Annotated in this window: 49 protein-coding genes, 2 tRNA genes, 1 pseudogene and 2 other annotated features; of the genes and pseudogenes, 47 read left to right on the top strand and 5 right to left on the bottom strand. The window is 37.4% G+C overall.

What is annotated here, in order from left to right:
* Window positions 1–116, top strand: a pseudogene (locus EPJ89_RS07175) (IS30 family transposase); the annotation flags it as partial.
* A 96-nt stretch (window positions 117–212) separates the two neighbouring features.
* Here the strand turns inward: EPJ89_RS07175 and EPJ89_RS07170 are convergent.
* Window positions 213–297: transfer RNA gene (locus EPJ89_RS07170), tRNA-Leu, on the bottom strand.
* A 124-nt stretch (window positions 298–421) separates the two neighbouring features.
* Between EPJ89_RS07170 and EPJ89_RS07165 the strand changes: the two genes are divergently transcribed.
* The 7 genes from EPJ89_RS07165 to EPJ89_RS07135 all read left to right on the top strand — a co-directional run bounded on the left by EPJ89_RS07165 (window position 422) and on the right by EPJ89_RS07135 (window position 6,477).
* A complete protein-coding gene (locus EPJ89_RS07165; protein ID WP_161637457.1) occupies window positions 422–1,762 on the top strand; it encodes an MATE family efflux transporter in 1,341 nt (446 codons plus the stop codon).
* A 52-nt stretch (window positions 1,763–1,814) separates the two neighbouring features.
* Window positions 1,815–2,333 (top strand): cysteine hydrolase family protein, encoded by a 519-nt coding sequence (locus tag EPJ89_RS07160; protein WP_161637458.1) that lies wholly within the window; start codon window positions 1,815–1,817, stop codon window positions 2,331–2,333.
* Window positions 2,330–3,343: an alpha/beta hydrolase gene (locus tag EPJ89_RS07155; RefSeq protein ID WP_200549369.1), complete on the top strand. Its 1,014-nt coding sequence runs from the start codon at window positions 2,330–2,332 to the stop codon at window positions 3,341–3,343. Before EPJ89_RS07160 ends, EPJ89_RS07155 begins: the two co-directional genes overlap by 4 nt.
* Before the next feature lie 83 nt (window positions 3,344–3,426).
* Window positions 3,427–3,888, top strand: coding sequence for a signal peptidase II (lspA, locus tag EPJ89_RS07150; protein WP_200549368.1), 462 nt, complete (start codon window positions 3,427–3,429; stop codon window positions 3,886–3,888).
* Window positions 3,881–4,789, top strand: coding sequence for an RluA family pseudouridine synthase (locus EPJ89_RS07145; protein WP_161637461.1), 909 nt, complete (start codon window positions 3,881–3,883; stop codon window positions 4,787–4,789). The genes lspA and EPJ89_RS07145 overlap by 8 nt, the downstream gene beginning before the upstream one ends.
* On the top strand, window positions 4,789–5,988 hold the full coding sequence (locus tag EPJ89_RS07140) for a rhomboid family intramembrane serine protease (RefSeq protein ID WP_161637462.1): 1,200 nt from the start codon (window positions 4,789–4,791) through the stop codon (window positions 5,986–5,988). The genes EPJ89_RS07145 and EPJ89_RS07140 overlap by 1 nt, the downstream gene beginning before the upstream one ends.
* Window positions 5,989–5,997: 9 nt before the next feature.
* Window positions 5,998–6,477 (top strand): deoxycytidylate deaminase, encoded by a 480-nt coding sequence (locus tag EPJ89_RS07135; protein ID WP_161637463.1) that lies wholly within the window; start codon window positions 5,998–6,000, stop codon window positions 6,475–6,477.
* On the opposite strand, the gene rnhC is transcribed toward EPJ89_RS07135, so the two are convergent.
* Window positions 6,464–7,351, bottom strand: a complete 888-nt coding sequence (gene rnhC, locus EPJ89_RS07130; protein WP_200549367.1) for a ribonuclease HIII — start codon at window positions 7,349–7,351, stop codon at window positions 6,464–6,466. The two genes, EPJ89_RS07135 and rnhC, sit on opposite strands and share 14 nt — an antisense overlap.
* 74 nt (window positions 7,352–7,425) lie before the next feature.
* Here rnhC and EPJ89_RS07125 point away from each other — a divergent pair, with 74 nt between their 5' ends.
* From EPJ89_RS07125 to EPJ89_RS07000, 26 genes are all read left to right on the top strand, one after another.
* The gene (locus EPJ89_RS07125) at window positions 7,426–8,091 is read left to right on the top strand and encodes a CvpA family protein (protein ID WP_200549365.1); all 666 of its coding nucleotides are present in this window, start codon (window positions 7,426–7,428) and stop codon (window positions 8,089–8,091) included.
* Window positions 8,084–10,372, top strand: coding sequence for an endonuclease MutS2 (locus EPJ89_RS07120; RefSeq protein WP_200549363.1), 2,289 nt, complete (start codon window positions 8,084–8,086; stop codon window positions 10,370–10,372). Before EPJ89_RS07125 ends, EPJ89_RS07120 begins: the two co-directional genes overlap by 8 nt.
* Window positions 10,369–12,141, top strand: coding sequence for an excinuclease ABC subunit UvrC (gene uvrC, locus EPJ89_RS07115; RefSeq protein ID WP_161637467.1), 1,773 nt, complete (start codon window positions 10,369–10,371; stop codon window positions 12,139–12,141). The genes EPJ89_RS07120 and uvrC overlap by 4 nt, the downstream gene beginning before the upstream one ends.
* Window positions 12,128–12,877: a glutamate racemase gene (gene murI / locus EPJ89_RS07110; protein ID WP_228410210.1), complete on the top strand. Its 750-nt coding sequence runs from the start codon at window positions 12,128–12,130 to the stop codon at window positions 12,875–12,877. Before uvrC ends, murI begins: the two co-directional genes overlap by 14 nt.
* On the top strand, window positions 12,874–13,344 hold the full coding sequence (locus EPJ89_RS07105) for a YfcE family phosphodiesterase (RefSeq protein ID WP_161637468.1): 471 nt from the start codon (window positions 12,874–12,876) through the stop codon (window positions 13,342–13,344). The genes murI and EPJ89_RS07105 overlap by 4 nt, the downstream gene beginning before the upstream one ends.
* Window positions 13,345–13,402: 58 nt before the next feature.
* Window positions 13,403–13,478 (top strand) — tRNA-Arg (locus tag EPJ89_RS07100).
* A gap of 153 nt (window positions 13,479–13,631) precedes the next feature.
* Entirely contained in the window at window positions 13,632–14,459 is an 828-nt protein-coding gene (locus tag EPJ89_RS07095; RefSeq protein ID WP_200549361.1) for a G5 domain-containing protein, read from the top strand.
* 60 nt (window positions 14,460–14,519) lie between these two features.
* Complete coding sequence (locus EPJ89_RS07090) at window positions 14,520–15,518, top strand: sugar-transfer associated ATP-grasp domain-containing protein (protein WP_161637470.1); 999 nt, start codon at window positions 14,520–14,522, stop codon at window positions 15,516–15,518.
* Window positions 15,519–15,589: 71 nt separating this feature from the next.
* On the top strand, window positions 15,590–16,279 hold the full coding sequence (locus EPJ89_RS07085; protein WP_331835837.1) for a DUF3196 family protein: 690 nt from the start codon (window positions 15,590–15,592) through the stop codon (window positions 16,277–16,279).
* A gap of 114 nt (window positions 16,280–16,393) precedes the next feature.
* Window positions 16,394–17,665, top strand: a complete 1,272-nt coding sequence (gene tig / locus EPJ89_RS07080; protein ID WP_125164321.1) for a trigger factor — start codon at window positions 16,394–16,396, stop codon at window positions 17,663–17,665.
* Between the two features lie 46 nt (window positions 17,666–17,711).
* Entirely contained in the window at window positions 17,712–20,027 is a 2,316-nt protein-coding gene (gene lon, locus EPJ89_RS07075; RefSeq protein WP_200549359.1) for an endopeptidase La, read from the top strand.
* The gene (gene yihA / locus EPJ89_RS07070; protein WP_125164323.1) at window positions 20,027–20,602 is read left to right on the top strand and encodes a ribosome biogenesis GTP-binding protein YihA/YsxC; all 576 of its coding nucleotides are present in this window, start codon (window positions 20,027–20,029) and stop codon (window positions 20,600–20,602) included. Before lon ends, yihA begins: the two co-directional genes overlap by 1 nt.
* Window positions 20,603–20,662: 60 nt before the next feature.
* On the top strand, window positions 20,663–21,685 hold the full coding sequence (locus tag EPJ89_RS07065; RefSeq protein WP_125164324.1) for a sugar-transfer associated ATP-grasp domain-containing protein: 1,023 nt from the start codon (window positions 20,663–20,665) through the stop codon (window positions 21,683–21,685).
* Window positions 21,686–21,752: 67 nt separating this feature from the next.
* Window positions 21,753–21,957, top strand: a binding site (T-box leader).
* A 32-nt stretch (window positions 21,958–21,989) separates the two neighbouring features.
* Window positions 21,990–22,580, top strand: coding sequence for a GNAT family N-acetyltransferase (locus tag EPJ89_RS07060; protein WP_200549357.1), 591 nt, complete (start codon window positions 21,990–21,992; stop codon window positions 22,578–22,580).
* Entirely contained in the window at window positions 22,537–25,122 is a 2,586-nt protein-coding gene (locus EPJ89_RS07055) for a valine--tRNA ligase (protein ID WP_161637475.1), read from the top strand. The genes EPJ89_RS07060 and EPJ89_RS07055 overlap by 44 nt, the downstream gene beginning before the upstream one ends.
* Window positions 25,123–25,200: 78 nt before the next feature.
* The gene (locus EPJ89_RS07050; RefSeq protein ID WP_237558317.1) at window positions 25,201–25,728 is read left to right on the top strand and encodes a DUF2812 domain-containing protein; all 528 of its coding nucleotides are present in this window, start codon (window positions 25,201–25,203) and stop codon (window positions 25,726–25,728) included.
* A 70-nt stretch (window positions 25,729–25,798) separates the two neighbouring features.
* A complete protein-coding gene (locus EPJ89_RS07045; protein ID WP_161637476.1) occupies window positions 25,799–26,815 on the top strand; it encodes a LacI family DNA-binding transcriptional regulator in 1,017 nt (338 codons plus the stop codon).
* An 85-nt stretch (window positions 26,816–26,900) separates the two neighbouring features.
* Window positions 26,901–27,983, top strand: a complete 1,083-nt coding sequence (locus EPJ89_RS07040) for a galactose ABC transporter substrate-binding protein (protein ID WP_161637477.1) — start codon at window positions 26,901–26,903, stop codon at window positions 27,981–27,983.
* 80 nt (window positions 27,984–28,063) lie between these two features.
* A complete protein-coding gene (locus tag EPJ89_RS07035; RefSeq protein WP_161637478.1) occupies window positions 28,064–29,566 on the top strand; it encodes a sugar ABC transporter ATP-binding protein in 1,503 nt (500 codons plus the stop codon).
* Between the two features lie 12 nt (window positions 29,567–29,578).
* The gene (locus EPJ89_RS07030) at window positions 29,579–30,589 is read left to right on the top strand and encodes a galactose/methyl galactoside ABC transporter permease MglC (RefSeq protein ID WP_161637479.1); all 1,011 of its coding nucleotides are present in this window, start codon (window positions 29,579–29,581) and stop codon (window positions 30,587–30,589) included.
* Window positions 30,590–30,591: 2 nt separating this feature from the next.
* On the top strand, window positions 30,592–31,755 hold the full coding sequence (locus EPJ89_RS07025) for a galactokinase (protein ID WP_125164329.1): 1,164 nt from the start codon (window positions 30,592–30,594) through the stop codon (window positions 31,753–31,755).
* 53 nt (window positions 31,756–31,808) lie between these two features.
* On the top strand, window positions 31,809–32,792 hold the full coding sequence (locus EPJ89_RS07020) for an aldose epimerase (protein ID WP_200549355.1): 984 nt from the start codon (window positions 31,809–31,811) through the stop codon (window positions 32,790–32,792).
* 179 nt (window positions 32,793–32,971) lie between these two features.
* A complete protein-coding gene (locus EPJ89_RS08885; protein WP_200549353.1) occupies window positions 32,972–34,111 on the top strand; it encodes an exonuclease SbcCD subunit D C-terminal domain-containing protein in 1,140 nt (379 codons plus the stop codon).
* Entirely contained in the window at window positions 34,108–37,173 is a 3,066-nt protein-coding gene (locus EPJ89_RS07010; protein ID WP_200549351.1) for an AAA family ATPase, read from the top strand. The genes EPJ89_RS08885 and EPJ89_RS07010 overlap by 4 nt, the downstream gene beginning before the upstream one ends.
* An 83-nt stretch (window positions 37,174–37,256) precedes the next feature.
* Window positions 37,257–37,364, top strand: coding sequence for a putative metal homeostasis protein (locus tag EPJ89_RS07005; protein WP_125164333.1), 108 nt, complete (start codon window positions 37,257–37,259; stop codon window positions 37,362–37,364).
* Between the two features lie 2 nt (window positions 37,365–37,366).
* Window positions 37,367–37,615 carry a type B 50S ribosomal protein L31 gene (locus EPJ89_RS07000; protein WP_125164334.1) on the top strand — a complete coding sequence of 83 codons (249 nt, stop codon included), beginning with the start codon at window positions 37,367–37,369 and terminating at the stop codon, window positions 37,613–37,615.
* Window positions 37,616–37,649: 34 nt separating this feature from the next.
* Here the strand turns inward: EPJ89_RS07000 and mgtA are convergent, their stop codons facing one another.
* The gene (gene mgtA / locus EPJ89_RS06995; protein ID WP_200549349.1) at window positions 37,650–40,238 is read right to left on the bottom strand and encodes a magnesium-translocating P-type ATPase; all 2,589 of its coding nucleotides are present in this window, start codon (window positions 40,236–40,238) and stop codon (window positions 37,650–37,652) included.
* 263 nt (window positions 40,239–40,501) lie between these two features.
* Here mgtA and EPJ89_RS06990 point away from each other — a divergent pair, with 263 nt between their 5' ends.
* From EPJ89_RS06990 to EPJ89_RS06950, 9 genes are all read left to right on the top strand, one after another.
* On the top strand, window positions 40,502–41,239 hold the full coding sequence (locus tag EPJ89_RS06990; RefSeq protein ID WP_125164335.1) for an HAD family hydrolase: 738 nt from the start codon (window positions 40,502–40,504) through the stop codon (window positions 41,237–41,239).
* Window positions 41,239–42,366, top strand: a complete 1,128-nt coding sequence (ald, locus tag EPJ89_RS06985) for an alanine dehydrogenase (protein WP_161637484.1) — start codon at window positions 41,239–41,241, stop codon at window positions 42,364–42,366. Before EPJ89_RS06990 ends, ald begins: the two co-directional genes overlap by 1 nt.
* Before the next feature lie 29 nt (window positions 42,367–42,395).
* On the top strand, window positions 42,396–43,382 hold the full coding sequence (locus EPJ89_RS06980; protein ID WP_125164336.1) for a zinc dependent phospholipase C family protein: 987 nt from the start codon (window positions 42,396–42,398) through the stop codon (window positions 43,380–43,382).
* A 31-nt stretch (window positions 43,383–43,413) separates the two neighbouring features.
* On the top strand, window positions 43,414–43,956 hold the full coding sequence (hpf, locus tag EPJ89_RS06975) for a ribosome hibernation-promoting factor, HPF/YfiA family (RefSeq protein ID WP_003775373.1): 543 nt from the start codon (window positions 43,414–43,416) through the stop codon (window positions 43,954–43,956).
* A 52-nt stretch (window positions 43,957–44,008) separates the two neighbouring features.
* A complete protein-coding gene (locus tag EPJ89_RS06970; protein WP_003775374.1) occupies window positions 44,009–44,413 on the top strand; it encodes a cell division protein SepF in 405 nt (134 codons plus the stop codon).
* A 9-nt stretch (window positions 44,414–44,422) separates the two neighbouring features.
* Window positions 44,423–44,905, top strand: a complete 483-nt coding sequence (locus EPJ89_RS06965) for a DivIVA domain-containing protein (RefSeq protein WP_125164337.1) — start codon at window positions 44,423–44,425, stop codon at window positions 44,903–44,905.
* Window positions 44,871–45,076: a binding site (T-box leader), on the top strand. It overlaps the preceding gene by 35 nt.
* 33 nt (window positions 45,077–45,109) lie before the next feature.
* Complete coding sequence (ileS, locus tag EPJ89_RS06960; protein ID WP_200549347.1) at window positions 45,110–47,830, top strand: isoleucine--tRNA ligase; 2,721 nt, start codon at window positions 45,110–45,112, stop codon at window positions 47,828–47,830.
* Between the two features lie 2 nt (window positions 47,831–47,832).
* A complete protein-coding gene (locus EPJ89_RS06955; protein ID WP_161637486.1) occupies window positions 47,833–48,540 on the top strand; it encodes a TrmH family RNA methyltransferase in 708 nt (235 codons plus the stop codon).
* A 9-nt stretch (window positions 48,541–48,549) separates the two neighbouring features.
* Window positions 48,550–48,987 carry a GNAT family N-acetyltransferase gene (locus EPJ89_RS06950; protein WP_161637487.1) on the top strand — a complete coding sequence of 146 codons (438 nt, stop codon included), beginning with the start codon at window positions 48,550–48,552 and terminating at the stop codon, window positions 48,985–48,987.
* 100 nt (window positions 48,988–49,087) lie between these two features.
* Here EPJ89_RS06950 and EPJ89_RS06945 read toward each other — a convergent pair whose 3' ends face one another.
* Both EPJ89_RS06945 and EPJ89_RS06940 read right to left on the bottom strand, forming a co-directional pair.
* Window positions 49,088–49,699, bottom strand: coding sequence for a superoxide dismutase (locus EPJ89_RS06945; RefSeq protein ID WP_161637488.1), 612 nt, complete (start codon window positions 49,697–49,699; stop codon window positions 49,088–49,090).
* 57 nt (window positions 49,700–49,756) lie between these two features.
* The gene (locus tag EPJ89_RS06940) at window positions 49,757–51,226 is read right to left on the bottom strand and encodes a carboxypeptidase M32 (RefSeq protein WP_161637489.1); all 1,470 of its coding nucleotides are present in this window, start codon (window positions 51,224–51,226) and stop codon (window positions 49,757–49,759) included.
* A 136-nt stretch (window positions 51,227–51,362) separates the two neighbouring features.
* Between EPJ89_RS06940 and EPJ89_RS06935 the strand changes: the two genes are divergently transcribed.
* The 4 genes from EPJ89_RS06935 (at window position 51,363) to EPJ89_RS06920 (ending at window position 53,785) form a co-directional block, all read left to right on the top strand.
* Complete coding sequence (locus EPJ89_RS06935; RefSeq protein ID WP_200542964.1) at window positions 51,363–51,851, top strand: phosphatidylglycerophosphatase A family protein; 489 nt, start codon at window positions 51,363–51,365, stop codon at window positions 51,849–51,851.
* Window positions 51,852–51,886: 35 nt separating this feature from the next.
* The gene (locus tag EPJ89_RS06930) at window positions 51,887–52,576 is read left to right on the top strand and encodes a hypothetical protein (RefSeq protein ID WP_161637491.1); all 690 of its coding nucleotides are present in this window, start codon (window positions 51,887–51,889) and stop codon (window positions 52,574–52,576) included.
* A gap of 82 nt (window positions 52,577–52,658) precedes the next feature.
* On the top strand, window positions 52,659–53,210 hold the full coding sequence (locus tag EPJ89_RS06925; RefSeq protein ID WP_200549345.1) for an energy-coupled thiamine transporter ThiT: 552 nt from the start codon (window positions 52,659–52,661) through the stop codon (window positions 53,208–53,210).
* Window positions 53,211–53,251: 41 nt separating this feature from the next.
* The gene (locus EPJ89_RS06920) at window positions 53,252–53,785 is read left to right on the top strand and encodes a DUF402 domain-containing protein (protein ID WP_161637492.1); all 534 of its coding nucleotides are present in this window, start codon (window positions 53,252–53,254) and stop codon (window positions 53,783–53,785) included.
* Window positions 53,786–53,950 lie beyond the last annotated feature (165 nt).

Genomic DNA, 53,950 nt, shown 5'->3' with positions numbered 1-53,950 from the left:
AATATCTTGATGATATTTGCTTCAAAATTAACTCAATGCCGCGAAAAATATTTGACTTCAAAACGGCCTATGAGATAGACTTTAATAAAAGTAAAAGTGGTGCGGTTGAGATTTGATAAAAGAAAACGAGGCTTAGATGTCCTCGTTTTTTATTATGTCAATTCTTGACTAAAACATAAAAAAACCAACCGAAGTTGGTTTGAAGATATATTTGGTGCACCAGATAAGATTTGAACTTACACGACTTGCGTCACACGCCCCTCAAGCGTGCGCGTCTACCGATTCCGCCACTGGTGCATTGCACTTAACTGCTTTTGTATTATAGCATTGGAATAAACAATGTGCAAGATTAAAAGTGACTAATTTAATGATTTACGTAAAATATCGTGTATAATATTTATGGTTAAGAAGGAAGGTTATAATGAAAATTCATAAAAAGACGTCAATGACAGAGGGCGTCATTTGGAAAGAAATGCTCTTGTTTTCAATTCCGCTTTTGATTGGGAATCTATTCCAACAACTTTATAATACCGTGGACTCCTTTGTGGTTGGAAACTATGTGGGTGAAGAAGCGCTTGCGGCAGTTGGTGCAAGTACGCCTCTAAGTAACGTTATTATTGGTTTGTTTATGGGGATTTCGACTGGTGCGGGTATTCTTATTTCTCGATATTTTGGGGCGAAGAAAGATGAAGAATTGCATGATTCGATTCATACCTTTATGGCGTTTTCGTTGATTGTAAGTGTTTTTCTTACATTTTTCGGTTCCGTAATGTCCCCAATATTTCTGGGGTGGCTCAAGACACCCGCAAATATTATGGAACCTGCAACACTTTACTTAAGAGTTTATTTTTGGGGTGTAACCGGTCTTGTTATTTATAACTCCGGAGCAGGTATTTTACGTGCAATCGGGGATTCACGCAATCCCTTAATTTATCTATGCATCTCAAGTCTTATAAATGTTTCATTAGACTTATTGTTTGTTATTGTTTTTGATATGGGAATTTTAGGTGTTGCGGTTGCAACACTGATTGCTCAGCTTACATCTGCAATTTTAGTCTGGATGCATTTACTACGCGTTGATGATATTTATCAACTCAAGATGACAGATATTCGTATTCATCGAGATAAACTGTATGAAATTATTCGATTGGGAATTCCTACTGGAATTCAACAGACTGTAGTTTCATTTTCCAATGTCTTGGTACAATCGTATATCAATGCCTTTGGTTCTGCAGCCGTTGCCGGATTTAGTGCGGCGGATAAATTTAATGCGTTTTTATCCATGCCAACTCAAAGTTTTTCGTTAACAATAACGACTTTTACCGGTCAAAACCTTGGAGCTGGACGTAAAGAACGTATTATGGAGGGGGTTCGTACTGCTCTAGTTTTAGCGGTCGGGATCGTTATTATTATCGGGATTCCAACGTTTATCTATGCAGATCAACTCATTGGTTTCTTTTCACCTGAACCGATGGTTATTGTATATGGTGCACGGATGTTACGGATCATGGTGCCATTCTATTTTGCACTCAGCACAACAAGTATTTTGAGTGGTGCATTACGTGGTGCAGGCCTCACAATGGTTCCGATGATTATCATGATTTCGTGTTTCACCATCCTAAGACAAATATTCTTATTTATCATGATGCGAATCAATCATTCCATTGATTGGGTATATTGGAGTTATTCTGTTACCTGGATCAGTTCAATGATTCTTACGCTTCTTTATTCAAAAGCTTCAAAATGGCTTGAAAAAGCATAGTCCTCCAACGAGGACTTTTTTATGTTACAATAAAATAAAAAGGGTGGACAATATGAAAAAATTAAACATTATCGTTGATGTTCAAAATGACTTTGTATCGGGGACACTTGGTTTTGAAGGTGCAAACCAAGTGGTTATGAATATAATCCAAAAATTAGAAAATGAGCAAGATTGTGATGTTGTGTTCACACGTGATACGCATGGTTCAAACTATCTTGAGACGCAAGAAGGACGTCGATTACCAATTGAACATTGTATTTTGGGGTCTCATGGATGGGCGTTGGATGCGCGGTTAGAGCCATTTATTAAGCCGGATTCAATTATTTTTAATAAACCGACGTTTGCATCGTTGGAGTTGGGGAATTATTTAGATCAAAAAAATTATGATGAAATTGAAGTGATGGGTCTTGTTTCAAATATCTGTGTTATTAGCACGTGTGTGATGGTTAAGGCTGCGTGTCCAGAATCCCGCATTCTTGTAGATGCATCATGTACAGACAGTTACGATCCTCTTTTAAATCAAAAGACCTTTGATGTCCTTGAAGGTTTACATGTGGATGTGATTCGATGAGTCGGGCGAGTATTAAGCGCGGACTTTTAGCTGTATTAGCTTTGGTTCTTTTAATTGTAGGTGGCGTTGCTGGTTACTTTATTGTGGATCCATCTCCTTCAGCATATCTTATTCGAAAAGTGTTTGAAGGCGGGTTAGCGGTAAAACCACATGGTTATGAATTGATTGAATCTGAAGTTGATGCTTACACCGATTTAACGTATGAATCCACTGCTGGAAGAAATACCTTTGATTTGTTTGGACCGAAAAATTCCCAGAAGTTGCCGACGATTATTTGGGTTCACGGTGGTGCATTTGTGGGTGGTGATAAGCACGATAATTATGAGTATGCGGTTCAATTAGCGCATCAAGGCTATCGTGTTATTAATCTTAATTATGACCTCGCTCCAGAGGCGGTTTATCCGTCCCCAGTTCACCAAGTTGGTGAAGCCATAACATATCTTCAAACCCATGCGGATCTCTTTGGTTTAGATATCAATAATATTATTCTCGCGGGCGACTCTGCGGGGGCACACATTATCTCGCAATTCATGATGGTTCAGGTGGACCCGGCGTATGCCCAAAAATTGAATCAAAATGTAACTTTAAATCCAAGTTCTATCAAAGGGATGGCATTGTTTTGTGGTCCCTATGATTTAAATGGTCTTTTAAATATGCAGTCTTCATCCGGTATTTTAGATTTCTTTGTGAGCCGTTTAGCGTGGGCTTATATGGGTGAAAAGGCATGGATGGATACCGATTATGTTGAATCATTGTCCATTCTTAATCATGTAACGAGCGATTTTCCACCGACATTTATTACTGACGGTAATCAAATGAGTTTCATGGAAGATGGCTTAAAAATGCAGGCAAAATTGGAATCGCTCGATGTTCCAGTCACTTCTGTCTTTTATGAAGGTGTGGCAGATGTTTTAGGTCATGAGTATCAATTTAAAATGGATAATCCGTATTCGGTTCATACATTTGAAGAATTTGTTGGATTTCTAAATAATTATACAAAGAAGGTGTGAAGGCTCACATCTTTTTTGATGGGGTTTTATATATGCAATGAATATGCGATAATGTTATAATAAACACATGAAATGAGGAAGTTATGAAGAAACGTTTAGGATTATTAAGTGTCGTAATTATCGTGATCGATTTGCTATCTAAGACATGGATCGACAAAACAATTCCATTATGGGAATCTTTACACGTTATACCCGGATTTTTCTCACTTCGGTATGTACGTAATACAGGAGCAGCATGGAGCTTGTTGGATGGTCAAAAATGGCTGTTTATCGTTCTTGCATCAGCAGTATGCATTGTGCTCGCCTATTATTATGTAAAAGAAGATAAACCTGTCATTTTGACAGCGATTGCCTTAATGTTTGCAGGTACTTTTGGGAATTTGTTCGACCGCGCAGTTTATGGCTATGTACGTGATATGTTTGCGTTCAATATCTTTGGATATCAGTTTCCTGTATTTAACGTAGCAGATATGAGTTTGGTTGTAGGGGTTAGCATTCTAGCAATCGTACTCTATCTCGATGAAAGAGGTCAAAAATATGAATAAATTAATTGTAGAAGAAATGTTTGATGGAATGCGTATTGATCAGTATATGGCACTTGCTGTAACAGATTATTCACGCAGTGTTTTACAAACATGGATTAAAGATGGAAAAATAACAGTGAATGGGAATGCGGTTAAACCGAACCTTCGCTTAAAAGAAGATGATGTTGTTGAGTATGAAATTACGGAAGAACAAATTTCGATTGTTCCCGTCGCGATGGATTTGGATATCGTCTATGAAGATGACGCAATCCTTGTTGTGAATAAACCAAAAGGGTTAATTGTGCACCCATCACCATCAACCTTAAATCAACCTACGTTGGTTCATGGCTTGTTAGCACACACAACGCAGTTAAGTAATCTTAATGGCGAACTTCGCCCAGGTATTGTTCACAGAATTGATAAAGATACAACGGGTTTGTTAGTTGTAGCAAAAACAAATGAAGCGCATGAAATTTTAGTTGAAGACTTAAAACAACGACTTATTTCAAGAGAATATGTTGCAATTGTTCATCATCAATTTAAACATCAAAGTGCAACGGTTGATGCGCCAATTGGTCGTGACCCCAAAAACCGTCAACGCATGGCTGTCACAGATCAAAACAGTAAGCATGCAGTAACGCATTTTTATTTGACAGAACGGTTTAACGATTATAGCGTCTTGCGTTGTAAGTTAGATACAGGGCGTACGCATCAAATTCGTGTTCATGCTCAGTATATTAAACATCCAATTGTAGGTGACCAAACGTATAGTTATAAAAATACATGGGATACAAACGGTCAATGTTTGCACGCTCAAAAATTATCGTTAACGCATCCCATTACAAAAGAGGTTATGACGTTTGAAGCTGAATTACCTCAAACAATGAAAGATGTAATCGAGGACATCAGGAGGTTAGATTAATGTATACAAAGTCTCAATATGATGCATGGGTAATTGAAGTCGCAAACTATTTTATGAAGCATTTTCAATATCAAATGGTTTCAATGACTCAAGACAGTTCACAGGTATGGCTTGTGAATCAAAATGTTGAGGACAATTCGATAATCATGGTTACTTCGACATCCCTTTCAAATATTGATCGTGCGATGATTTCAAAGCACCGTGAAAGCCTTGCACTCGTGTTTAAGACGAAGGCAGAGGGTCTTAATATCAGTGTGAATCAAGAAGACAAAGTTGGGGATGATTTGAATGTGGTTGTTGGACCGAATTATATTTCATCGTCGCAAATCTTAGATTCTTATGGTGAATTGAAGGGGTTACTAAAAGTAAGCCAAAATCCGGATCGTTCTTTGTCAAAAGCGGTTCTTAGTCTGAAAAAAACAATCGGAAAAATGCAAAAACAAGCACGTTATCGCTCATTTCCTGTAACCAATGTTATCTCAATTATTTGTGTTGTGGTGTTCTTAATTGCACAATACTTAATCTTAGTGCCTGGGTTAAACATCAATACGGTTGCGGTTATGTTGGGGGCATTTTATAAACCATTTATTGTTCATGCTCATGAGTGGTTCCGTTTTTTAACTGCAGGATTTCTACATATTTCGTTCCTTCACCTGATTATGAATCTGATGTCTCTAAGAAATTTAGGTGTGGTGATGGAAACGGTGATGGAAGGTAAAAAGTACTTATTTACCTTGATTGCTGGAATTTTGATGGGGAATGCATTTGTTTTTATTCTCGATGAGGGTGTTATTGGACTTGGTATCAGTGGTGGTTTATTTGCCTTGCTGGGTGCAATGTGCGTTTATTTGGTTGAAACAAAAGCAATGCGTAATCCAAAGGTTATGTCTCAAGTTTTCCAAGTGTTATTTATTAACTTAATTATTAGTACTTTACCTGGTGTGAGTGCAACGGCTCACTTAGGTGGTTTAATTGCTGGAGTGTTGTGTGGACTTATTTTTTCAAAACGAAAAGATTGGGACTATTTACGTAAAGGAACCATGGTATTATCGTCAGTATTTGTCGTTGGGATTGGAATCGTAATGACTCAGCATGCTGGAACCTTATCCAGTCCAAGATTGGATATGTCTGTGATTAATAGTTGGTATGAACTTGGATTTAAAAATTATGCAAACCGCTTAAGCGGTTTTATGAAGTAGGGGAATCGTATGAGTAAACGAGATAATGTCATTTCTTGGGATGAATATTTTATGGGCTTGGCTCATTTGTCGGCGTTACGGTCAAAAGACCCTTCAACTCAAGTTGGTGCCGCAATTGTGGATCAGCAAAAAAAAATCGTTGGAATTGGCTATAATGGCCTTCCAACGGGATTGAGTGATGATGCGTTTCCTTGGGAGCGTGAGGGAGATTTTCAAACAACGAAATATGCATATGTCGTTCATGCAGAGTTGAATGCAATTCTCAATGCGACCCAATCGTTACAGGGGTGTACAATTTACGTTTCTTTATTCCCATGTAATGAGTGTTCAAAAGCAATTATTCAAAGCGGTATTAAAGAAATTGTTTATGAAGATGATAAGTATGCAGAAACAGATGCTGTTTTAGTGTCAAAACGCATGCTTGATGCAGCAGGGGTTTCCTATCGTAAGATTGATAAACCCATCGCGGTTTCGCTTACACATCGTTAAGAATGCGTTGTGTATTGGCGAAGTGAACCTTAGCAACATTTTCGAGTTCCTCTTTGCCATAACGCTTTACAAATTCTTTACCAAATGTATCAACGTGAGGACCAGCGCCTTTGGGGAATGTACAGTCGTATTTGCTGGATAGTTTATCAAGGTAATCTAAAAAACCAAATCGCGCAATGATTGCACCGCATGCGACGGCAATATATTTGTTTTCGGCTTTAGTTTCAAAGATTAATCCCCTGAAGATTTCCGGTTCGCCTTTAAGGGCATTGTAGTAAGGTTTTTCAGCCATGAACTGATCAATGATTGCATAGGGAGGCATTACATAGCGTTTTTTTAAATTTAAAAAAGCTTGATTATGGAGCTTTGCCTTAATAACATTCATGTTCATGGTTGGATGGACACGGTTGTACTTCTTATTATCGAGAATAAGAAGACTGTATTGAAGTTCACGTTTCAGAATCGGTGCGATGTTTCGAATTTTATCATCCGTCATTTGCTTCGAATCTACAATCTCCGAAACGGGAATGCGTGATAAGTCGGATTCATTCACAATACAAGCACACACCGTGATGGGGCCGAAGTAATCTCCGGTACCGACTTCATCACTTCCTGCCATAGAACCTTTGAGCTTCGATGTTGAAGCAACACTAGATTGTGGTTTTGCAGGCTGTTCTGAATAGGATGAAGCATGAAAAGATGCGCCTTCCCCGCTGAAAACAACCTTACCACTGGTATAGGCTGTAATGGTTACATCACTTCCCTTAATTTGGAAGTGAGTGTACTGAATATCGTAACGAATCGGATATTTTGAATATCGTGATTTTAATTCGTTAATTTGGTTATCTGTTAATTTTAATGTAATAGTTGTCATACTAATAATATAGACTATTTTTTATGAAATGAACAGTTGAACCCTTAAAATAAAAATACAAAAGGAGTGATTTTATGGTGATGTTTCCTAATGATTGGATGGGCTACTTAAATGGGGTTATTATAATATGGTTTGCGGTGACCCTATACATTGGATACAAGAAAGGTTTGTTGTTGCAACTTGTTGATGTTGTTGGAACATTTGTATCTCTTTTTGCAGCATGGATTTTTGCACCGGTTTTTGTGCAAGTTTTCCAATTCTTCAAAGCACAGGGAACGGGGTTTTTAACCATTAATCAACTCGTTGTACATCAAATGAATCAGTTGATTTGGTTTGTAATTCTATTTATTGTGATTCGTATCGTTTTAATGCTTGTAACACCACTTGCAACGGTAATCTCAAAAGTCCCTTTAGTAAAGCAAGTAAACTCAGCAATTGGAGGAGTCTTTAGTGTCGTGTTTTTTGCACTTAAACTTGTTTTGATCTGCGTTATATTGACGACACCAATCATCAAAAATGGCCAGGAAGTGATCGATAACACGTGGCTCGTTTATGTTGAGAAGGCTTCAAAACCAGTTTTAGGAGCTTTTGATGATTTCATGAATCAAAATACTGCAATTCAAAGCATTATTACAGATCAACAATTATCGCCAAGTCAACAAGAAGCCATGGTCAAGTGGCTTGAAAAACATGGTTTTAATGAAATACAGATTAGGGAGTATCTAGAAAAATATGAATAATACATCGTCTCGATTAGAGTTCGATAAAGTGCTTGAGCGCATCGCTCATTTCGCATCTTTTTCCTTGGGAAAGGAAGCGGTTTTGAATACGGTTCCTTCATTTTCTTCATTAATCGTAAAACGTGATTTGGCTCGTGCTAAAGATGCGTTGCAATTAGTGGTTGTGAATGGCTCAATGTCCTTTGGAGGGATTACCGATGTGTCCTATGCCTTAACCCTTGCTGAAAAGGGTGGTACTTTATCCGTAGAAGATATCGTAGATGTCGGACGCTTTATGCAAGGTCTTGAACGTCTAAAAAAACAATTTAGAAATTTAGAAGGGTCTTATCCTGCACTTGAGGATTTATTTGAAAGTCTTGAAGTGAAAGCATCAACTTTGAAACATATTGAGCATTGTTTTGGAGAACAAGGTGAAGTTTTAGATCGTGCAAGTGCTCATTTGGGCGAACTAAGACGCCAAAGCAAAGCACTGGAACAAAATATTGAGAATAAAACACAAGAGTTTTTAACAAAAAATCGGGCAATGCTGAGCGAAGCCGTCGTTTCACTCCAACATGGTCGTCGTACATTTTTAGTCAAACCTTCAGATAAGTATAAGCTTGAAGGAACAATTTATGGTGAATCCGCAAGTGGGCAGTCGGTTTATTTTGAGCCTGCCTTTTTAGCGCGAATGCAAAATGAATATCAAAGTCTCATCCATCAAGAACATGATGAAATTGAACGTATTTGTCGTGAAACATCAAACTTAATTGCGGAAGATGCTCAACAGTTAACCGCAGATCTTGATACGGTCGCAATCATCGATTGTCTTTTTGCGAAAGCAGAATGGGGATCACACAATGATGCTGTGGTAGCGACCTTGACCCAAGATCGTTTAAACTTAAAAAATGCACGTCATCCTCTTATTAATCCGAAAGAAGTTGTCGCGAATACATATACCTTAACACCACCTCATAAAATGATCTTAATTAGTGGTCCCAATACAGGGGGGAAAAGTGTGAGTTTGAAAACAATGGGGTTATCGATTCTCATGACTTTAGCGGGTTGTCCAATTTGTGCGGAATCAGCAGAAGTGATGTTAGTGGACCAAGTGTTTGTGGATATTGGTGATCAACAGTCAATTGAAAAATCATTATCTTCTTTTTCTGCTCATATGGAAACAATGACGCAAGTGAATGCTCAAGCAACATCCAAATCCATTGTATTGCTTGATGAATTGGGATCGCAAACGGATCCTCTTGAAGGGGAAAGTTTGTCAATGGCTATTTTGGATCACTTTAGATCGGTTGGTTGTTGGGTTATTGCGACGACACACTTTTCAAGACTTAAAAAATACGGAACGCAATATGACGATATTCTGATTGCAAGTGTTGAGTTTGATTTGCAAAATCTTAAACCAACATACCGTTATCGTGAAAATGTAATGGGTGAATCCAATGCTTTTGCGATTGCGAAGCGTCTAGGGTTACAAGCGGATATTATTGACCGTGCTTTTAAATACAAACAAGAAGGTCAATATGAAGCGGATCATTTATTAGAAATTCTTGAAGCGAAAATTAATGAACAAGATAAGCTTGAACAAGAGCTTCTAAAAGAAAAAGAAGCGATTGAAACACTTAAGCACGAAGCATTGATGAAACAAAAAGCACTTGAAGCTGAGTTTGTTCGTAAAGAACAAGCCTTGCGTGAAGAGAATGAAGCATTATTGGAACAGATGGTTGAAGAGGCGGAACGCCAATTGGATGTATTAAATAAAACGAATCGTCCTGACCTTCGAAAAAAAGCAGTTAAGCAAATTCAATCATTGCAAGCAGAAACAGCTGTTGATGAGACCATTGGTAAGGGTGATCGTGTACAGTTAAAATCCACCAACCAAGTTGGTATTGTAGATTCAATTGAAAAAAACACAGCCTTTGTCTCGATTGGTGGTTTAAAAGTAAATGTTGATTTAAGCAAGCTCACTCGTATTGCTGGACCTGCGAAAAAGGTGAAAGCAAAACCAACACGAAGTCATAGTGTTAATGCGAGATCTTCATTTAAAACAGAATTGAATATTATCGGTCTTCGTGTTGTGGAGGCTATACCTCAAGTTGAGAAATATATTGATGAGTGTGTACTTCATAAAGTACCAACGTTTAGAATTATTCATGGACATGGGACGGGACAACTTCGTACTGCAGTTCATCAAACACTACGTCGTAATAAACATGTAGGCTCCTTTGAATTAGGTGGTGTTGGTGACGGTGGTATGGGTGCGACGATTGTGAAATTAAAACAATGACCCATACAACAATTGAAGAAAAACTGAAACGACTACCGATGGAGCCGGGTTGTTATCTTATGAAAAATAAAAATGGGGAAATCATCTATGTGGGAAAAGCGAAAAAATTAAAAAATCGCGTAAGCTCCTACTTTACAGGTGCCCATGATCATAAGACAACGCGCATGGTACGTCAGATTGCTGATTTTGAATTTATCATAACCAGTACGGAGAAAGAGTCCTTAATTCTAGAGATTAATTTAATTAAAGAACACCGTCCTCAATTCAATATTATCTTTATGGATGATAAATCATATCCATATCTTAAAGTACCACGTGAGGGTAAACCCGAGGTTTTGGTCGCTCGCGATCGAAAGCAATCAAAGCAATTTCATTACTTTGGACCGTATCCAGATGCTACTGCAGCCCGTGATATGGCGCGGCTTCTAAACGATTCTGTGCCTACAGGAGATACCTTATTACCCAACACATTAGCCATTTACAGTGCATTTAATCGAACGGGAAAACGTTATTCAAAAGAAGAATTAGATGTTTGGCGTCAAAATGTTATGAGTATTTTGAATGGCAATATAAAACCCTTTAAAGAAGAATTAGAGCGAAAAATGTTAGAGGCGAGTGAATCTTTAAATTTTGAGTTGGCTCAAGTCTATAAAGAAAAATTGCACGCTCTAGATTATATTGGTGATAAACAACAAGTTCAGTTTTCTTTAAACGAACGATTTGATTTGTTCCACTACGCCTACTATCAAGGTTACATTGCAATTGTCGGATTGTTTGTTCGTGGTGGTCGTTTATTAGAGCGCAGTATGGCGGTTGAAGCATGCATGGAGGAGCCCCTCGATGCGTTTGTCTCTTTTATTGCGCAATTCTATGAAAATCAACCATTACCGAAAACAATTTATGTTCCAAACGTTGTTGATGCGGAAGAGTTGGGGGATGTTTTAGAGGCTGAAGTCAAAATTCCGATTCGAGGTAAGAAGAAAACCTTGTTGGAGATTACCCAAAAAAATGCACAACAACAGCTCGATGATCAATTCTCATTACTTCGTGAACGTCAACAATTCAAAGATGAAGCGTTGAAGGATTTAAGTGATGCTTTAGGTATGGAGACTTTGATTCATCGTATTGAAGTTTTTGATAACTCACATATTTCGGGTTCATTCGCAGTATCAGCGTGTGTTGTTTATGATGATGGGGAGCCAAATAAAAACTTATATCGACGGTATAAGTTGCATCAAGGTAATGATGACGTTGCATCCATGAAGGAGGTTTTGTATCGACGTTATTTCCGTTTGTTACGTGAAGAGAAGCCAATGCCAGATTTAGTGTTGGTTGATGGTGGTAAACCACAGCTTAATGCGGCTTTGGAGGTTTTAAGAGATCTCGAATTGAATTTAAGGGTGTGTTCTCTTGTTAAAGATGATCGTCACCGTACACATGCTTTAATGCGTGAAGATGGCAGCATGATTTCAATCAATAAAACCAGCTCCCTTTTTAATTTCCTTATGCAAATGCAAGATGAGGTGCACCGCTTTGTGATTACATATCATCGTAACCTAAGGAAAAAAGCAATGACTCGATCAATTCTTGATGAAGTAAGTGGATTAGGGAAGGTTCGACAAAAAGAACTATATAAGAAATTTGGATCACTTAAAAATATTCGTGCAGCATCTTTAGAAACTTTGAAGACGGTTTTACCGGAGGATGTTGCGATTGATTTGTATGATATACTACATATAGATTGGAATGATTATCATGAAAAAAATTAGTACATTGGGAATTTTTGATTCGGGACTGGGTGGCTACAGTGTCTATCAATACTTAAAACAAAATCTTGATCCAGTCTCTTTGGTGCTCTATGCAGATCAAAAGCATGCACCTTATGGGAATCAATCGGATGATGCAATCATTGGGTATACCATCAATGCAATGCAATGGTTCCATGATCGAGAGATCTTAGATGTCGTCATTGCATGCAATACGGTTTCGGCGGTTGCTCTGACAACCGTACGTAAACATTTTCCCGATATGAATCTTATTGGTATCATTGAACTTACCGTTGGTCAAATTGATTTGACAGATGATGTTTGTGTGGGAATTGTATCGACACTTGCCACATTTAATGCCCATGCATATCGTAATTTGATTCATGAAAAAGGATCAGGATCGGTTAAAGAACTTGCGCTCCCTGAATTGGTTAATATTATTGAAGGTCTAAATCAAAATTTAGATTTAGAAACATACCTTCGGAATGAATTAACGCCAATTCTTGAGGCAACCGATTTGATTCTTGGATGTACGCATTTTCCACTAGTAGAAGATGTCTTTAGAAAAATATATAAGGGAAATATTCATGATTCCAAACGACCGATTCGTGAATTTATTGAAATGAATTATTCGTTTAACTCATCAGTGTGTCAAACCTATACAACGGGTGACGCCCATAAAATGGAACGTCAAATAGAACGTCTCTTTAAATCAATAGAAAAGGTGGAAACAATATGACAGAAATTATCGTTTGCAGTGATAACCATGGTAAGAAAAAAGTTCTCGATGCGATTTTACAGAATTATCCTCATGCAGATGCCTACATTCATTGTGGCGATAATGAACTTGATCTTGAATCCATGAAACCCTTCCATGCAGTGACCGGTAATAATGATACATTCTATAAGTACCCTGAATCGTTAGTTGTTGAGGTTAAGGGAACCCGTATTTTTGTAGCGCACGGTCATTTAATGCGTTACCGTCATATCGAAGAGGATATCATTGCCTTGGCCAAGGAACACCGTTGTACCATTGCGTGTTACGGTCATACGCATGTTCCGGTTGTGAAAGATGTCGATGGGATACTGCTCATCAATCCCGGTTCACTCTATTATAATCGTGACGGATCGCCGACATGTTTCGCAAAAATCACGATTACAGATGATAAAGTGACCGTCGAAGAATTATTTGAAAGAGATTTATAAAAAGCATTGTATTCTATGCGTCTTAATGATATTATTGTAGACGCATAGAGCACAATTTGTCTCCGTAGCTCAGTGGATAGAGCACGCGCCTTCTAAGCGTGTGGTCGGGAGTTCGAATCTCTCCGGGGACGCCAATTTTAAACGATAACACCTAAATTAGGGTGTTTTTTTTATGTTTTCCAAAAAAGTTCACATATAATAAAATCTACACGATAAAATGAGTTTAACAATAGGATTTTATGTGAAAATTTAGTACAATTATACAAGAACTTTATATGGAGGGGCATATGAAAGTAGAAAAGAAACACATTATTGGATTTTTTGGATTATTAGTTTTTTGCTTAGGTTGTGGTGTTGGATATTTTCAAGGTGTATCCAAGAAACCAGTGGAACTAGAGCCCCCAAAGATTATAAAAAAGAAGCCGGATCAATTTAAGGTTTCAAAGTTTGTAAAGCGTGAAAAACAAGATGATGTAGAGATTGAGGAAGGCGATCATTTTGTGGAGAATGTTCGTAGTGAAGAAACACCGATTCCCTTTGATACGATAGAAAAAAATGATGATGGACTTAATAAAGGCGAAACGGTAATTGAACAAGAGGGACAACTGGGTCTTAAGCGTACTGTTTACAAAGAACTCTATAAAAATAATGATTTAATTGACTCAACAATGGAATATACCGAAGTGGTTTACCAACCCGTAGATGAAATTACACGGGTTGGCATTAAAGAGGTTGTTGTGAATCATGAGTACATTAATAAAGAGGAATCGCTCTTAATGTTTCAACGTGTGAATCAGATTCGAAGTGAACATCAGTTAGAACCTTTAACGTGGTCGGAATCCTTATTTGAATACGCTGGGATTCGTGCAGTGGATTTAGAACAAAGTTTTGAACATCGACGACCCGATGGAAGCTCATGGGATAGTTTAAATCCACAGTTGATTTTTGCTGAAAACTTGGCAAAACGGGCATTTTCAGTTGATAGTGCCATCAGTGGATTTATGGAATCACCAAGTCATCGTGCAAACATTTTAGATGATTTTAAATCGGGTGCTTGTGCTCTTTATAAAGCATCTGATGGAAATTGGTATTGGGTGCAATTGTTTGGATATTGAAACGGTCTTGTTTGAAATGGAAACAAAGGTTATTATAGATGAGGTATGTGGAGGTAAAGCATGGGTCGTATAAAATATTATTTTAGAAGGTTAAAAGCATTGGATTATAAAAACATGTGGCGAATTGCAGGTATAATTCACCAGGAAACAGGAAAATTTAGACTTGTGATTCTTCTTGATATGATTGGTTGTTCGTTTATCTATCAATCGGGTTATCTTGATTATTTTGAGTTTGAGTTTTATTTATTGAATCGTGCTGAACGAAAAACGTTTATCACAGGGGGAATCGCAAACTCAATTATAGTAAAGTATAATCAAAAAGAGTTTAGACATAAATTTGCGGATAAGTCAGAATTTAATAAAGTGTTCCGAGAATATATCGGGCGTGATTTTGTGGACTTACGAGAATCATCTGATGAATTAATTAAGGCTTTTTTAGAGGGGCATGATGTTGTGATGGCTAAGGTTACTGATAGTTTGATGGGATATGGTGTCGAACGATTTGTAACTTCTGAAATTCAGGATTTTGACTCCTTTAAAAAAGAACGTATGGAACGCCGTCAATTTTTAATTGAAGAGTATTTTGTTCAGCATGAAGCCATGTCATCCCTTTATCCAGAAAGTGTTAATACACTTCGCATGATTACGTTCTTTGATGGTAAAGATGTTCATGTGTTGGAAGGGGTCTTGAAAATTGGGAATGGTGGACATTTGGACAATTTTGGTGCGGGTGGTATGTATACCGTTTTGGATGATGGTGGTAAGGTGCTGTATCCAGCATTTGATAAAGATGCCGTTGCCTTTGATAAACATCCAATTACCGGTACTGATATTGTTGGTTTCCAAGTGCCTCTTTACGACGAAATTGTTGAGATGCTAGATCGCGCAGCGCGTGAGGTTCCTCAAATTCAATATGTTGGTTGGGATGTTGCTGTGGGTCAAAAACGACCTTCACTCATTGAAGGAAATTACAATACCGGTGTATTCCAAATGAAACCAAGTTTAACGGGTTCAAAGGAAGGGCTGTTGCCAAAGTTCCGAAAAGTAATCGATATTTAAACCTCGACATTGTCGAGGTTTTTTTTGATTTTGTACCCTTTTAAAAGATAACGAAAACAAATGCGTTACTTTTGTTTTTTATCAAACAAAAGTGTGTTAAAATGAAACAGTATGAAAGGAAAAGTATGAACAACTATTATGAAACGTGCATGAACTCAATTCAAAGCCTTCTTGATGAAGGAAAAACACGTGAAGCACTTGTGCTTATCGATGAAGAATTGAGAATGCCTTATGTACCCGAACCATATTTTACGCAGTTTCAATCCATTCGTGATTCGATACGAATCGACACAAGCCCATCAAGTAAATACTATGAAGATATTGAGGACTTAGAGGAAGCATTACGTGGAAATGAACTTTTACAACAAAAGGCCATTATTTCTTTGGAACGTATGAACCTACGTAATGAACTCCCTCATATAAAAAAATGGCTTGCAGATGAGTACATCGAAGATTGGATCAAAAAACAAATATTATTTTTCTTGATTGATCAGTCGATTGATTTGAAATTGAATTTAAAGTTAAAAATGACGGAGCAGGTGGTTGATACATCTCAATTGGAAAATCCATTTGAATCAGAAGCGTATCAAGCATGTGTATTACAGTTGGGTGATATGCTTGAGTCTGAAAACCCGAGTTTATTAATTCTTTGTCTTGGTGCTTTGGAACAACGCGTCCTCGATGCATTCCCAGTGTCAATTGATGAATTAAAAGCAGAGGAAATATTGGATACAGTGAACACTTATTTGTATAAAGTATAAAGAATGCAATCCCCACTCATTTCGGTTAAAATAGAGTGGTGGTAAGTTTTTAGCACTCGTGTGTTGACTGTGCTAAAAGTTATGTTATAATAGTGAAGTACTAGGAGGACAAACATGAAATCTACATGGACATTAAATGAAAACTCAACAGGATTATTAACTGTTGAAGTTGAAGAAAAAGCTTGGAAAAAAGCACAAGATAAAACTTTAGAAAATGCAATTAAAAACGTTGAAATTCAAGGGTTCCGAAAAGGACAAGCACCTAAAGAATTAGCTCGTAAACAAGTAAACGAACAAATGATTATGATGGATGCAGTTAATGCCATCGCTAATGAAGCATTTGTTGCAGGTATGGTTGAACAAAAAATTGAACCTGTTGCAACACCTGAATTAGACATCGAAGCAATGACTGAAGATGCATTAACATTGAAATTTATCGTTACTGTTAAACCAGAAGTTGAATTAGGTGAATATAAAGGTCTTGATATCAAACGTAAACGAATTACTGTTTCTGCAAAAGATATCGAAGCTGAGCTTGAAAAATTACAAGCAGAACAAGCAGAATTACAACTTAAAGACGGTGCAGTTGAAAACGGCGATACAGTTGTAATGGATTTTGAAGGATTTAAAGACGGCGTTGCATTTGAGGGTGGAAAAGGTGAGAACTATACATTAGAAATTGGTTCAAACTCATTTATTCCAGGTTTCGAAGAAGCAATGATCGGTATGGTTTCAGAAGATGAAAAAGATTTAGATATCACTTTCCCAGAAGAATACCATGTAGAAGAACTTGCTGGTCAACCAGTTGTCTTCAAAGTTAAATTACACGAAGTAAAAACTAAAGTGTTACCAGAATTAAACGATGAGTTTGTTGAATTGTTAGATGATGAAGAAATTACATCATTAGATGCACTTAAAGATTCAATTAAGAAAAATCTAAAAGCACAACGTGAACAAGCAGAAGAAGATCGCGTAAATGAAGAACTTGTGGAAACAATTTCAAATAATGCAAAAATTGATATTCCTGCAGCAATGATTGAAGAAGAGTTAAACCAAATGTTTAATGAATTCAACCAACGTCTTGCACAACAAGGTATGAACTTCGATCTTTACTCACAAATTCTAGGACAATCAGAAGAAGATGTTAAAGAACAAATGCGTGAAGATGCAGAAAAACGTGTACGTACTCGCTTAACACTTGAAAAAATTGCTGAAGTTGAAGGATTAAAAGTAGAAGACGAAGAAATTGAAAAAGAATTTACAACAATTTCTGAAGTATACGGTATGGAACTTGACCAAGTTAAAAACTTAGTTTCACCTGATGCTATCGGATACGATATCTTATTACGAAAAGCGATGGAGCTAGTACAAGAAACTCTTGCTTAATTAAAAGACGCTTAGCGTCTTTTTTATCCTTAAAGGAGGGATTGCTATGAGCGAAAAAAATATAACAATAAGCGTTCCTGTTGTTGCAACGCGCGGTGTTATTGTGTTTCCAGAACAAGAAATTATGATTGAAGTTGGCCGTCACAAGAGCATGAATGCTATTGACGAAGCAGAAAAGTTCTTTAATGGACAAGTCGTGCTTGTAAGTCAAAAAGACATTCTTGTGGACGATCCGCGTCAAGATGAACTTTTTGAGTATGGTTCACTTGTTAATATTAAAGCCGTAAAACGTAAACAAGGATTTTTACGTGTTACATTTACAGGATTAAAACGTGTTAAAATCGACACATTAAACGATGATGGACGCATGCTTTTCGGTGCAGTAACATCTTTAGATGATATTATTGGCGAAGAAAACGAAGAAATGGCATTAGTTCGTCGTATTACGAATGAAATTGAACAGGTTTCTGTTCAAAATATAACAATCCCTACTGAGATTGTTAATCAATTAACGATGGGCGTGTCTGCCTCACAATTGAGTGATCAATTTGCTCAATACTTCCCACTTCAACTTGAACGCAAGCAGGAATTGCTGGAAGAATTAAGTGTAAACGAACGTCTTCTAATGATTATCGAAGAGATTCAACGCGAGCATACGCTTGCTCAGATTGAAAACACGATTAACGAAAAGGTTAAAGATCGTGTTGAAGAAAACCAACGTGAATATTACTTACGTGAAAAAATGCGCGCAATTCGTGAAGAATTGGGTGATGTCAGTGATATTGGCGAGGATAGCGATGAATTCCGTGAAATGATCGAGAACAATCCTTATCCAGAATATGTTAAAGAAAAAGCGATGGAGGAATTGCGTCGTTATGAAATGTTACCACAAGCCTCAGGTGAGTCGGGTGTTGTTCGTTCATATCTAGAATGGCTATTAAAAACACCATGGTGGCAACAAACGGAAGATATTAAAGATTTAAATCTTGTGCGTGAAAAACTTGATGATGACCACTTCGGTTTGGATAAAGTTAAAGATCGTATTATGGAGTATCTTGCGGTTAAAGAAATGACCGGGAATTTAGAAGCTCCAATCATCTGTCTAGTGGGTCCTCCAGGGGTTGGTAAAACGTCACTTGCGAAATCAATTGCGGATTCACTTGATCGTGAATTTGTAAAAGCATCTGTAGGTGGTGTGCGTGATGAAGCGGAAATTCGTGGTCACCGTCGTACTTATCTTGGATCATTACCAGGACGTATTATTCAGGGAATGAAAAAAGCGGGTGTTGTGAATCCAGTGTTCTTAATTGATGAGATTGATAAAATGGCGTCAGATTATAAGGGCGATCCTTCAAGTGCGATGCTTGAAGTGTTGGATCCTGAACAAAACAAAATGTTTAGCGATAACTACTTAGAAGAACCTTATGATTTATCAAATGTTATGTTCGTAGCGACTGCAAACTACTTAGGGGATATTCCTGAAGCGTTACGCGATCGTTTAGAAATTATTCAACTTAGTTCATACACTGAAGAAGAAAAACTTAATATAGCGAAAGAACATTTAATACCAAAACAATTGGAATCAAACGGACTTAAAAAATCTCAATTCCGTATGAGTGATGCACAATTACGATATGTAATTCGTCACTACACACGCGAAGCAGGGGTTCGCCAATTAGAGCGTGTCATTGCGTCGTTATGTAGAAAAACGGTTCTTGCAATCCTCAAAGATGGTAAGAAAACAATCACAATCAATAAAGACCTAATTACAGAGTGGTTAGGACAAATTATTTTCGAATATGGCCAAAAAGAGAAGAAAGATCAAGTTGGTGTTGTAACAGGTCTTGCTTATACTCAATTTGGTGGTGATGTACTTCCAATTGAAGTAACAACGTACGAAGGTAAGGGTCGACTTGTGGTTACGGGACAATTGGGTGATGTAATGAAGGAGTCGGCAGAAATTGCAATGGGATATGTTAAGAGTCATGCTCGCAGTTTGAATATTGCTCCGGATTTCTTTGAAAAACATGATGTCCAAGTTCACGTACCAGAAGGTGCTGTTCCAAAAGATGGTCCTTCGGCAGGTGTAACCTTTACGACGGCATTAATCAGTGCTTTAACTGAAAATAAAGTGCGTGCAAACCTTGCGATGACTGGTGAAATTACATTGCGCGGTAATGTCTTGCCAATTGGTGGTTTAAAAGAGAAATCCCTAGCGGCACATCGTGTAGGCATTAACCGAATTGTCATTCCAAAACTCAATGAAAAAGACTTAGCAGAAGTTCCAGATGTTGTTAAGGAAAGTGTAACATTTATTCCATGCGAAACCATTGATGAAGTGTTGAAAGAAGCGCTTATTTAATGGCGTGGAAGACAAATGATGCGCAGTTGATTATCTCAGCTGCGCATTCGTCTCAATTTCCTGAGACGGGACAAAAAGAAATTGTTATGGTAGGTAAATCAAATGTAGGGAAATCTTCGTTGATAAATGCGATAACAAACCGTAAGAAATTAGCTTATGTTGGACAAACACCTGGGAAAACCCGTTTAATAAACTTCTATCATATTAACGATGAAGTTATTTTAACGGACGTACCAGGTTATGGTTTCGCAAATCGTTCCAAACAAGAGCAAATCCATTATGGGACGTTGATGGATAGTTACTTTGAATTACGTCATCCATCCGTCATGCTTGTCCTTGTGGATGTTCGTCGTGGTGTAAGCCAAGATGACCTAATGATGATTGAGTTTGCGATTCATTACGGAATTCGTTATGCTCTTGTTTTATCAAAAGTCGATAAATTATCAAAGAACAAGATCAATAACATAAAGCGTGATGTCTTTAAGGAATTCCCGGATGTTACGGTACTTGAGTTTTCATCATTAAAAAATGAAACGCGTGAACCAATCATTAAATTTATTGAACAAAATATTTAACAATATTAACTGCAATGCGATGTCAATGACATCGCGATGGAACACATGAGAGGGACGAAAATGAAAAAACTATTTTGGAAAATTAAGTATTATTTTAAACGTCTTTTTAGTATGGATTTTTCTGGATTTAAAAATGCTATCCAATATGCACATGAAAAGAGTGGGCGTTCTCGTATCGTGTTATTTTTTGATATGGTTTGGTGTTCATTTAAATATACTGCGGGCTATGTTGATTACAATGAGTTTGAATTCTATGATTTGAACAGTAAGCAACGGGAAACCTTTATTACACTCGGTCATTCTGCAAGGATTGCTAAGTACTATAATGATCCTGAATATCTCGATATTTTTGATGATAAATCAATTTTTGTGAAGCGTTTTAGTGATTTTGTTCACCGTGATACCTTTGATATTCGTGAAAGCGACGCAAAAGGGCTTGAAGCCTTTGTTCGTAAACACGGAAAAGTCATGGCAAAACGTACAACGGATTACGTTGGTCGTGGTATTGAGGTTGTTGATGTGAATGAAAATCCGGATCTTGATTTTGAAGAACTTTATGTAGCATTGATGGATAACCGTCAATATCTTATTGAAGAGTTCTTTAAACAACATCCTAAAATGAATGAATTATCACCTACGAGTGTTAATACGCTGCGCGTCATTACATTTTTAGATGATGAGAATGTTCCTCGAATTTTAGTATCGGTATTAAAATCGGGATTAGGAAGCCACGTTGATAATATCGGTCAGGGCGGTATGTATACCATTCTTGATGATACGGGAACCGTTGTTTACCCATTTATCGACAAAAACTGTAATCAACATACAAAGCATCCAATTACTGGAACTGATTTGATTGGTTTTCAAGTGCCCCATTATGAACAACTGATTTCGAGCATTAAAGAAGCGTGTCTTGTGATTCCACAAGTTCGCTATATGGGTTGGGATGTTGCGGTTGGTGTTGATGGTCCTGAAATTATTGAAGGCAATTCATCGACTGGTCCATTCCAAGTGATTCCAAGTATGTCTGATGAAAAAGTCGGTGTTAAGCCGATCTATGATCAATACATTAAAACGTATTAAAGAGCGAAAGCTCTTTTTTTATCTGCTCAGGTCTAATTGACGGGTAAGTTTCTATGTGATAAAATAAGATAAATCGTTGAACAAGAAGAGTAACTTATGGATTGAGCTAAGAGAGTTGTTGGTTGGTGCGAAACAATCTGATGCATGAGTGAAGGTAGCTTGGGAGATTAATGTCTGAACGTTAAGTAAGATGTTACGTAGCCCGCGTTAACGGCTAGAAGGCATACGCATGTATGTAAATTAAGGTGGTACCACGATTCATCGTCCTTTGGATGGTGTTTTTTTTATTTTTTAAGGAGGAATTATGAAGGCTAAGACAGATTTAGTACTTGAAACGGAGCGGTTAATTCTTCGTTCGGTCGTTCTTGAAGATGCCGATGATATGTATCTCTATGCACGGACGTATCAAGTAACACGTATGACACGATTTAAGCCTCATCAAAATGTCGAGGATACGAAGCAGGTAATTAAGAATGTCTTTTTATCCAGACCTCAAAAGGGTTGGCCGGAAGCGTTTGCGATTACTTTAAAAAATAATGGCCGAATGATTGGTACGTGTGATTTTTGGCCAATCAGTGAATCGGAAGGTGTGTACGAGATGGGTTATGCATTAAATCCGCGTTTTTGGGGATTAGGTCTGATCACTGAAGCGGCAACTGCGGTTTTAGATTTCGCATTTAACACATATGATGTACGTCGTATGGAATTGAAACATTTAAAGTGTAATCCCGCGTCGGGTGCTGTCGCACGAAAAATAGGTTTTATTGAAGAAGGAATCAAACGTCAAGCGGCGAAGTTCGAAGACGGCTATGATGATATTGTATGTTATGGACTACTCAAGGAGGAATATGATGACCGAGAAACTGGCGAAGAAGTATGCTCACAACGAAGTTGAATTAAATAAATACAATGAATGGATTGAAAAGGGTTATTTTACCGCAGGAGATACCTCAAAGGCGCCTTATTCATTGGTAATTCCACCCCCAAATGTTACAGGTAAATTACATTTAGGGCACGCATGGGATAATACATTACAAGATATTATTATTCGTTATCAGCGATTGCTGGGTAAGGACGCACTTTATTTACCTGGTATGGATCATGCAGGGATTGCGACTCAGGCTAAAGTTGAGCAAAAAATGCGTGAACAAGGCATTTCACGATATGATCTTGGGCGCGAGGCTTTTTTAGATAAATCGTGGGAATGGAAAGAAGAATATGCGGGTCATATTCGCGAACAATGGTCTAAACTGGGGATTTCAGTTGATTATTCGCGTGAACGATTTACACTTGATGAAGGTTTAAACCAAGCAGTTAATAAAGTTTTTGTGGATTTATATCGTGATGGTCTAATTTTTCAAGGTTATCGCATTATAAACTGGGATGTTGAAGCACAAACTGCGCTTTCAAATATTGAAGTGATTCATAAAGAAGTCGAAGGGAATTTCTACACATTTGACTATACTGTTGTTGAAACAGGGGAACAATTGAAAGTTTCCACAACACGTCCTGAGACGATGTTTGGGGATGTTTGTATTGTTGTCCATCCGGATGATTCTCGTTACACTCATGTTGTCGGTATGCATGCGATTAACCCTGCCAATGGGGAATCTTTACCGATTATTACCGATGATTACATCGATATCGAATTTGGTACGGGTGTCATGAAATGTACACCTGCTCATGATCCTAATGACTTTGTTATTGGTGAAAAATATGGTCTTGAAATGCCAATTTGTATGAATCCTGATGGCACGATGAATGATCTTGCAGGGAAATACCAAGGTATGGAACGTTTTGAATGTCGTAAGGCTTTAGTAGCGGATATTGAAGCAGCTGGTAAACTTGTTTCAATCGAGAAACATGTACACCAAGTTGGGCACTCAGAACGTACGGATGTTATTGTGGAACCATATCTTTCAAAACAATGGTTTGTTAAGATGAAGCCCTTAGCGGATGAAGTTCTTGCACACCAACAAGGTGATGATAAAATTAATTTTTACCCGGAACGCTTTGAAAATACGTTCACACGCTGGTTGGATAATATTGAAGATTGGTGTATATCGCGTCAATTATGGTGGGGTCACCGTATACCCGCATGGTTCCACAATGAAACTGAAGAGATTTATGTAGGACTTGAAGCACCGGAAGATATTGAAAATTGGCATCAAGATGAAGATGTTTTAGATACATGGTTCTCGAGTGCATTATGGCCGTTTTCAACGCTTGGATGGCCAGAGAACACAGAAGATTTGGAACGTTATTATCCAACGAATGTCTTAGTAACCGGATATGATATTATCTTCTTCTGGGTCGCACGTATGGCTTTCCAAGCCCGTTATTTTACGAATTCAAGACCATTCGAAGATGTCTTAATTCATGGTTTAATTCGTGATCAAGATGGCCGTAAGATGAGTAAGTCATTGGGTAATGGTGTTGATCCAATGGACGTGATTGAAACGTATGGTGTTGATGCCTTGCGTTATTTCCTCACGACAAATTCAACACCGGGTCAAGATATGCGCTATATGCCAGAAAAAGTAGAATCTTCTTGGAATTTTATTAATAAAATTTGGAATGCATCCCGTTTTGTATTAATGCATATAGAAGACGGCGTTTATGAACTCGAGAAAGCTACATTATCACAAGTTGATCGTCATATTATCGATAAGTTTAATCAAACACTTGAAGAAGTATCACGAAATATGGATAAATATGAATTTGCGCTCGTAGGAAATACCTTAACACGTTTTGTTTGGGATGATTTCTGCAGCTGGTATATTGAATTGAGTAAGAGCGGATTACAAAGTGATGTGGCTGATGTTGTGTACGCAACCAAGGCAACGCTCTCACATATGCTTAAAAACATTGTCATCCTCTTACATCCTTTTATGCCATTTGTTACTGAAGAAATATATTGTGCATTACCGAATCATTTAGATTCGATTAACTTGGAATCATGGCCAGTTGCACTGGACATTGAATCAACAGATCTTGAAGAAGTTGACTTTATGATTGAAGCAATTCAAGCAGTTCGTGAGGTTCGTGTAAGTTATGATGTGAAACCTTCGAAACCACTAAACGTTGCGGTTCTCGATGCAAATAATGGCGTGTACGCTTTTAATCCAGTACTTACACGTATGTTTGAATCGATGGCTAAGGTTACTATAACCTCATTACCTGAAGGCAGTATTACCCAACCAATTCATGGTGGTGCAATCTGTTTCGTACAAGAAGAGCTTGTTGATCGTGAAGCGTTGGTTGCGAAACTTCAAAAAGAGCAACAAAAACTTGAAAGTGAAATTACTCGTGCAGAGAAAATGCTTTCAAATGAAAAATTTATTGCGAAAGCGCCAGAATCAAAAGTATTAGAAGAACGCGCTAAACTTGATGAATATCGTCGTCAACTATCATTGGTTTTAGAACAATTACAATAATTAAAAGGACCCTCGAGGTCCTTTTAATTTGCTTAAATTACGAATGTACGTGTATAATCGAACTTAGAAGGATAGGTTATGAATATGAAATTAGATAAAACAACATTCTCAATTATTGAATTTAACGAAGAGGTGGGCTACCTTGAAACGAAAGCTGAAGAAGGATTGATGCTTGAAAGCTATGATGGAATTGGCTACCATTTCAAGGAAAGTGAGCCAGCCAAATTAAACTTCGAAGTGGCGTATACAATAGAACCGATGCACGACAACCTTATGGACTTGTATCTGAATCAAGGATTTATTTTAATTTGCGATTACAGGAGTGAAAAAGGAGGAACTTATTATTATTTCGCAAGACCACGTTCAAACCAACCCATAGAATCGTTTAATGAGGACCGCGTTGAGGTCATAAAAATGATGATCCACCGCATTGAACGGTTTACAGGGATTGTAATTGGGGCGTTGCTTGTATTTTTCATCTATTTGTATTTAAATTATCGCAATAATCTTTATTTCATTATTATTGGTGCTGGTGGCGTTTTGGGTATCTATACGTACCAACTTCGTCGTAAAGCGAAAGCGGTACTTGAAGAAATTAGTAAATAATACTGGTAAATCAAGTAAAAATTTACTAAAATCAAGATAGAGGTACAAACTAAATAAAAAGGAGGAAATTATGGCTACCATTAAAGATATCGCATTGAAGGCACACGTCAGTCAGGCAACCGTTTCTCGGATCTTAAATGAGGATCCAACATTAAGTGTCAAAGATGAAACCCGTGACGAAGTGTTTCGTGTTGCGAAAGAATTGAATTACCGGATTAAGAAAAAGAATAAAAAAGCAGATGTATTGATGGTTGGTATTGTTCAATGGATTTCAAGTAATGAAGAGGAAGAGGATCCCTACTACTACTCACTCCGTATGAGTGTTGAGAATTTCTGTATCAGTCATAAAATTCAAATAAAGCGTTATTATAAAGAGAATATGGTTGATGTATTTTTGGAAGATGATCTGGATGGATTAGTCTGTGTTGGTAAGTTCTCACACCAACAGGCAAATGATTTGGAACGGCATTGTCCTGCGATTGTATTTGTGGATTCAAATCCTGATTCGCACAAATATTCTGCTGTTGTACATGATCTTGAAGGGGCTACTGCAGCTGCAATCAACCATCTTAAAGCGATGGGACACACACGTATTGGCTATATTGGAGGTCGTGAGTATTTAGGGGCTACGAAGATTGAATATGTTGATCGACGCGAAAGTACATTTAATGAGTTGATGCAAAAGGATCCTGAATTGGATTTTAATAAAGCGAATGTTTACTTGGGGAAATATACAGCTCAAACGGGATATGCAAGTGTGATTGAAGCATTAAAGCATGAAGTTGTACCTACAGCTTTTGTTTGTGCAAGCGACACGATTGCAATGGGTGCATTACGAGCTTTAGGGGAAATGAAAGAATCAATCCCACACCAAATATCCATCGTCGGGTATAACGATATTGCCAGTGCTAAGTTCTTTAATCCGCCCCTTACAACGGTTGCGTTGGATACAAAATACATGGGTGAGTTGGCAGCGCAATTGTTGACATTGATGATTAGCTCTAAGAGTTTTATCCCGGTTAAGGTTGTCTGTTCCACGAAGCTGGTGGTTAGAGAAACTGTATTTTCAGTAAAAACTTTACTGTAAGCGTTGACATAAGCGCTTACATGGGTTATTATGACCTTGCTAGTGGTAAAACATTTACTAGAATTTAGTACAGGAGGAAGTACAGATGAAGAAATTGAGTAAATTGATTTTAGTATCATTGTTAGCGCTTACTTTATTCGGATGCTCATCCAAGGGTGGAGCAGAAGGAAATGCTAATGAAGGTGGAAAGACTTACAACATCGGAGTTGCAATCTATAAATTCGATGATAACTTCATGACACTATATCGTGAAGAACTTGCATCATACTTTAAAGAAGTAGGGGAAAAAGACGGAAACACTTACAAACTTGACATTCAAGATGGTAAGCAAGACCAAGCAAACCAAACAGAGCAAATTAATAACTTTATTGCTCAAGGTAAAGATTTAATCATCGCAAACATGGTTGACCCTACAGCAGCAGGATCAATTATCAATTCAGCAAAAGCAAAAGACATTCCAGTTGTATTCATTAACCGTGAACCAGAAACACAAGAATTAGAAATCTGGCCAGGAAAAACAACATATGTTGGTGCTGATGCAACACAATCCGGAACAATCCAAGGATATATGATCGCAAACCTTGAAAATAAAGGTGATATCGATGGTGATGGCGTTGTAAGTTACATTACTTTAATGGGTGACCCTGCAAACGTTGATGCAAAACAACGTACAGAGTTCTCAGTTAAAGGTCTTGAAGAAAAAGGCGTTAAAACAAGTGCTTTAGCTCAACCTTACCAAGCGAACTGGGATACAGCTAAAGGTCAAGAATTTACAGCAAACGCATTAGAACAATTTGGAAATAAATTAGAAGTTGTATTTGCAAATAATGACGGTATGGCAGTTGGTGCTGTTACAGCAATCGAAGCAGCTGGACGTAAAGTTGGTGAAGATATCTTCGTAGTTGGAGTTGATGCAATTCCAGATGCGATCGAACTTCTAAAAGGTGGTAAGTTAACAGGTACAGTTCTTAATGACCACTTTAACCAATCACACACAGCAGTTGATGTAGCACTTGAATTATTGCAAGGAAAAGATGTTTCAGCTTACTACTGGCATGATTATGTTGGAGTAACAAAACCTGAAGAAGCAGAACTTAAACGTGCAGAAGCTCGTAAAGAAACTGTAGAAGAAGCAGTAAAACGTTACGCAGAACGTGACGCTCAATAATTTAAAAATACGTTAATGTTTAATCTCAAGTGTGCTTAACGGCACACTTGAATATTTATAAGGATAGGAAGGTGACCGACATGAGCGAATACATCCTAGAAATGAAAGATATTAATAAAACATTCCCTGGGGTTAAAGCATTAGACCATGTCAATTTACGATTAAAACCGGGTACAGTTCATGCACTTATGGGTGAAAATGGAGCTGGGAAATCAACGTTGATGAAATGTTTATATGGAATCTATCATAGAGATTCAGGGTCCGTAATCTTTAATGGTAATGAGGTTGAATTTAAAGATGCAAAGGAAGCCATTGATTCAGGAATTTCAATGATTCATCAAGAATTACAACCAATTCGTATGATGACTGTTGGGGAAAATATTTTCTTAGGAAATTACCCAATGACCAAATTTAATACGGTCGATCATAAGAAAATGTATCATGAAACGAAACGTTTATTAGAAGAAGTTGGATTGGATGTGGAGCCAACAACGTTACTTAATGAATTAACCGTTTCACAAATGCAGTCAATTGAAATTGCAAAGGCAATTTCGCATAACGCTAAGGTTGTAATTATGGATGAACCAACATCATCACTAACTGCTACAGAAGTGGAGAAACTGTTTGCAATTATTGATAAACTCACCAAAAAAGGCATCGCAATTGTTTATATTTCCCACAAAATGGATGAAATATTAAGAATTTCGGATGAAATAACAATCATGCGGGATGGTTGTTATGTTGGCACATGGCCAGCAAGTGAAATGACGAATGATTCAATTATTAAAAATATGGTTGGTCGTGAGTTGAAAAGTTTATTCCCTCCAAAGACAAACAAACCGACTGATGAAGTTGTCTTACGTGTTGAGAATTTAACGTCACCAAATCCATTGTCATTTAAAGAGTGTTATTTTGAATTAAAACGTGGTGAAATCTTGGGGGTAGGGGGCCTTGTAGGCGCTCAACGTACCGAACTTATGGAAGCGATCTATGGTATGCGCGCAATTGATCATGGGATTGTAAAATTAGGGGATAAACAACTTGTTGTGAATCGTCCTCAAGATGCAATCCGTAATGGAATCGCGCTGGTTACGGAAGACCGACGCGGGAATGGTATCTTTGGTGTTTTATCCGTATCGGATAACGTTGCCATCGCATCGATTGATCAGTATATTCATAAAGGTCTTTTGGATGATAAAAAAATAAGCGAAGTTGTTGATCGCAGTATTGATCGCCTAAACATTAAAACTGCAAGCAAGAAAACGCATATTGAAAATCTATCTGGAGGAAACCAACAAAAAGTAATTCTATCGCGTTGGTTAGCCAATAATCCTGACATTCTAATTTTAGATGAACCAACACGTGGTATTGATGTTGGTGCGAAGTTTGAGATTTACCAAATCATTAATGAGTTAGCTGCTGAAGGTAAGAGCATCATCATGATTTCTTCAGAGATGGCGGAACTTTTAGGGGTCTCAGATCGTATTATGGTAATGTGTGAGGGTCGTGTTTCAGGCTTTTTAGATAAAGAAGAAGCAACACAAGAAAGTGTTATGACGCTTGCAACGAAGTTTATGGAATAAGGGAGAAAAATTATGACAACGCATTTATTTGAAAAAAAAGATAAAAAATTCGATCTTAAAGATTTTTTAACAAATTACTCTATGTATATCGTGGTTGCGGTTATGATTCTGTTTACAGGTATTACACAAGATAACTTCTTTACCGTCGGAAACGTTTCCAACATTCTTGCGAATACATCAGTACGCTTTATTATCGCTTTAGGGGTTTCAGGTACATTAATTATTCGAGGAACTGATTTATCGGCAGGACGTATCGTGGGATTATCCGCATTGATTACCGGAACACTTGTTCAAAAGCCGGACTTTATTGGTAAATTCTTTCCAAATGTTCCAGACATGCCTTTAATTGTACCATTACTGATTGTATTGGTTGTATGTACGGTATTTGGGATTATCAATGGTCTCATTGTTGCTTATCTTAATGTTCCACCGTTCCTAGCAACATTGGGTACACAAATTATGATCTATGGGATCAATATGCTTTACGGTCAAAATAAACCGATTGGTACGTTTAAAGATGAGTTTATCCAAATTGGTCAAGGTAAAATTTTTGGCGCCATTCCATACTTAACGATTATCGCAATTTTTGTTGGGATCTTAATGTGGATCTTATTTAATAAGACAAAACATGGTAAATATATGTATGCGATCGGTGGTAATGAAAATGCAGCTGAAGTATCAGGTGTGAACGTTCGCCGTTCTAAAGTACGTATCTTTGCACTCGCAGGGTTCTTATATGGATTAGCTGGCTACTTACTCTCTGCTAAAACTGGATCTGTTGGACCATCAGCAGGACAAGGTTATGAACTTGAAGCGATTGCATCAGCAACAATCGGGGGTGTTTCAACAGCTGGAGGACAAGGTACAGTACCGGGAATCTTACTTGGGGTATTTGTATTTGAACTCTTAAAAGTTTGTCTTTCATACTTAGGTGTATCACCTGATATGACAAACGTAATTCAAGGTATTGTTATTATTATTGCCGTTGCACTTGATATCCGTAAAACGACACGTAAAAAATAATTATGGAAAAACAACTTGCACAACAATTTGAGACCGTATTTGGTGTAAATCATGAATTTGAATTTTTTGCACCAGGTCGTATTAATTTAATTGGGGAACATATTGACTACAGCGGCGGTTCAGTATTTCCTTGCGCGATTACATACGGTACTTATGCGCTTGTTCGTAAGCGCAACGATAAACAACTCAATCTTTATTCAGCCAATTTTGAGAATTTAGGCATTATCACTTCGGAAGTCGATCAACTTGTTTATGATGAAAAAGATGATTGGGCCAACTATCCCAAAGGTGTGATCAAAATGTTTGAGTTGGAAGGTCATGTATGTGACTTTGGCCTCGATATTCTCTATTATGGAAATATTCCAAATGGAGCGGGTCTTTCAAGCTCAGCTTCGATTGAAGTTCTAACAGCTTGGATTGTCAATAAACTGTTTCATTTCAATGAAGATATGATTACATGTGTTAAATTATCACAGAAAGCAGAAAATCAATTTATTGGTGTAAACTGCGGTATTATGGATCAATTTGCTGTGGGGATGGGCCAGAAAGATCATGCAATTTTATTAAATACGAATACGCTTGCTTATGAATATGTTCCTGTTGAACTGGGGAATGCATCCATCGTCATTGCGAATACAAATAAACGTCGTGGATTAGCGGATTCTGCTTATAATGAACGCAGAGCTCAATGCGAAAAAGCGCTTGCTATTCTTAAAGAGGAATATAATATTGAACACCTCTGTGATCTCTCCTTGGATCAATTGATAGCAAAAGAATCTCTATTTGAAGACAAACTTGTATATCGTCGTGCTTATCATGCTGTAAGTGAAAATGAACGAACTCAGCGTGCTTCAGAAGTTCTTAAATCAGGGGATATTCATGCTTTCGGAATGCTCATGAACGAAAGTCATCAATCGCTTCGTGATGATTATGAGGTTACTGGAATTGAACTTGATACCCTTGTGGAAAGTGCATGGGGTCAAACAGGTACCATTGGTGCACGCGTCACAGGAGCTGGTTTTGGAGGCTGTGCGATTGCGATTGTTGAGAATCAACACGTTGATGCATTCATTCAAAATGTCGGCACAGAATATGCTGAAAAAATTGGGTATGACGCAACATTCTACGTTGCGTCAGTTGGTGAAGGCACACATCAAATTAAATAATTGAAAAGGATGTGGCCTCACATCCTTTTCAACATTCATAAAGGGGAAACAGTATGTTAAATGTGAAACAGGTGATGACACACCAAGAAAACGTCAAAGAAATTACATTAAAAACTGAAGAAGCCGAGGTAAAAATTTTAACTTTGGGTGGAACCATTACATCATTTAAATTGACGGATGATCTTAATGTGGTAACGTCATTTATGAATTATGAAGATTATCTCAATAATTCTGTTTACTTAGGGTCGTGTATTGGTCCTTTAGCAGGAAGAACACGTGATGGAGTGATTCATTCAGATGAAACCACTTTGAATCTAAGTCAAAATAATGGTAAAGCGCATTTACATGGTGGTTATGAAGGGTTATCTACTCGTAATTTAACCATTAAAAGTCTTTATGATGATGACGAACCGATTGTAGTACTTAAAGGGGATTTTAATCATGAACGTGATGGTTATCCAGGTAATGTACGTTATGAGATTATTTATCGTTTAGATGGTTCATCATTGTCGGTCATCTATACTGCAACGCCTTCATGTTCAATGCCTTTAAATCTTACGAATCATATGTATTTTGATTTATTGGGCCATGGTGATTTATCACAGCATCATCTTCTTGTTGACGCGGATTGCGTTGCTTATCTTGATGAGGATTTATGTACGGATGGTACATTGATTGATGTAACGGATACAGTCTTTGATTTACGAGATAACCCATCGCTTGAATCTGTTTTACAAGGCTACCATCCACAATTTCAAAATACACGACATCTAGACCACAATTATCAATTAATCGGTGATAAACGCGTTATATTGTCCGCTATGAACAAATCATTACTTATTGAAACATCGTGCCCGGCGGTTCAAATTTATTTTGCGAATTATTTCGATGAAAGTTTTAAGAACGGTCACGGTCAATTTGCCTTGAATCACTCAGCCATCGCCATTGAACCGGAATATTTACCAGGAAGTTGTGTTCCTTGGTTTTCAGAAGAAAATCCATATCAAGAAATCACGACGTATACCCTTAAGAAATAAGAGAAGACGAAAGTCTTCTCTTTTCATTGATGGGTGACATTTACATAAAGGAATTACCCTTACATTTGTAGATGTAAAAATTGTCATCAAAAGGTGTTCCATTATTAATCATGGAGATACAATCATACACTAGATTCTAAGCGAGATATGATAAGATAAAGGAAGAAAAGAGTGATAGTGTGAAAATAGTTCATTTAGCAGATTTACATATTGGAAGAAGGCTTAATGATTTGAGTCTTCTTGATGATCAACGGTATGTTTTAAATCAAATTATTGAGGCATTCGATACCATCAAACCGCATGTTTTGATTATTGCGGGGGATGTTTACGATAAAGCAAATCCTAGTTCAGAAGCATTTGAAGTTTGGAATGATTTTTTGACGCAGTTAGCGCAACAAAGTATTCATGTTTTAATTATTTCAGGGAATCATGATTCTCAAGAACGGCTGGGTGTGGGGCGTGCTCTTTTTGAAGAACACGATATTTATTTAGCGTCTCATTATACAGGTGCGATTTCGTCGGTAACACTCCACGACGATTTCGGACCCGTTCATTTTTATCTGTTTCCTTATATAAAACCGTCCATGGTGCGCAATTACCATCCGGAGTTTACGGGGAATACATTCCAGGAGGCATTTGAATTTATTTTCCAAGATTTAAAGATAAATCAAGATGAGCGAAACGTCGCGATTGCGCATCAATTTGTAATTGGAAATGGTATGACGCCAATCTTATCCGACTCTGAAATCGGACCCTCTGTAGGCGGGTTGGATGCAATAGATGCATCTTTATTTAAAGCATTTGATTATGTAGCGTTAGGTCATATTCATCGACCTCAGGCAATTGGTCGTGAAACCATTCGATACGCCGGCTCACCGCTAAAGTATTCATTCTCAGAATGCATGCATTCGAAACAATTACCCATCATCGACCTTAATAACGATGTATCCCTTTCGTTTATAGATATTAAACCCCTTCGGGATGTACGTTTGATAAAGGGGCCTTTAGAAAAACTTTATGAAATCGGAAAGGTTGAAGGAAGTGAAGATTATATTCATGCGGTGTTGACGGATGATATTATTCAAGGTGATGCGCTTCATAAATTAAGAAGTGTTTATCCAAACCTTGTGAGTTTGGATTTTGATAATACACGTACATCGACGGAAACTTCACTAGAACGTGCGACAACAATTTTAGAACAAAAACCTTTTGATCTTTTTAATACCTTTTTCACTGCACTCAATGGTCGTGATTTTAATCAGGAAGAATCAGATCTTGTGAAAGCAATTATCGATGAAATTCAGGAGGAAATCTTATGAAACCGATACTTCTTTCGATGCGAGCATTCGGTCCGTATTTTGAAGAAACGACCGTAGACTTTACACAGTTTCACGAAGGTTTATTTTTAGTGACTGGCGATACAGGTGCAGGAAAAACCACTATTTTTGATGCCATATCTTTCGCGCTTTATGATGTAGCCAGTGGGAGCCAACGTCAATCAGAATCACTTCGAAGTGATTTCGCGGATCCCTCTGTTGAAACGTACGTTTCGTTAACCTTTAGTCATAGAAATGAGACTTATCGCATTATTCGAAAACCTCGCTATGAGCGTTTAAAAGCGCGTGGAGAAGGCACAACCGTGCAGAATGCAACGGTACAACTTTATCTTCCAAATGGTCAAGAAATGGACGACATGAAAGCGGTGAATGCGAAGGTTGTAGAAATTATTGGTTTGGATGCACAACAATTCAAACAAGTAGTCATGATTGCGCAAGGAGAGTTTTTAGAACTTCTAAATGCATCAAGTACGAAACGTTCCGAAATTTTTCGGACACTTTTTGATACGGAATTCTATCTTAAACTTCAAGAAAAATTAAAACAGAAAAATCTCAATCTAAAACGGGAATTGGAACATACAAAACATGAAGTGCAAAGTGTGTTAGATGGACTTCCAGATTCCATCGAAACGATTGAATATACAGGATTTAATCTTGACGATGTTAAGGATGATTTGGAACAAAAACAGGCGATAATGATAAAGCAACGCGCATCACAGCTTGAAACACAACAAAATTTCTCGATTAAACGGGATGTCCTTCTGGAATCAATTAAATCGTGGCAGTCTCATCAGCAAATTTTGAATTCTATTAAAGATAAAGAAATCGAAGCAGCTCAGTTGTATAAGCAAAAATCGGACTTTGAGGTCTTACGAAAAAATTTTGAAACTGAAACACTCATTGTGAACCACTTGATGCCGGTACATCACGCGCTTAAAGCTAATGAGGCAAAAATAGCGGCGCTAAATCTTCGTTACCAGGAAATTTGTGCCAAACTAAATACAGTTCAAAAAGAGTTCCAAGAAATTGAAGAACGTTATCTTCAACGAAATATACGTTTGGAACAGCTCGAACTCTTAAAACAACAAAAAACGATGTACACGAAAATGCTACCTCAATATAAGGCCTTGCAGACAGCTAACGATGCATACAAACAGGTAACAAGTGACCTTGATGCATTGAGTCAAAAAGAAAAGACGATGCTTAAACAGATTGAAAATAAAGAAACGTTGAACTCATCGATTTCATTGCTTATTGAACAAAAAAATGAACTTGAAAAACTCATTTTAATCCGATTGCATGAACTTGATACAGATTGCCAGCAATTAGAACTTAAACAAAAACACATTCATGACTTTGATCAAAAAAATATTCTTACAAGGCAATGGGAAAAGGCGTCTGATGAATACCGTGAAAAAGAACATGTTTATTTGCAAGCAAGAGATCAACTTGTGAAACAAGAACTGCGCTATTACCAGGAACAAGCGGGTATGCTAGCACAAAATCTTGAAGAAGGATCCCCTTGTCCGGTCTGTGGTTCCTATGATCATCCAAACCCAGCCCAGGTTGTGGAATCGGTTCTAACTTATGATGAACTTCAAGTATTAAAAAACGAGGTTCAAAAGAAGCAAGAAGGGTGCCAAAAGCAGGCGTTGGTTTGTAATAATCTCAAATCAAAAATTGAAAACATATCAAAAGAAATTGGACCTATTGATGAGATAGCGCTACGCGAGGATTATCAATTGCATCGAGAACGGATTGATGCGAAGAGAGCCCTAATTGATGAACACAAACGTAACCTTGAAACCCAAACTTCACAACTAAATGCACTCCAACAACAACATCAAAATTTAGATAGTCTCAACAATGACTTAGAGAAACTGAAAGAGACCCAACATCAAATTCAAATGCGTAAAGTTTCGCTTGAAGCACAAATAAATATGATTCAAGCTGAATTAGAGTTCGAAAGTATCACGATATTGTCAGAGAAAATCGATCATTTAGATGTGCAAATTATAAGCGCGGAAGCCAAGGAGCGTCACGAGTTGGAACGATATCAAGCGACCGCTCGTCTTCTTGAACAGATCGGAACTCAACGAATTGAGACGTCAAAACAACTTGAAACAGAACGTGATGAATGTTCGGAAAAACAACATCAGTTAGAAAAACTCAGTAAAAAATATGCCATTAACCTTGAAGCGGTTGACTGGAGTACGCTCAACGAAACACGTCTTAATGAGCAGGCGCAACAACTGAAAGATTATGACCATCGAATCATTCAACTGAGTTCTGAGATTAATCAGTTAAAAGCTCAATCGAAGGAAACACCGAAACAGAGCTTGGAACACTTAAGCGAAGAAAAGGATGACGTTGAGAAAACATTAGCCAATCTTAATACATCGATACAAGAGGTTTCAACCCATACTGCGAGCTTGGCAATGGTATTGAAGCGATTGGAAGTCATTCAAAAAAACAGTGCAACGCTGGAACGACAAGGTGCATTATTGGATGGCCTTTCGAAAACTGCGAACGGTGATTTAAGTGGTAAACAAAAAATCGCACTTGAACATTATGTTCAATCAGCATATTTTGATTACATTGTGGAAGAAGCAAACAAACGGTTTACGCCAATGACTTCAAATCGATATGTTCTTTTAAGACAAGAAAAAGCTGAAAGACTTAACACAAAGTCGGGCTTAGATTTGGATGTTTATGATCAATACACGGGTAAGATACGCTCGGTTAAGTCTTTATCGGGAGGAGAGTCCTTTAAAGCATCGTTATCACTTGCTTTAGGATTATCAGATGTAGTACAACGGTTTTCAGGTTCAGTTCGTGTCGATGCTCTCTTTATCGATGAAGGGTTTGGAACATTGGATGATACCTCACTCCAACAAGCCATGAAATCATTAACGGACCTTGCAGGCACTGCGGAATATGTCGGTATCATTTCTCATGTGCCGGAGTTGAAAACACTAATAGAACAACAAATTATGATCACGAAGACAGAAAAAGGCAGCACAATTAAGACACGTGTGCTTTAAGCCACCTGTCTTTTTTATTGACAAATTCTAGAGATTAGGATAATATCTAAATGCGAAACATTTGCAACAACAGGAGGTAAACCATGAAACAAGATCGGTCAACTGCGCATCGGAATTTAAAATCACCCAACATTAAAACACGAAAACGCGCATTAAAAATAATCAAACAATTACGTAAAAAGGGGAAATAAACATGAAAAAAGAAATTCATCCAGAATATCGAAAAGTTGTCTTTATGGATATCAATACACAAGCTCAATTTATCATTGGTTCTACGATTCAAACAGATAAAACGATAACACTTGAAGATGGGCGTGTGATGCCACTTGTAAATCTTGATATATCGTCAACATCGCATCCATTTTATACCGGAAAACAACGAGAAACGCGTGTTGAAGGTCAAATTGCGAAATTTAATCGTAAGTTTAAATCACAACAATAAAAAAAGCCCTTTATCTAGATAAAGGGCTTTTCGTTTAATCTAAAGGTGTCCAAACAAATTTCTTAACAATTGCTGTTGTTACAAGATAGAGACCGACGATTCCAAGAACGTATGCTAGATGATTTAAACTTAAAACTTGAAGTTCAATTGACTGAGCAAGCGGAGTTAGAACGAAGATTAATGTAATAAGTACAGCAAGTGCTGAGACGCCTACTAAGATCGAAGCAGGTTTGTTCTTGAATGAGAACGGTTTTTTAGCACGAATTACAAAGATAATGAGTGCTTGCGATAAGATTCCAAATGTAAACCAGAATGTTTGGAATAAGGTCGCTTGTTCGGCAGTATTTACGCCGAGCACATACCATAGTGTGATAAAGCACAGGATATCAAATACTGAACTTAAAGGTCCAAATACTGACATAAAGTGTACCAATCGATCCGATTCAAGTTTGCGTGGTTTATCGAGATCTGATTCGTCGCAATTATCAAATGGAATCCCTGTTTGAGCAAGATCACTGAGTAAGTTTTGAACAAGAATATGAACGGGTAACAGCGGTAAGAAAGGCAAGAAGATACTTGCAACGATTACGGAAATCATATTTCCGACATTACCACTAACAGCCATTTCTAAGTACTTAATCATATTAACAATTGTCTTTCGGCCTTCCATGATTCCCTTTTCTAAAACCGTTAGGTCTTTTTTAAGAAGAATAATGTCGGCACTTTCTTTGGCAATGTCAACCGCAGTATCAACTGAGATTCCAACATCAGCTTGTTTTAATGCAAGGGCATCGTTGATACCGTCGCCTAAGAAACCAACTGTATGATTGTTTGCCTGGAATGCTTCCACAATACGTTGTTTTTGAACGGGTGATATTTTAGCGAAGAGATGACATGTACCTACAACGGCTTGAAGTTGTTCATCACTCATTTCTTCAATATCTTTGCCCATATATGTTACTTCTGTATCAATCCCAACTTTACTACATACTTTCTTAGCTACACCTAAACTATCTCCGGTGATAACAACAACATCGACACCATGACGATTTAAACTCTCAATCGTTGGTTTTGCGCTTTCTTTAGGTGGATCAAGGAATCCAATAAAACCAATGAGTACGAGATCTCTTTCATCTTCGACACTGAATTCATGATCTGTTGGTAGTTCATTTTTTTGTGCAACGGCAATCATACGCAAACCATCATTATTATGTTGCATATAGACATCCATTGCTTCTTCACGTGTTTCATCATCGAGTGGGTATACTTTTCCATCACGATCGATATAGGAACACAATTTCATGATTTCTTCAACAGCACCCTTTGTAATAAGTTGTTTTTTATCGTTACTGTCTTCCAAAATAACACTCATTCGACGACGTGCAAAATCAAATGGAATTTCATCAACAATTGTATAATAGTTAACTAAGTCATCCATGTTGTAACTTGTTGCACGTTCAATAATTGCAAGGTCAATTAAGTTTTTTAGTCCACTTTGGAAATACGAGTTTAGATAAGCATGTCGCAATACACGCATGTCATCTTCACCGGTTGTATCCATATATCGTTCTAAAATAATATCATCCTGAGTAATCGTACCGGTTTTATCGGTACACAAGACATCCATTTCACCAAATGATGAAATTGAACTTTGTGATTTCACAATGGTTTGATGTTTAGACATGTTTATCGCACCACGTGCCAAGCCACTGCTAAGGACTACAGGGAGCATTTCAGGTGTTAATCCGACTGCTACGGTGAGGGCAAAAACAAATGATTCAATAGGATTTGCCTTAAAGATCCAATTTAGGATGAAAATTGCGGGTAGCATAATGAGCATTAATTTCATAAGCAAGCGACTTACTGTTGAAATACTGCTTTCGAAACTATTTGGACGTTTTGAATTTTTTAATGATCGGTTCATTTGTCCAAGATAAGTATCGCTACCTGTTCGAATTACAACCGCACGCGCGGAACCGGAAACAACGTTTGTTCCCATTAAACATAAATTCGTAAAGTCACTGTCTGCATCCATTTGGGATTCGTCAAATTTAACAAATTTCTCAATAGGTTGAGATTCACCGGTTAGTGTGGCTTGTGAAATAAATAAATCTTTTGCGGAAATTACTCGCATATCTGCAGGAATAATATCTCCAGCAGATAGACGGACAACATCCCCTAAGACAAGATCATCAATTGAAATTTCTATAAATTGACCATCGCGAAGCGCTGCCGTTGTATTAGAAACCATATTTAAAAGTTTCTCGCTGGCTGCACTGGATCGCTCATCTTGAATAAATGAAATCAGTGTAGAAATAATAATAATAATTGCTAAAATTGAAATGGTTAAATAATCTTTTTCCTGTGTTAATAAAATATCCGTAACAAATGTAATTACGATAACGACCATTAAGACTAAATTAAATGGATTAATTAAAACGTTAACAAATCCAATAAGAGGGTTTTTCTTTTTTTGAGGCTTGATCTCATTAGGACCATATTCTTCGAGCTTTTCCTCTGCTCGATTGGATGTATAACCCTCTGGAGATGCATCCAATTGTTCAAACAATTCCTCTTGGTTAAGTTGGAGTGTTTGAATTAGCTCTTTGTTTGTTACTGACATAGTTATAAACTCCCTTCATACTGTCATGTATGAACAAAATTTATCGATGACTTTCTTGAGGTGTACCCAAGGGGTCATCATCCAAAGATCGTTCACTAATACTGTCGTTCATGCAACTCTGACCTTCCATTGGTTTTCACCTCCTCACTTTAAAACTATAACAAATTGAGGTCCATTAAGCAATAAAATCGAGGAGACATTGAAACTTAATGGTAAGAATATTTAACAGTTATGATATAATTCAAAAAAGTGGGAGGTAACATATGAAAAATGTAAACTTGAGCAATGAACTCGGAATTGATACAGTACTCTTTGATTTGGACGGTACAATTCTACCGCTTGATGGGGATGACTTTGAACGAACATATTTAACATCGATTACACAAAAAGTCGCACATATTATTGAACCGGAAGCAATGGCAAAAGCGTTGTGGAAATCAAGTGCGGCAATGATTCAAAATACTGATATTTTTAAAACGAACGAACAGGTGTTTTATGATTGTTTTGAAACACTGGTTGGTACAGAAATTAAAACTCAAATTGATGCGATATTAGATGATTATTACGAACATGAATATGACATCGTGGAGACGGTTACATCGATTTCAAAACCGATGGTTGATGCGGTTTATTATTTAAGAGAAAAAGGATACAAAGTAATTCTAGCAACCAATCCGCTTTTCCCAAAACTTGCCACGGATAAACGAATTTGGTGGTCGGGTCTCGAATTAGATGATTTTGATGATATTACTCGATTTGAGAAAAATCATCATTGTAAACCCAACCCAATGTATTATGAAGAAATAATAAGTGATAATAAGTTGGATCCGAATGCGTGTCTAATGATTGGGAATGATGTTGAAGAAGACATGATGGCATCACAATTTGGGATGAAGACGTGGTTATTAACGGATAATTTAATTCATCGTGGCTCAGATTATCATTGTGACTGGATGGGTTCACGAGAGGAATTAATTAAGAAAATAAAGGAGTTGTTTTAATGCGTATAGGATCAGTAAAAGAACGAAAAGATTTTGAACAACGTGTAGGGATTATGCCTTCTCATGTTATTGAATATATTAAAAACGGTCATGAAGTCTATGTGGAGTCTGGGTTAGGCCTTGGGAGTGGCTTTACCGATGAAGAATACCAACATAACGGTGCCATTCTTTGTGATGATGCTGCTTCTGTTTGGAAACAATCAGAAATGATCATTAAAGTAAAAGAACCCATCGCAGAAGAATATGATTTAATGCAACCCAATCAAATTCTTTTCACATACTTGCATCTAGCCGATAATTTACCCTTAGCTAAAGCATTAATGGAACGGAATGTAATTGCCGTGGCCTATGAGACTGTGACAGATGAATTAGGGCGCTTACCGCTATTAAAACCAATGTCTGAAGTAGCAGGGCGACTCTCGATTCAAGAGGGTGCGAAATACTTAGAAAAAACCTATGGTGGAAAGGGAATTTTATTATCTGGGGTTCCTGGTGTCCGTGGGGGTCATGTTGTCATTATTGGTGGTGGTGTTGTTGGTATGAGTGCATGTAAAACGGCGTTAGGAACGGGAGCAACCGTGAGTGTAATGGATCGGAATTTAGATCGATTGGCTTATATTGAAGATGTTTTCGGAACTGCTGTCAATACAATATATAGTGACTCAAAAAATATTGAAGATGAGCTCCGCCGTGCTGATGTTGTGATTGGAAGTGTCTTACTTCCTGGTGCTCGTGCCCCAAAATTGGTAACGCGTGACCATTTAAAAATTATGGAACCTGGAACCGTGTTAGTTGATGTAGCGATTGATCAAGGGGGATGCTTTGAGTCCAGTCACCCAACAACTCACAGCAATCCGGTATTTGTTGACCAGGGAATTGTTCATTACTGTGTTACCAACATGCCAGGGGCGGTTCCAAAAACTTCAACCTATGCGTTGGGGAATGCGACTTTACCATATGGTTTAAAAATTGCTAACAGTGGTATTCATGAAGCGGTAACCAATGATCCAGGGATTAAAAATGGTTTAAATATTTATCACGGACAGGTTGTGAATGACGCGGTTGCGGCTGCACTTGATTTAGAATATATTGAATATGAAAACTGTGTTAAAGTGGTGCAACTTTAGTGGTTATTTGTTAGAATGTAGTAAAGGAGGTGGCCGTCATACCAAATGTTATTACACATGGGCTGATGGCACTCGATGTTTATAATGAACTTGACGTGTCTACAGTCCAAAAAGCGATAAAAAAACATCCGCGAGCATATTTGCTTGGGAGCAATGGACCCGATATTTTGTTTTATTACAAAGTATTTCCATGGCAAGATCAAGAACTGAATAAAATTGTCGCTGATTATGGTGGGATTGTGCACCGAACTCATGTTAATGATTTTTATAATCAAGCGGTGAGTTTTATAAAGGAAATGAAAGATGAACGAAGAAAAACCATTCTAATTGCGTTTATTGCCGGACATTTTCAACATTGGTCTTTGGATACCTTAGCGCATCCATTTGTATTTTATCGCGGAGGCGAAATTGCTGGATCAACACGTTACTGGCATTTTCGATATGAGTCAATGCTAGACTCACTCATGGTTACATATGTAAAACGACGGGATATGGCATCGTTAAAACCAAAACGATTTGTCGATGTCAATGAAGAAGAACGACGTGTTATTGCTTCGTTTTATCAAACAATGCTCGTTCAAGTTTTTGGAATCTATTTGGAACCCTTAGTAATTGAAGAAGCAATTAGTTCCTTTAAAAAGATTTTGAATTATTTATACGATCCGCACAATATTATGACTCCAGTGATTCAAAAACTGGAACGTAAAATGGCTTATCCGTGGGCGTTTTCAAGTCATATCGTAAATTCGAATATCGATGCGCGATACGACGTTCTTAACTTAAAGCGTGAAACATGGTCAAACCCAACAAATATCGATGATACATCGAACGAGACATTTATGGAACTCTATGAGTCATCCATTGTGCTAGGAAATGAATGCATCGGGGCTTTAAACGATGCATTAGAACACAATGAACCTGTAAATTTTGACGCACTTCTAGGAGATCGTCGCTATGATACAGGGCGTCCACCCGGACGTGAGATGAAATACTATGATAGTATTTATCAAAAGTAAAAAACAATAACAATAATAGGGAGGGTTTTATATGTTAGTTTATATTCATGGAAAAAATGTGGAAATCACAGATGCAATGCAAGAAAAGGTGGAAGAAAAATTAGAATTCTTACACAAATATTTCGAGGTAGATGACTCATGGCGTGCAAATGTGGTTGTGAATGTTTATCCTCAAGGTTCAAAAGTTGAAGTGACGATTACATCAAAAATTGGACCACTACGTGCCGAAGTTTTACATGAAGATTTCTATGCAGCACTCGATCGAGTTGTTGATAAATTAGAAGATCAAATTCGCCGTCATAAAACAAAAATTTCACGTAAAAATCGTGAGGGCTTATCACAAGCATTCTTAAATATGATTGCGGAATCTGAGGCAAAAGAAGAATCTAAACTTGTTAAGACAAAATCCATTGTGGCTGAAAAAATGAATCTTAATGATGCGATTGTAGATATGGAAATGTTGGGTCACTCATTCTTTATTTATACGGATGATGAAACATCAGATGTTGCAGTTGTCTATAAACGTCTTGATGGCGATTATGGTTTACTCGAAGTCGATCGCGATAACGATTAATTTTCAACGATTAATATGATATGATATACTTATCAAAACGGAGGTTTGAACAATGAGCTTTAAAGATAAACTTAAAAATATTCTTACACCGGTTGAAGATGAATATCTTGAACTAACTGACGAGGAGGCTGAGAGCTTGAGCGAATATGAAACACCACGCGCATCTTCGGAAGCGCCTAAACTACCATCAGATACAAAAATGGTTTTATTTGAACCGCGATCATTTGAAGAATCTGAGGAGGTTGCTCGTTATCTAAAAGAGAAACGTGCAGCAGTTGTAAACTTACATCGATTACAACGTGACTATGCACAACGTACGATTGATTTCTTAACCGGAGTTGTGTTTGCACTTGATGGATCAATTCAAAAAATTGGCCACAATGTAATTCTTTGTACACCACGTACAATAGGAGTTCAAGGGGAAATTAGTATGAACCTTGAAGATTTAGATCAATAGTAATTGAGTATGTCTCATAAACCCAAATTTAGAGTGATGCGCCAAGGGTATGATCGCTTTGAAGTTGATCAAATGATTGCGAATTTGGAACATGATAAAACGATATTAACAAAACAAATTGAACTTTATCAAAAACAAGTGGAGTCATTACAGGAACAACGTGATATAATCAAAAAGCGATATCAACAATTGGTAAGCGAAAGTGGTGTTCGTGAGAAAGCTGCAGAAGAAATGTCGCGGCTTGCCTTACGGGAAGCAAATTCAATTATCGATACAGCCTATATGAATGCGGACATGATTGTTCGTGAGGCGATGTCTACATCGCGTCAAGTACTCGTTGAAATAGCTCGTATTTCAAATGAATCAAACGAACTCCGTGACGAATTAAAAGAAAAATTAATGGAATTAGAGGTGGCAATTGACGATTTAACCTTGCCAGATGCGCCCAATTCCAAACTTATTGGTGAAGATCAAGACACATTAAAACGATAAATTGTTTCAGAGAGCTTGTGGCTGGTGAAAACAAGTAACAATCCGTTTTAGTATCACTTGTGAACCTTACTTTTGAAATTATAGTAGGAAGTACGTACTACGGCGTTAACGTATTGAGATTACAGATTACTCTGTAAATTAAGGTGGTACCGCGTTGAAGACGCCCTTATGAGGGTGTCTTTTTTATATGTTAGGAGCAAAAATATGAACTACAAAGACACACTGTTATTACCCAAAACAGATTTTGAAATGAGAGGAAATCTTAATAAAAAAGAACCTGGAATTCAAGCAGATTGGGATAAAATGAACTTGTATGAACGAATGCAAGAAGTGCGCGAGGGCGCACCACTTTTTACCGTGCATGATGGTCCTCCTTATGCAAATGGAAACATCCATATTGGTCATGCTTTGAATGGTATTCAAAAAGATTTAATTATTCGTACCAAATTTATGGCAGGTTATCAAACACCATTTAGACCAGGTTGGGATACACACGGGTTGCCTATTGAAAACGCAATTCAAAAATTAGGTGTCAATCGCAAAGAAATGCCGATTTATGAATTCAGAGCACTTTGTGAGAAGTATGCTCATGAGCAAGTGGCGATTCAAATGGCTGATTTTAAATCGTTGGGTAAAATTGGTGATTATAAGAACCCTTATTTGACCCTTAATAAGGATTTCGAAGCAACACAAATTCGTGTATTTGCGGAAATGGCGATGAAAGGGATGATTTATAAAGGATTAAAACCGGTATATTGGTCACCATCCAGTGAATCAGCACTCGCTGAAGCGGAAATTGAATACCGTGAACGTCGTGACCCTGCAATTTTTGTCGCATTTGACGTTGTTGATGGCAAAGGCGTATTGGATGCAGGCGATAAGATGGTTATTTGGACAACGACGCCTTGGACCATTCCAGCAAACCTTGCAATCTCTGTTAATGCAAACATGGATTATGTTCTAGTTAAAACTGAGAAGGGTAATATGGTGTTTATGGAAACACTTATGGAATCCGCACTTAAAGAATTAGAACTTGAACAGGGCGAAATTTTAAAACGTTTTAAAGGACGCGATATTGAAGGTGTAACAACACAGCATCCGCTTTATGACCGTTTGTCACCTGTATTAAATGGTGATCATGTAACGGATGAAGCGGGTACCGGTTGTGTTCATACAGCGCCTGACCATGGGGTTGATGACTTTAATGTTTGTGCACTTTACGGTATTAAACCAATCAGTCCTGTCAACGAACAAGGTGTTTTAACTGAAGTTACTGGTGAATTTGCGGGATTGTTCTTTGAAGATGCAAATAAAGCCGTAACCATGAGACTTGAATCCTTGGGTGCTTTATTAAAAATGGGATGGATTAAACATAGTTATGCACATGATTGGAGAACAAAAAAACCAATTATCTATCGTGCAACAACACAATGGTTTGCATCCATTGACTCCGTACGTCAAAATGTATTGGATGAAATTGAAAAGGTGGAATGGACACCTAAATGGGGTCAAAAACGCATGCATAATATGATTGCAGACCGTGGTGACTGGTGTATTTCACGTCAACGTGTTTGGGGCGTTCCAATTCCAATTTTCTACGCTGAAGATGGAACACCAATTATTGAACAAGATGTTTTTGATCATGTAGCAGATTTAGTTGAACAATTTGGTACCAATGTATGGTTTGAGCGTGAAGCAATTGATTTACTGCCAGAAGGTTATACTCATCCAAATTCACCTAATGGTACATTTAAGAAAGAAACGGATATCATGGATGTTTGGTTTGATTCTGGATCTTCACATACGGCAGCACTAAATCACTGTAAAACACCACTTCCTGTTGATGTTTATGCAGAAGGTTCTGATCAATACCGAGGTTGGTTTAATTCATCACTTATTATTTCAGTGGCCCTCTATGGTTTTGCCCCATATAAACAAGTTGTAAGTCATGGATTTATTATGCATGATGACGGTGAAAAAATGAGTAAATCAAAAGGGAATGCTTTAAGTCCTCAAGCAATTACAGAGACTTTAGGAGCAGATATTTTACGCCTTTGGGTTGCAAGTGTAGATTACCATTCTGATATCAAAATGTCCCAAGACTTATTGAAACAAGTATCTGAATCTTACCGTAAGATTCGAAATACATTTAGATTTATGCACGGAAACCTTGCGAACTTTGATATTGAGACAGATGGTATTGCCATCGAAGAATTGTCATTGTTAAACCGTTATGTTCTAAACGAAGTAATTCGTGTTAATAAAGAAGCACAAGAGGCATATAAAGCCTTTGACTATCAAAAAGTTACAACAGCAGTTGTTAGTTCATTAACAAATATGATGTCATCCTATTATCTAGACTATACCAAAGATATTCTTTATATTGAAAAAGAAGACGACCGTGCTCGCCGTGAAATCCAAACTGTTATTTACCACGCATTGATGATTTATTCACGCATTATGGCACCGATTCTTGTTCATACAACTGAAGAATTGAATCGTGTCTTTAGACCTGAGGACGAGAGTATTCACCTTCAAGCGTTTAGTCAATTGGTTGATCCAGTTCTTTCAAGTGAAGAGGTTGTGGAAATGGATTCGCTCTTAAAATTACGTGAAGCTGTTTTCAAAGCACTTGAAGAAAAACGGGCAGAGAAGATTATTGGTAAATCCTTGGAAGCCCATGTGCGTCTTCATCTTGATGATGAAAACGCAGGTCGTGTGCGAGATATTCTCGGCAAACATGATGCACAATGGTTTATCGTGTCAAAACTAGAACTTGTAGAAGATGCATTAACAGACGTTATGGGATTTGAAATCGCTGTTGATAAAGTGGAAGGTCATACATGTCCACGCTGTTGGAATATTGTTGATGTTGTGGGTGAAGATGAACTTTGTCTTCGTTGTCATAATGTTGTCAAGGCGTAGATATGATCATTACATCACTTCAAAATGATTTCATCAAACACTGTGCTAAATTGAATAAGAAGAAGTATCGGGATGAATATAATGAAGTATTGATCGAGGGAGAGCATCTTATACAAGAGGCTGAAACAGCTGGAATTGTAAAGAAAACAGTAGGATTATCTGAAAATAATGATATTCAAATTACGGAACACATCGCTCATAAGCTCTCCAATACGGTATCGGGATCTTCGCAATTTGCGGTGATTTCGAAACCTCATTATGAATTAAAAAAAACTGAACGCTATTTAATTTGTGATGGCATTCAAGATCCGGGGAATCTTGGTACGATTATTCGCACAGCGCACAGTTTTGGGTTCGACGCAGTTATTGTGTCTGAAACCTGCGTCGATGAATTTAATCATAAAGTGATTCGTTCAACTCAAGGATCGATATTTCATATTCCAGTCATTCGAATGTCCTTGGCAATGGCAATCACTCAAATAAAATCGTGGGAGGTACCTGTATTTGCAAGTTATCTCGGCGAGAATACGCACAATTTACAAGATATCCAAACCCATCCAATTGCGGTTGTGATGGGTTCCGAAGGAAGCGGTGTATCTGATTCAATCGTGGACTTGTGTGATGGTACGGTTAAGATTGAAACATCACAGTTTGAATCACTAAACGTTGCGATTGCAACAGCAATAATCTGTTACACGCTTCGAAAATAGGGAGGAACCATGGAATTAAGATCGTTTACGGATTCTGATTTACCATTATATGTAGAACTTGCAACCAAATTTCTTACAAGTCCCGCATGTTTTGGAGAACCAGATTTTGAATTGTTTACGCGAAACTTTAAGCACATCATTAAAGAAAACGACTGCTTTGGCTGGTTTTTAGTCGAAGATGGTAAAGTCTGTGGATACCTCTTAAGCTCAATTATGTTCTCAACTGAAGTTGGGGGCTTGCAGTTGTGGGTGGAAGAGTTGTCTGTTGAAGATGCATATCGGGGTCAAGGTCTTGGAACTGAGGCGTTATCCATTTTGATGGATGCGTTTCCCGATGTAGTGCGCTTTAGACTTGAGGTAACGCCAAGCAATAAAGGCGCGAAAAAATTATATGAACGTTTAGGATTTGAGTTTTTGGGATACGAACAAATGATTCTAGACCGATAAAAAAACTGCAGGAACGGAGATCTTATTGATTCTCTCAATTCCTGCAGTTTTTTATAAAAGCACCACACATTGAGTCGTTTGTGTGGTGCTTTTAGTAAGCTTATTTATTGTCTGTGTACAATTGATTTACTTTTTCCCAATTAATAATTTCAAAGAAACTATTGATATAATCAGGACGACGGTTTTGATAATTAAGATAATATGCATGTTCCCAAACATCAAGACCTAAAATAGGTGTTAACCCTTCTGAAATAGGGTTATCTTGATTTGCCGTTGAAACGACTTTAAGTGATTTGGTTTCATCCAACACTAACCAAGCCCATCCACTACCGAAGCGTGTTTTTGCCGCATTTGAAAATGATTCTTTAAATGCTTCAAACGAACCAAAATCTTTATTAATTGCATTCATGAGCGCTTCACCAGGTTCTTGACCTTTTTGAGGGGATAAGAATTCCCAAAACATTGTATGGTTTAAATGACCACCACCATTGTTTTGAACCGCTGTACGAATGTCTGCTGGGACATTGTTTAAGTTCTCAATTAGGTTTGTTAATGATTCTTGCTCCAATTCTGGGTGCTTTTCAAGTGCTGTATTTAAGTTTGTAATATATGTTTGATGATGCTTTGTGTAATGAATTTCCATTGTTTTTGCATCGATTTGTGGTTCTAATGCATTAAATTCATATGAAAGTTCGGGTAATTTATAAGTCATCGTAAGTCCTCCTCTATTTATAAGTAAATTGTAACAAAGATGAAGGGGATGGTCTAACTAAATGCCTAGAAGTGCAGAATACTTTTCGATGAGATAATCAATGTAGTAATCAGGGTTGAAGGGTTCGTTGGTTACGTTCTTGATTATTGTTTGTGTATCGTACATCCCGCCGTATTGATGAATGTGGTCACGTAGCCATTGGAATATAAGGTCCATTCTACCGTCTAACAGTGCCTCATCAACATTTACGTCCTCTTGCATTTTCTTCATGAATTGAGCAGCGTATGCTGTACCAAGTGCGTAGGTTGGGAAATACCCAAATGAGGCATCGCTCCAATGTACATCTTGAAGAATTCCATTGCTTGGATTTTCAGGGGTAATTCCAAGTAATTGTGTCATTTGATCTGCGAAATATTGATCAAGTCCCTCAGCGCTGTGATTATGATTGAAAATCTCTTTTTCGGTATTATAGCGAACCATGATGTGAAGCGGGTAAGTGAGTTCATCAGCTTCTACTCGGATAAAGCCTTTTTCTACATAATTAATCCCTTTTATAAATGTATCGAGGTCAACATCATTTAATATATGGGGAATAATTGCTTGAAGCTTTGGATACAGTGGTGTCCAAAACGATTTGCTTCTTCCAATCATATTTTCCATTAAACGTGATTGTGATTCGTGAAGACTCATACTCATACTATCCGCAATCGGATAGCCTTCAAATTCAATATTGACTTGGTGATTATACATTGAATGACCGATTTCATGGATGATTGAAAAAATATTTGAGGTGAAATCATTTTCGTAATAATGTGTTGTGATACGAGAGTCGTTAATTGAGAACGTACTGCTGAAGGGATGCGCAGCATGTCCCATGTAACCAAAGGATGCATCATATCCCATATGATCTTTGATTAGATTTGAAATGAGATCTTGCTCATGGGTTGTTACCGTTGCGGTTAAAAACGCAGGTTTTGGACCTTGAGCTTTAATGACTCTATCGATAAATGGGACAAGTTTTTGCTCTAGTTTATTGAAAAAACCTTCAACATGCGCTTCACGCAACCCGTCTTCATAATCATCTAAGCATGATTCATAGATGCTTAAACTTGATTCGCGATGACGAATGGCGTTTTTTTGACCGGCAATGAGTGCATCAAGATCGTTTTTAAAAAGACTGTAGTCGCCTTTTTCACGAGCATCTTCCCATGATTGTTGTGAGTCATATTTTAATTTATCAAATGCAATATACTCAGCAGATGGAATGTTTTTAATTTTATCGAGCTGACGTAATTGTGTTTTTGCACTTTCAGCGATAATTGGGTTATCATGATTTTCATTTTCCTTCAAAATCTGATAGGTTGTTGGATCGGTAAGTAGCTCAAAATATTCGCCTGAGAGAATCGATAGGGCCTTATTTCGAAAAGCTGCACCATTTCTTGGAGCAATGGTGAGTGCGTCAAAACTCATTGTTGTTATTGCAAGGTTTAAACTATTCAATTTATCGAGTAATACTTCATATGTCATATAGTGACCTCCTAATTATTCCTTATATTGTACCGCAAGCAGTGATAAAATGAAATAAATAACAAAGCTTGCATCCATTTCTGTTTTTTTATGACAAAAGTCATGTATAATAAATCTATATATGGGAGGGTTCATTATGTATGATAAATGCGTTGAAATGTTAAACAGTCGTGGCGTTGAAATTTCAGATATTATCGAATGTGTTGTTTTTCTCCAAAAGGACTATGTCGAAGATATCGATTCGGTTGACATCCACTCGATAGTGAACAGTGTTTTGAATAAGCGAGAAGTTCAGCATGCGTTAATAACAGGTATTAATATTGATATTTCCGTCGAAAATAAAAACTTCGGTGGTGAAACGATTGAGGACATCATACATCGTGATGAAGGTCTCTACGGCATCGATGAAGTACTCGCCTATGGAATTTGTAACCTTTATGGATCAATTGCACTCACGAATTATGGCTATATTGATAAAGTAAAACCTGGAATAATTGGTGCACTCAATGATCACAACAATGGGCAGTGTAATACATTTTTAGATGATATTGTAGGAGCAATTGCTGCATCAGCTGCGAGCAAATTAGCTCACAGTCAACATCAAGAAAGTAATACAAAGCAATAACGTAATAACTCATAAAAGAAAAGGTGGTGTTATCTGTGTATTCTTCAAATGACGTTGCTCTAACTGTAGAAAAACTTTTAAAACGCTTGGAAGTAGAGAAAGATGGGCTGGTTCTTGTTCATGAAAGCGATGGATTTGACCCGTTTTACTCAAAAATTATTCTGGATAGAATCCAAAGTCATATGAAAGATGGAACTGTTTGTGTATTTGGTGATTGCGAGTTCAATTCGGATGTACTTGTTAAGGATATGGTTCCCTACATCTCAAATCAAGAACGTCTTGTTCTCTCAAGTGGGAAAATGATGCAACTCATGACACTTCAACAAGAATGCATTTATGCAACACACCCGAGTTTGATGATAGCGACTGCCGGTAAATTTAGTCGTTATTTCGGAAGACCGACGGATTTAGATTTTCCTTATGGAACCCATTCTGTATTCACTGATTTTTATGATCTAAATGCTACCTTAATTTTAGTCGGCGATGTCTTAGAATTATTTGAGGCCAAGTTTGCGTATGCTACACTTGACCATCATGTTATTCGAAAGACTGCCTGTCTAAAGGATAAGTCGGTGATGACGTATCTGGATATTGTCCCCAATTATACTCGTATTTATGATTTGGTATTTAATTCTAAACTGCTTCTTTATGAGCAATTGGATGGGCAGACACTTTACGGGGTCAAATACCGAGATTTTATTGATTATTTAAGAGAGGTACTTTAACCTCTTTTTTATTTTGCTTGTAAAATATATAATAAGAAAGGATGTTTTAATTCAACGATTCTAAAGTATTGAGGTGACTTTAATGAAAACTAAAGATCTTGTAACAATAGCAATGTATGCATCACTTTTCTCAGTTTTGGAGTATATTACGGTTACGTTTGATGTTTTGAAATTGCCACAAGGTGGCTCTATTTCTCTAAGTATCATTGTTTTAATAATCGCAAGTTATCAATTAGGGTTTAAAAAATCGCTCTGTGTAGCAATTTTATCTTTTGTCGTAAAATTTATGGTCAAAACGCCCATGGTGGTTCACTGGATTCAATTTCTATTTGATTACATTTTTGCGTATTCTGCCTACTCAATCGCCGGTCTCATTCCGAATCTCAAAGTCCACGATCTATCCCTACCGTTTGGTGTCATCGTTTCAAATATATTAAGATTCATAATCCATACAATTTCAGGGCTTTTATTCTATGCTGAGTTTTATCGTGGGAATGTCCTACTCGGTGTTGTTTCATATAACGCAACTTATATGGTTCCAACTACAATCATATCATTCGCATTCATTTTAGCGATTCTACCTAAAATGAATGCTTTGTTAACGCCACGAACTTCAATTAAGAATAGAAATTAGGATAATATTGTGTATAATGTTAAAGGATGGGAAGTGTTGTTATGTTACCAAAAATTGGAGAAGTAATTTATATTCAAAGTTATAAACACGATGGGTCACTCCATCGAACATGGTCAAGTGGAACGGTGCTCGATGTCGATTCAGAAAAAATCGTGCTAATAACATACAAAACCTGGGTTGTTGAGTCTGATGGAAGAAGATGGTTTACCCGTGAACCAGCAATTTGTTTCTATTACTTAAATCGTTGGTATAATGTTATTTCGATGATTCGTAATAAGGGTGTATATTATTACTGTAATCTTGCTTCACCAAGTGTGTTCGATGAAGAGGGTCTTAAGAATATAGACTACGATCTGGATGTTAAGGTTTTTCCAGATGGAAAATATATTGTTCTAGATGAAGATGAGTTTGAAGAGCATCAAGTATTAATGAATTATTCGCAAGAAATTATTGATGTTGTAGTCGAAGAAAAAGACCGTTTGGTCGAACAGGTAAAGAGCAAAAGTTATCCATTTAACGAAGAAGAAATCTATAGATATTTCGATAAATATTTAACGGTAAAAGAATTTAAATAAAAATCCATAAAACATTTGACAAATCTATAGATGTGGGATATTATATACAAGCGCTAAGGGAAACCGAGTGCAGAAAATGGTCTTTGAAAACTAAACAGGAAACGTCAATTTCAAAAAGAAATACGGATAAATAAATAAACAAAACTCGTCAGAGTTAAAAAGAGA

Source organism: Erysipelothrix sp. strain 2 (EsS2-6-Brazil) (genome assembly GCF_016617625.1).
Taxonomy (GTDB): Bacteria; Bacillota_I; Bacilli_A; order Erysipelotrichales; family Erysipelotrichaceae; genus Erysipelothrix; species Erysipelothrix piscisicarius.
Note: the sequence above shows the minus strand (reverse complement) of the source record. Positions and strands in the feature narration are given on the sequence as shown.

Bases quoted from the DNA above. Each gene is read 5' to 3' on its own strand.
- EPJ89_RS06955 (WP_161637486.1), top strand. From the start codon at position 47,833: ATGATCATTACATCACTTCAAAATGATTTCATCAAACACTGTGCTAAA.
- EPJ89_RS06925 (WP_200549345.1), top strand. From the start codon at position 52,659: ATGAAAACTAAAGATCTTGTAACAATAGCAATGTATGCATCACTTTTC.
- tig (WP_125164321.1), top strand. From the start codon at position 16,394: ATGAAATCTACATGGACATTAAATGAAAACTCAACAGGATTATTAACT.
- EPJ89_RS06920 (WP_161637492.1), top strand. From the start codon at position 53,252: ATGTTACCAAAAATTGGAGAAGTAATTTATATTCAAAGTTATAAACAC.
- mgtA (WP_200549349.1), bottom strand. From the start codon at position 40,238: ATGTCAGTAACAAACAAAGAGCTAATTCAAACACTCCAACTTAACCAA.
- EPJ89_RS07155 (WP_200549369.1), top strand. From the start codon at position 2,330: ATGAGTCGGGCGAGTATTAAGCGCGGACTTTTAGCTGTATTAGCTTTG.
- EPJ89_RS07135 (WP_161637463.1), top strand. From the start codon at position 5,998: ATGAGTAAACGAGATAATGTCATTTCTTGGGATGAATATTTTATGGGC.
- EPJ89_RS07140 (WP_161637462.1), top strand. From the start codon at position 4,789: ATGTATACAAAGTCTCAATATGATGCATGGGTAATTGAAGTCGCAAAC.
- EPJ89_RS07090 (WP_161637470.1), top strand. From the start codon at position 14,520: ATGGGTCGTATAAAATATTATTTTAGAAGGTTAAAAGCATTGGATTAT.
- hpf (WP_003775373.1), top strand. From the start codon at position 43,414: ATGTTAGTTTATATTCATGGAAAAAATGTGGAAATCACAGATGCAATG.
- EPJ89_RS06940 (WP_161637489.1), bottom strand. From the start codon at position 51,226: ATGACATATGAAGTATTACTCGATAAATTGAATAGTTTAAACCTTGCA.
- uvrC (WP_161637467.1), top strand. From the start codon at position 10,369: ATGACCCATACAACAATTGAAGAAAAACTGAAACGACTACCGATGGAG.
- EPJ89_RS06965 (WP_125164337.1), top strand. From the start codon at position 44,423: ATGTCTCATAAACCCAAATTTAGAGTGATGCGCCAAGGGTATGATCGC.
- EPJ89_RS07020 (WP_200549355.1), top strand. From the start codon at position 31,809: ATGTTAAATGTGAAACAGGTGATGACACACCAAGAAAACGTCAAAGAA.
- lspA (WP_200549368.1), top strand. From the start codon at position 3,427: ATGAAGAAACGTTTAGGATTATTAAGTGTCGTAATTATCGTGATCGAT.
- ileS (WP_200549347.1), top strand. From the start codon at position 45,110: ATGAACTACAAAGACACACTGTTATTACCCAAAACAGATTTTGAAATG.
- murI (WP_228410210.1), top strand. From the start codon at position 12,128: ATGAAAAAAATTAGTACATTGGGAATTTTTGATTCGGGACTGGGTGGC.
- EPJ89_RS07050 (WP_237558317.1), top strand. From the start codon at position 25,201: ATGAATATGAAATTAGATAAAACAACATTCTCAATTATTGAATTTAAC.
- EPJ89_RS07010 (WP_200549351.1), top strand. From the start codon at position 34,108: ATGAAACCGATACTTCTTTCGATGCGAGCATTCGGTCCGTATTTTGAA.
- EPJ89_RS07045 (WP_161637476.1), top strand. From the start codon at position 25,799: ATGGCTACCATTAAAGATATCGCATTGAAGGCACACGTCAGTCAGGCA.
- EPJ89_RS07060 (WP_200549357.1), top strand. From the start codon at position 21,990: ATGAAGGCTAAGACAGATTTAGTACTTGAAACGGAGCGGTTAATTCTT.
- EPJ89_RS07095 (WP_200549361.1), top strand. From the start codon at position 13,632: ATGAAAGTAGAAAAGAAACACATTATTGGATTTTTTGGATTATTAGTT.
- yihA (WP_125164323.1), top strand. From the start codon at position 20,027: ATGGCGTGGAAGACAAATGATGCGCAGTTGATTATCTCAGCTGCGCAT.
- EPJ89_RS07105 (WP_161637468.1), top strand. From the start codon at position 12,874: ATGACAGAAATTATCGTTTGCAGTGATAACCATGGTAAGAAAAAAGTT.
- EPJ89_RS06935 (WP_200542964.1), top strand. From the start codon at position 51,363: ATGTATGATAAATGCGTTGAAATGTTAAACAGTCGTGGCGTTGAAATT.
- EPJ89_RS07065 (WP_125164324.1), top strand. From the start codon at position 20,663: ATGAAAAAACTATTTTGGAAAATTAAGTATTATTTTAAACGTCTTTTT.
- lon (WP_200549359.1), top strand. From the start codon at position 17,712: ATGAGCGAAAAAAATATAACAATAAGCGTTCCTGTTGTTGCAACGCGC.
- EPJ89_RS07165 (WP_161637457.1), top strand. From the start codon at position 422: ATGAAAATTCATAAAAAGACGTCAATGACAGAGGGCGTCATTTGGAAA.
- EPJ89_RS06950 (WP_161637487.1), top strand. From the start codon at position 48,550: ATGGAATTAAGATCGTTTACGGATTCTGATTTACCATTATATGTAGAA.
- ald (WP_161637484.1), top strand. From the start codon at position 41,239: ATGCGTATAGGATCAGTAAAAGAACGAAAAGATTTTGAACAACGTGTA.
- EPJ89_RS06990 (WP_125164335.1), top strand. From the start codon at position 40,502: ATGAAAAATGTAAACTTGAGCAATGAACTCGGAATTGATACAGTACTC.
- EPJ89_RS07025 (WP_125164329.1), top strand. From the start codon at position 30,592: ATGGAAAAACAACTTGCACAACAATTTGAGACCGTATTTGGTGTAAAT.
- EPJ89_RS07035 (WP_161637478.1), top strand. From the start codon at position 28,064: ATGAGCGAATACATCCTAGAAATGAAAGATATTAATAAAACATTCCCT.
- EPJ89_RS06945 (WP_161637488.1), bottom strand. From the start codon at position 49,699: ATGACTTATAAATTACCCGAACTTTCATATGAATTTAATGCATTAGAA.
- EPJ89_RS07120 (WP_200549363.1), top strand. From the start codon at position 8,084: ATGAATAATACATCGTCTCGATTAGAGTTCGATAAAGTGCTTGAGCGC.
- EPJ89_RS07055 (WP_161637475.1), top strand. From the start codon at position 22,537: ATGACCGAGAAACTGGCGAAGAAGTATGCTCACAACGAAGTTGAATTA.
- EPJ89_RS07030 (WP_161637479.1), top strand. From the start codon at position 29,579: ATGACAACGCATTTATTTGAAAAAAAAGATAAAAAATTCGATCTTAAA.
- rnhC (WP_200549367.1), bottom strand. From the start codon at position 7,351: ATGACAACTATTACATTAAAATTAACAGATAACCAAATTAACGAATTA.
- EPJ89_RS07145 (WP_161637461.1), top strand. From the start codon at position 3,881: ATGAATAAATTAATTGTAGAAGAAATGTTTGATGGAATGCGTATTGAT.
- EPJ89_RS07160 (WP_161637458.1), top strand. From the start codon at position 1,815: ATGAAAAAATTAAACATTATCGTTGATGTTCAAAATGACTTTGTATCG.
- EPJ89_RS06970 (WP_003775374.1), top strand. From the start codon at position 44,009: ATGAGCTTTAAAGATAAACTTAAAAATATTCTTACACCGGTTGAAGAT.
- EPJ89_RS07040 (WP_161637477.1), top strand. From the start codon at position 26,901: ATGAAGAAATTGAGTAAATTGATTTTAGTATCATTGTTAGCGCTTACT.
- EPJ89_RS07005 (WP_125164333.1), top strand. From the start codon at position 37,257: ATGAAACAAGATCGGTCAACTGCGCATCGGAATTTAAAATCACCCAAC.
- EPJ89_RS07125 (WP_200549365.1), top strand. From the start codon at position 7,426: ATGGTGATGTTTCCTAATGATTGGATGGGCTACTTAAATGGGGTTATT.
- EPJ89_RS07000 (WP_125164334.1), top strand. From the start codon at position 37,367: ATGAAAAAAGAAATTCATCCAGAATATCGAAAAGTTGTCTTTATGGAT.